General features: G+C 70.0%; 42 protein-coding genes and 1 tRNA gene. 18 read left to right on the top strand and 25 right to left on the bottom strand.

Going from position 1 to position 47,924, the window contains the following annotated elements; genetic code table 11:
* The 3 genes from AC1DXK_RS13935 to AC1DXK_RS13925 all read left to right on the top strand — a co-directional run.
* Positions 1–449: hypothetical protein (locus AC1DXK_RS13935; RefSeq protein ID WP_477298070.1), on the top strand; the 449-nt coding region annotated here is incomplete at its 5' end.
* A gap of 156 nt (positions 450–605) precedes the next feature.
* Positions 606–1,760, top strand: coding sequence for a hypothetical protein (locus tag AC1DXK_RS13930; RefSeq protein WP_457106122.1), 1,155 nt, complete (start codon positions 606–608; stop codon positions 1,758–1,760).
* 558 nt (positions 1,761–2,318) lie between these two features.
* On the top strand, positions 2,319–2,540 hold the full coding sequence (locus AC1DXK_RS13925; RefSeq protein WP_457106195.1) for a YgaP family membrane protein: 222 nt from the start codon (positions 2,319–2,321) through the stop codon (positions 2,538–2,540).
* Positions 2,541–2,619: 79 nt separating this feature from the next.
* Here AC1DXK_RS13925 and AC1DXK_RS13920 read toward each other — a convergent pair whose 3' ends face one another.
* Positions 2,620–2,883, bottom strand: coding sequence for a GlsB/YeaQ/YmgE family stress response membrane protein (locus tag AC1DXK_RS13920; RefSeq protein WP_457106123.1), 264 nt, complete (start codon positions 2,881–2,883; stop codon positions 2,620–2,622).
* A gap of 181 nt (positions 2,884–3,064) precedes the next feature.
* On the opposite strand from AC1DXK_RS13920, the gene AC1DXK_RS13915 reads away from it, so the two are divergent.
* On the top strand, positions 3,065–3,421 hold the full coding sequence (locus AC1DXK_RS13915) for a RidA family protein (protein ID WP_457106124.1): 357 nt from the start codon (positions 3,065–3,067) through the stop codon (positions 3,419–3,421).
* Positions 3,418–4,545 carry a polyamine ABC transporter substrate-binding protein gene (locus AC1DXK_RS13910; RefSeq protein WP_477298067.1) on the top strand — a complete coding sequence of 376 codons (1,128 nt, stop codon included), beginning with the start codon at positions 3,418–3,420 and terminating at the stop codon, positions 4,543–4,545. The genes AC1DXK_RS13915 and AC1DXK_RS13910 overlap by 4 nt, the downstream gene beginning before the upstream one ends.
* A gap of 105 nt (positions 4,546–4,650) precedes the next feature.
* Here AC1DXK_RS13910 and AC1DXK_RS13905 read toward each other — a convergent pair whose 3' ends face one another.
* The 3 genes from AC1DXK_RS13905 to AC1DXK_RS13895 form a co-directional block, all read right to left on the bottom strand.
* Positions 4,651–5,073 (bottom strand): DUF3597 domain-containing protein, encoded by a 423-nt coding sequence (locus tag AC1DXK_RS13905; RefSeq protein ID WP_457106126.1) that lies wholly within the window; start codon positions 5,071–5,073, stop codon positions 4,651–4,653.
* 97 nt (positions 5,074–5,170) lie between these two features.
* A complete protein-coding gene (locus AC1DXK_RS13900; protein ID WP_457106127.1) occupies positions 5,171–5,494 on the bottom strand; it encodes a hypothetical protein in 324 nt (107 codons plus the stop codon).
* Between the two features lie 21 nt (positions 5,495–5,515).
* Complete coding sequence (locus AC1DXK_RS13895) at positions 5,516–7,366, bottom strand: DEAD/DEAH box helicase (RefSeq protein WP_457106128.1); 1,851 nt, start codon at positions 7,364–7,366, stop codon at positions 5,516–5,518.
* A gap of 233 nt (positions 7,367–7,599) precedes the next feature.
* Here AC1DXK_RS13895 and AC1DXK_RS13890 point away from each other — a divergent pair.
* A tRNA-Tyr gene (locus AC1DXK_RS13890) sits at positions 7,600–7,683 on the top strand.
* A gap of 17 nt (positions 7,684–7,700) precedes the next feature.
* Here the strand turns inward: AC1DXK_RS13890 and ruvC are convergent.
* Positions 7,701–8,324, bottom strand: coding sequence for a crossover junction endodeoxyribonuclease RuvC (gene ruvC, locus AC1DXK_RS13885; RefSeq protein ID WP_457106129.1), 624 nt, complete (start codon positions 8,322–8,324; stop codon positions 7,701–7,703).
* A gap of 90 nt (positions 8,325–8,414) precedes the next feature.
* Between ruvC and AC1DXK_RS13880 the strand changes: the two genes are divergently transcribed.
* Positions 8,415–8,987, top strand: a complete 573-nt coding sequence (locus AC1DXK_RS13880; RefSeq protein ID WP_457106130.1) for a peroxidase-related enzyme — start codon at positions 8,415–8,417, stop codon at positions 8,985–8,987.
* 9 nt (positions 8,988–8,996) lie between these two features.
* Here AC1DXK_RS13880 and AC1DXK_RS13875 read toward each other — a convergent pair whose 3' ends face one another.
* Positions 8,997–9,317 carry a YnfA family protein gene (locus tag AC1DXK_RS13875; protein ID WP_457106131.1) on the bottom strand — a complete coding sequence of 107 codons (321 nt, stop codon included), beginning with the start codon at positions 9,315–9,317 and terminating at the stop codon, positions 8,997–8,999.
* Positions 9,318–9,402: 85 nt separating this feature from the next.
* Here AC1DXK_RS13875 and AC1DXK_RS13870 point away from each other — a divergent pair, with 85 nt between their 5' ends.
* Positions 9,403–10,371, top strand: a complete 969-nt coding sequence (locus AC1DXK_RS13870) for a tyrosine recombinase XerC (RefSeq protein ID WP_457106132.1) — start codon at positions 9,403–9,405, stop codon at positions 10,369–10,371.
* A 154-nt stretch (positions 10,372–10,525) separates the two neighbouring features.
* On the top strand, positions 10,526–11,383 hold the full coding sequence (locus AC1DXK_RS13865; protein ID WP_477298063.1) for a response regulator: 858 nt from the start codon (positions 10,526–10,528) through the stop codon (positions 11,381–11,383).
* A 158-nt stretch (positions 11,384–11,541) separates the two neighbouring features.
* On the opposite strand, the gene lpdA is transcribed toward AC1DXK_RS13865, so the two are convergent.
* The 9 genes from lpdA to gloB form a co-directional block, all read right to left on the bottom strand.
* Complete coding sequence (gene lpdA, locus AC1DXK_RS13860; protein ID WP_477298061.1) at positions 11,542–12,942, bottom strand: dihydrolipoyl dehydrogenase; 1,401 nt, start codon at positions 12,940–12,942, stop codon at positions 11,542–11,544.
* A gap of 66 nt (positions 12,943–13,008) precedes the next feature.
* Positions 13,009–13,764, bottom strand: coding sequence for an SDR family oxidoreductase (locus AC1DXK_RS13855; RefSeq protein ID WP_457106135.1), 756 nt, complete (start codon positions 13,762–13,764; stop codon positions 13,009–13,011).
* 7 nt (positions 13,765–13,771) lie between these two features.
* Entirely contained in the window at positions 13,772–15,085 is a 1,314-nt protein-coding gene (odhB, locus tag AC1DXK_RS13850; RefSeq protein ID WP_477298059.1) for a 2-oxoglutarate dehydrogenase complex dihydrolipoyllysine-residue succinyltransferase, read from the bottom strand.
* A 94-nt stretch (positions 15,086–15,179) separates the two neighbouring features.
* The gene (locus tag AC1DXK_RS13845; RefSeq protein ID WP_457106137.1) at positions 15,180–18,158 is read right to left on the bottom strand and encodes a 2-oxoglutarate dehydrogenase E1 component; all 2,979 of its coding nucleotides are present in this window, start codon (positions 18,156–18,158) and stop codon (positions 15,180–15,182) included.
* 174 nt (positions 18,159–18,332) lie between these two features.
* Positions 18,333–19,217 (bottom strand): succinate--CoA ligase subunit alpha, encoded by an 885-nt coding sequence (gene sucD / locus AC1DXK_RS13840; protein ID WP_457106138.1) that lies wholly within the window; start codon positions 19,215–19,217, stop codon positions 18,333–18,335.
* A 2-nt stretch (positions 19,218–19,219) separates the two neighbouring features.
* Positions 19,220–20,416 carry an ADP-forming succinate--CoA ligase subunit beta gene (sucC, locus tag AC1DXK_RS13835; protein WP_457106139.1) on the bottom strand — a complete coding sequence of 399 codons (1,197 nt, stop codon included), beginning with the start codon at positions 20,414–20,416 and terminating at the stop codon, positions 19,220–19,222.
* 112 nt (positions 20,417–20,528) lie between these two features.
* On the bottom strand, positions 20,529–21,491 hold the full coding sequence (gene mdh / locus AC1DXK_RS13830; protein WP_457106140.1) for a malate dehydrogenase: 963 nt from the start codon (positions 21,489–21,491) through the stop codon (positions 20,529–20,531).
* Positions 21,492–21,888: 397 nt separating this feature from the next.
* The gene (locus AC1DXK_RS13825) at positions 21,889–22,503 is read right to left on the bottom strand and encodes a TetR family transcriptional regulator (RefSeq protein ID WP_457106141.1); all 615 of its coding nucleotides are present in this window, start codon (positions 22,501–22,503) and stop codon (positions 21,889–21,891) included.
* Between the two features lie 309 nt (positions 22,504–22,812).
* The gene (gloB, locus tag AC1DXK_RS13820) at positions 22,813–23,589 is read right to left on the bottom strand and encodes a hydroxyacylglutathione hydrolase (RefSeq protein WP_477298056.1); all 777 of its coding nucleotides are present in this window, start codon (positions 23,587–23,589) and stop codon (positions 22,813–22,815) included.
* Positions 23,590–23,739: 150 nt separating this feature from the next.
* Between gloB and AC1DXK_RS13815 the strand changes: the two genes are divergently transcribed.
* The 4 genes from AC1DXK_RS13815 to AC1DXK_RS13800 all read left to right on the top strand — a co-directional run bounded on the left by AC1DXK_RS13815 (position 23,740) and on the right by AC1DXK_RS13800 (position 27,424).
* Positions 23,740–24,474: a methyltransferase domain-containing protein gene (locus tag AC1DXK_RS13815; protein WP_457106143.1), complete on the top strand. Its 735-nt coding sequence runs from the start codon at positions 23,740–23,742 to the stop codon at positions 24,472–24,474.
* A gap of 67 nt (positions 24,475–24,541) precedes the next feature.
* Positions 24,542–25,255: a MarC family protein gene (locus AC1DXK_RS13810; protein WP_457106144.1), complete on the top strand. Its 714-nt coding sequence runs from the start codon at positions 24,542–24,544 to the stop codon at positions 25,253–25,255.
* Between the two features lie 895 nt (positions 25,256–26,150).
* Positions 26,151–26,984 carry a nucleotide-binding protein gene (locus AC1DXK_RS13805; protein ID WP_457106145.1) on the top strand — a complete coding sequence of 278 codons (834 nt, stop codon included), beginning with the start codon at positions 26,151–26,153 and terminating at the stop codon, positions 26,982–26,984.
* Entirely contained in the window at positions 26,981–27,424 is a 444-nt protein-coding gene (locus AC1DXK_RS13800; protein ID WP_457106146.1) for a hypothetical protein, read from the top strand. Before AC1DXK_RS13805 ends, AC1DXK_RS13800 begins: the two co-directional genes overlap by 4 nt.
* Positions 27,425–27,505: 81 nt before the next feature.
* On the opposite strand, the gene pbpC is transcribed toward AC1DXK_RS13800, so the two are convergent.
* The 4 genes from pbpC to AC1DXK_RS13780 all read right to left on the bottom strand — a co-directional run bounded on the left by pbpC (position 27,506) and on the right by AC1DXK_RS13780 (position 33,943).
* Positions 27,506–29,638, bottom strand: coding sequence for a penicillin-binding protein 1C (gene pbpC / locus AC1DXK_RS13795; RefSeq protein ID WP_457106147.1), 2,133 nt, complete (start codon positions 29,636–29,638; stop codon positions 27,506–27,508).
* 115 nt (positions 29,639–29,753) lie between these two features.
* Positions 29,754–29,981, bottom strand: a complete 228-nt coding sequence (locus tag AC1DXK_RS13790; RefSeq protein WP_457106148.1) for a hypothetical protein — start codon at positions 29,979–29,981, stop codon at positions 29,754–29,756.
* A 155-nt stretch (positions 29,982–30,136) separates the two neighbouring features.
* Positions 30,137–33,550 carry an acyl-[ACP]--phospholipid O-acyltransferase gene (locus AC1DXK_RS13785; protein ID WP_457106149.1) on the bottom strand — a complete coding sequence of 1,138 codons (3,414 nt, stop codon included), beginning with the start codon at positions 33,548–33,550 and terminating at the stop codon, positions 30,137–30,139.
* Between the two features lie 132 nt (positions 33,551–33,682).
* Positions 33,683–33,943, bottom strand: a complete 261-nt coding sequence (locus tag AC1DXK_RS13780) for a hypothetical protein (RefSeq protein WP_457106150.1) — start codon at positions 33,941–33,943, stop codon at positions 33,683–33,685.
* A 181-nt stretch (positions 33,944–34,124) separates the two neighbouring features.
* On the opposite strand from AC1DXK_RS13780, the gene AC1DXK_RS13775 reads away from it, so the two are divergent.
* Both AC1DXK_RS13775 and AC1DXK_RS13770 read left to right on the top strand, forming a co-directional pair.
* Positions 34,125–35,135, top strand: coding sequence for an SDR family oxidoreductase (locus AC1DXK_RS13775; RefSeq protein WP_457106151.1), 1,011 nt, complete (start codon positions 34,125–34,127; stop codon positions 35,133–35,135).
* A 59-nt stretch (positions 35,136–35,194) separates the two neighbouring features.
* Positions 35,195–36,070 carry an MBL fold metallo-hydrolase gene (locus AC1DXK_RS13770; protein ID WP_457106152.1) on the top strand — a complete coding sequence of 292 codons (876 nt, stop codon included), beginning with the start codon at positions 35,195–35,197 and terminating at the stop codon, positions 36,068–36,070.
* Positions 36,071–36,085: 15 nt separating this feature from the next.
* On the opposite strand, the gene AC1DXK_RS13765 is transcribed toward AC1DXK_RS13770, so the two are convergent.
* The 4 genes from AC1DXK_RS13765 to nthA all read right to left on the bottom strand — a co-directional run bounded on the left by AC1DXK_RS13765 (position 36,086) and on the right by nthA (position 40,135).
* On the bottom strand, positions 36,086–38,155 hold the full coding sequence (locus AC1DXK_RS13765) for a methyl-accepting chemotaxis protein (protein ID WP_477298051.1): 2,070 nt from the start codon (positions 38,153–38,155) through the stop codon (positions 36,086–36,088).
* Positions 38,156–38,499: 344 nt separating this feature from the next.
* Entirely contained in the window at positions 38,500–38,823 is a 324-nt protein-coding gene (locus AC1DXK_RS13760) for a nitrile hydratase accessory protein (protein WP_457106154.1), read from the bottom strand.
* Complete coding sequence (gene nthB / locus AC1DXK_RS13755; protein ID WP_477298049.1) at positions 38,820–39,479, bottom strand: nitrile hydratase subunit beta; 660 nt, start codon at positions 39,477–39,479, stop codon at positions 38,820–38,822. Before nthB ends, AC1DXK_RS13760 begins: the two co-directional genes overlap by 4 nt.
* A complete protein-coding gene (nthA, locus tag AC1DXK_RS13750) occupies positions 39,476–40,135 on the bottom strand; it encodes a nitrile hydratase subunit alpha (RefSeq protein ID WP_457106156.1) in 660 nt (219 codons plus the stop codon). Before nthA ends, nthB begins: the two co-directional genes overlap by 4 nt.
* A 202-nt stretch (positions 40,136–40,337) precedes the next feature.
* Between nthA and AC1DXK_RS13745 the strand changes: the two genes are divergently transcribed.
* The gene (locus AC1DXK_RS13745) at positions 40,338–41,042 is read left to right on the top strand and encodes a sigma-70 family RNA polymerase sigma factor (protein WP_457106157.1); all 705 of its coding nucleotides are present in this window, start codon (positions 40,338–40,340) and stop codon (positions 41,040–41,042) included.
* Between the two features lie 243 nt (positions 41,043–41,285).
* Here the strand turns inward: AC1DXK_RS13745 and AC1DXK_RS13740 are convergent, their stop codons facing one another.
* Both AC1DXK_RS13740 and AC1DXK_RS13735 read right to left on the bottom strand, forming a co-directional pair.
* On the bottom strand, positions 41,286–42,677 hold the full coding sequence (locus AC1DXK_RS13740; protein ID WP_457106158.1) for an amidase: 1,392 nt from the start codon (positions 42,675–42,677) through the stop codon (positions 41,286–41,288).
* A gap of 4 nt (positions 42,678–42,681) precedes the next feature.
* Positions 42,682–44,283, bottom strand: a complete 1,602-nt coding sequence (locus AC1DXK_RS13735) for an ABC transporter substrate-binding protein (protein WP_477298046.1) — start codon at positions 44,281–44,283, stop codon at positions 42,682–42,684.
* 208 nt (positions 44,284–44,491) lie between these two features.
* On the opposite strand from AC1DXK_RS13735, the gene AC1DXK_RS13730 reads away from it, so the two are divergent.
* Entirely contained in the window at positions 44,492–46,036 is a 1,545-nt protein-coding gene (locus tag AC1DXK_RS13730; RefSeq protein ID WP_457106196.1) for an acetolactate synthase large subunit, read from the top strand.
* On the top strand, positions 46,033–47,924 hold a 1,892-nt coding region (locus tag AC1DXK_RS13725; protein WP_477298044.1), incomplete at its 3' end, for a penicillin acylase family protein. The genes AC1DXK_RS13730 and AC1DXK_RS13725, both read left to right, overlap by 4 nt.

Raw genomic sequence — 47,924 nt, 5'->3', positions numbered from 1 at the left:
CCGCGAGCCCCGCGAGGGTGGCCGCCACCGCGGCGAGCGCCGCCGCGAGGCCGGCGAGTAAGCACCGCCGCGAACCCGCGCGGGCCTCGGCCGGCGCGGGATGTATCAGATGGGCGCGGTCCTCCGGGGCCGCGCCCTTTTTTTATGGCGCAGCGCACCCCTTTCGCCAGGATCACCAGATCGACGTGACCCATCCCTCATCGGGGGGAGAACGACGCGCGCCGGGGGCGAGGCCGCCGGGTTCGATCCAGGGGCTGCAATGGGTGGACCTCTGCCCGTCTGCGTCCGAGCAGCGAAAGCACGGCAGTCACGAAACGGGGATTCGGATTGCCCTGTTTCGTGACCGGTTCGTGCAGCCGACGATCCGCTGGCTGAAAGCCCCGAGCACGACGGCGAAGGAGAGGAAGCCGGCGACGGTCGGCATCCAGCGATGCGATCACAATCCATAGCATATCGAATGACGAAATTTTTTCGATCCTCTCAATCATTTGCGAAATGTGAATAGAGATCTGAATTCAAATAAAATACGACACTGTGCTGCATATGCCATATTATCGCGGATAAAGGATCGACATATTGCATCCCCGATTTGGGATGACGAGACTATGCGAACGTCGAAGCGGTTGCCGGCCTGGGGCGCTTTGTCTCTCGCCGCATGTCTAGGAGCTGGTATCGCTCATGCCGCTACGGTCGATCGCCAAATCCTTCCTGCGACGGCGCACTATGCGCGCGATGTCGACTGCAGCGACGTTCAGGTCGTTAGACCGATCATCCGTCCGCACACCCATCCGCTGGACGGCAGGATCAGCCCGAACCCGGCCGAGTCGGCCATGAGTCAAGGCGACAGTGCGATCTGCTTCGCCTACGCCACTGCCGACATGATCTCACAGCGCGAGGGCATCATCGTCTCGGCCCTCGATGTCGCGACCCAGTACTACTACGCCGACGCAAGCCGGCTCATGACGCTGCACAATCCGCAGCTGCAACGCTATCTGCGCGAACATCCTCAAATGATGGCCGAGATCTTGGAGGACCGCAACGACACCGACGTGAGCCGCGACCACAACCCCAAGCAGCTGCCTTACTTCGACAAGTTGGAAGACGGGCAGGAGGACGCGGCCGCTCTCCTCTACAACACGACCGGCCTGTGCTCCGATCGAGACTTGCCGTCCTTTGATGGCTACGCCCAACATGTCCGCCTGTTCTCAACGCTGCGCTACCGGGCGGGCATCACGCTGCATGACCGGAGCTACCGCAGCCTCGCCGGCACGGTCGAGAAGCTGCGCAATCCACTGACGGATCCCTTCAACGCCAGCTGGCTCGCCTACGTCGGTCACGCTTGCAAGCGTATCCCGTTACCGGCCCCGCTGCTGCCGGTCTCATACCGGATCGCCGACAATCAGCTCGATTTCATGGACCGGCTCGAACACGGTCATCCGCCGACGCGGGCCGAGAGCGATCGCCTGCTGGGCATGATCGACTACGCCCTCGATCACCACCGCACCCCAACGATCGGCTACAGCTGGTACCTGCTGGAGGACCGAGATCCGAAGGATCCGGACATGGCGGCCGACCACTCGAGCACCCTGCTCGGCCGCCGCCGCGTCGGGAGCACGTGCCAGTACCATCTGCAGGACAATACAGGGGAGTACTGCGCGCGGATGCGCCCGGGTATTGCCGCACGCTGCCGGTTGGGGCGGATTTGGGTGACGGACGAGGAGCTGCGCCGGACTCTCTATAGCGTCATCTATCTGCGATAGGCTTTTGAACCGCGAGCCGAAGCGCCTCCAGACGTGGAGCACACATCGTGGACCAGCGTGGTGGGTGGAGGTCACACGGGACCTGGGCTGTTCGGTCTGGTTGAACGACCGCTTGGGCCAAGGGGCCGAATTCTGTGCATCGACCCGAGGCGAAGCCGTCTGCTCTGGGGGGCGACGGCGGTCTATCCGGCTGCTGTAAGTCGAGACCAGCCTCAGAGAGACGATCGAGTTGGCGAGGTCGGAGGCCGCACAGCGCGATATCGGGCTGCGCGGCCCGAATTGCCCGGCCTGTCAAAGACAGCGACGTCGGCGCCGCCTCATCCGCGAGTCCGTTGCCGCCGAGCATTTGCAGCATGACCTCGGTGAAGCCGCCTCCTCGCGATCCGCCTCCTCGGCGGCCCACGGTTCGGCGCCGCCGGTGCGGATCGCCGACAGGGCCGGCCTCACCCGGCAGCGGACGCGACGGCTTTCGCGGCCTCTCTGCCTCCGAGGCACGTGGCGGAGGGAACGCGGCCCGTGCGTCTGCGTTCGACCGGCGACTTCACACCGGAGACCTCCATGGCCAACGACATGATGCACGACATCTTCAGCGGGGAGCCGAACATATCCACCACCGAGCGCGCCGTCTCGGTGGCTCTCGGGTTGGGGATCGCGGCCGTCGCTGCGCAGCCGCGGCCCAACAAGCTCCTGAGCCTGCTGGCCCTCGTCGTCGGCGTCGGCCTCGCGGTGCGCGGCGCCACCGGACATTGCGCCGTGAAGGCCGCGTCCGAACACATCTGAGCGCGACGGTCGATCGCGGCCGCAAAAAAGGGGCGCCCTGCGGGGCGCCCCTCGTCGTTTCAGGCCGTCGCGGGACGGGTCAGTAGGTGGTGGTGCGGCGGCCGGCGACCATGCCGTAGATGAACAGAACGACCACGGCGCCGACGACGGCGCCGATCAAGCCCGCCCCCTGGTTCGGTCCGTACCAGCCGATGGCCTGGCCCAGGAAGGTCGCCACGAAGGCGCCGACGATGCCCAGGATCGTGGTCAGGATGAAGCCGGCCGGCTCGTTCGGTCCGGGCATGAGGAACTTGGCGATGACGCCGGCGACGAACCCGATGATGATGGTCCAGAGGATACCCATAACAAACCCCAAGGCATGACTGTCGATGGCGGCAAAACGCTTCACGGCCCGCGACGGTTGCCCGCACCCCGCAGTGCGATGACGATTTTCCTCGGGTTCCGGCCTCGCCTGCGCGTGCGGCCCTTTACGGGCGGGGTGGCGCGGCGGCAGATACGCCGGTTCTGAGGTTGTGGAGACGGGCATGGACATTCAGCGGATCGAGCCGGGCAAGCGCATGGCGCAGGCCGTCACCTTCGGCGACATGGTCTACCTTGCCGGTCAGGTCGCCTCCGATACGGTCGGCACCGGGGTGACGATCCAGACCCAGCAGATTCTGTCGGAGATCGACCGGCTGCTGGCCGCGTCGGGCAGCGACAAGGCGCGCATCCTCTCGGCCACGATCTACCTCGCCGACATCGCGACCTTCGCGGAGATGAACGCCGCCTGGGATGCCTGGGTCTCACCGGAGAACCCGCCGGCCCGCGCCACCGTCGAGGCCAAGCTCGCCGCGCCCGAATACCTCGTCGAGATCGTGATCGTGGCCGCGAGGAGCCGGTGAGCGGCCGGCGCCGCGTCGTCCTGGCGGCTGCCGCAGCCGCCCTCCTGGGCAGCGTCCTGGCGGCCCTCCCCCAGGCGCGGCCGGCCTCCGCCGCCGAGGAGCGGGTCGTCAACATCTACAACTGGTCGGACTATATCGACCCGAAGGTGCTCGACGCCTTCACCCGCGAGACCGGGATCAAGGTCGTCTACGACACCTACGACAACAACGAGATCCTTGAGACCAAGCTGCTGGCGGGCCGGTCCGGCTACGACATCGTCGTGCCGTCGGGTCCCTACCTGCAGCGGCTGATCCGGGCCGGCGCCTTCCTGCCGCTGGACAAGTCCAAGCTGAAGAACCTCGGCAATCTCTGGCCGGAGATCACGAGCCGGCTGGCGGCCTACGATCCCGGCAACACCTACGCCGTCGATTACATGTGGGGCACGACCGGTATCGGCTACAATATCGCCGCCGTGCGGGAGCGCCTGGGCGCCAACGCACCGGTGAACTCGTGGAGCCTCGTCCTCAATCCCGCCTCGGCGAACAAGCTGAAGGAGTGCGGGATCATGATGCTCGACAGCCCCGAGGATCTGATTCCCAGCATGCTCCCGGCCTTCGGCGCCAAGGCGGATTCCAAGCGCTGGGACGACCTGACCCTGGTGACCGACGCCCTCTACAAGGTGCGCGGCAGCGTGCGGAAATTCCACTCGTCGGAATATATCCAGGCGCTCGCCAACGGCGATATCTGCGTGGCGGTGGGCTATTCCGGCGACGTCATGCAGGCCAAGCGCCGCGCCGAGGAGGCCAAGAACGGGATCGACATCGCCTACGTCGTGCCGAAGGAGGGCGCGCTGATGTGGTTCGACACCTTCGCGATCCCGAAGGACGCCGCCCATCCCGCCGAGGCCCTCGCCTTCATCGACTACATGATGCGGCCCGAGGTGGCAGCGGCCAACACCAACTTCGTGACCTATGCCAGCGGCAACCTCGCGGCGAAGAAGTTCGTCAAGCCCGAGATCCTGAGCAACCCCGGCATCTATCCGGACGAGGCGACCATGCAGCGCCTGTCGATCAACACCGCCTGGGACGACCGCACCCAGCGCTTCGTGACGCGGCTCTGGACCCGGGTTCGGACCGGGCGCTGACGCCGACGCCTCGGCGTGAGGGCGATGCCTGTGACCCCCCGAACGCGGTGAAACCCCGGCGCCCTTGGGCGCCGGGGCTCCGCAGCCAATGACTGCGCCTGAAGCCTAGTGTTTGAGGTCGTCCGGAACCTTGCCGCCGTTCTCGGCAAGCTTCTGCATGACCTGCTTGTGCAGCCAGATGTTCATGCTGGCCGAGTCCTCCTTGTCGCCGGTGTAGTGCAGCTCGTCGGCGAGCTGCTTGCGCGCGGCGAGGCCCGAATCGAGGCCGAGGAGCTTCATCAGGTCGACGATCGAGTGGCGCCAGTCGAGGGTCTGCGGGTTCTTCTCGGCGAGGCCGTTGAGCACGGCCGCGACGTCCACGGGCTCGCCGCCGCCGGAGGAGCCCGGGGCCGAGGGGGCCGAGGGGGTCGAGGGGGCGCTCGTACCGGCTGTTCCGGCCGTGCCGCCGGACGGCGCGGGGGCGGCGTCCGCGGTACCTCCGCCGAAGGGATGGAGGATCTTGCTGACGATGCTGCCGAGGAGGCTCATGGGTCCGCTCCGATGATCGAGGCCCGATCTCCGCACCGGGCGGCCATTCAACTGGTTGTGAGGCCGGGCGTTCCGAGGCTGTGCGGGCGCCGGGCGATCAGGGGGCCTTCCAGAGGGCGGCCACCAGTGCGGCCCGCTCCTCCGCGAGCGTGCCGCGCGGCTCCGAGCGGCCGGCGCGACCGTACCAGTACCGTGCGTTGCCGTCGTCGCCCTCGATCCGGTGGAGATGGGCGTGGACCCAGGCAGCCTCGGGGCCGGCCGCATCCTGGACGAGGCCGTGCGCCTGCGCCCAGGCGGCCGAGGCCGGCCCCGACGGGTCCCGGGTGAGCCACCACAGCGCGGCGAGCGGGGCGGACCAGCCCGGCGGCGGCTCGCTCGCGGTCAGAGTTGCCGCGAAGGACGGGGGCAGGCATTCGGTCACGGCGATCCCCTCCGCGGCGGTTCACCGGCCGGCGGCGCGCTCCGGCGGCCAGCGGCCGCGGCGCTGGCGGGCGGACCAGGCGTAGCGGGCGTCGCCGTCCAGGCGGTCGAGATGATCCGAGAGCCGGTTGCGTTCAAGCCAAGACAAGGCGGCCTCCAGTTCGGGCAGGGTCATGGTGGTCCGACCCTTGCCGAGGACGCGCTTGAGCACGGCGTTGTAGCGATGGGCGAGGTTGCTGCCGCGGGGCACCCGCAGGGAGGTCTCGTCCTCCACCGCCTGGGCCGCCACCGTGGCGGCGAGCCGCTGGCGCAGGGTCCGCTCGGTGATCGAGGGTGGCTCGGGGGCCGGTGCCGCCGGGGCCGGGTCGGCGAGGCGCGGGCGCAGCAGGGCGTAGCGCAGCCCGATCGCGTTGCTCTCCAGGGGCGTGATGCCGGCGGGCTCGTCGTCGCGCCAGCGGGTCCGCTCCGGCACGACGGCGCTCGTCGGCCGCTCGCGGGGCGGGCGCACGCTGCTGCCTTGCTCGGTCTCGAGTTCCAGGCGGAACCTGGCGAAGAGCGGGTCGTCGGGATGGAAGATCAGCGCCTGCTGGGCGTCGTAGGACCCCGCATGCGGATCGACCCGGGTCGCCCGGGCGAGCATCTGCTCGAGCCAGGGTCGCGAGCGGATATGGGTCAGGGCCGCGACGACCGCGACCTCCGGGGCGTCGAGACCCTCGTAGGCCATGGCGACCGTCACCAGCACGGCCGGTTCCGGCATCAGGCGGAACGCGGCGAGCGCCGCGTGGGCATCGCCCTGGCCGGAGGTCGCGAGGCGGACGTCGCGCTCCCCCTGCCCCGCAGGCATCCACCCCCGCAGGGTCGTGAGGTAGGCCCGCGCGCTCGCCTGATCGGGGGCGACGACGAGGAGCTTGCCGAGCCCCCGCGCCGGCTCGCCTGGGCGAAGGTTCCGCTCGGAGCGGCGCCGGGCGCGAAGGCGTTTGGTGGCGAAGAACGCCTCGCTCAGGAGGTCGCGGGCGAAGCCCGTCCGCAGTGCGGTGAACAGGGCCGGCCGCGTGGTGATCCGCACCGAGCCCGCGCCCAGCCGGTGCGGACCGACCCGCGGGCTGTCGCCGGCGATCCGGCCGCCCTCCAGCCAGCTCGCCTCGCCGTCGATGGCGCCGAAGGTCACCGGCAGCACCGCCCGCTCGGCGAGGGCCTGCGCCCGGGAATAGCCGATCACCGCGAGGCCGGGGGCGTCGAGGTCGAGGTCCGGCCCCCGTCCGAGGGCAGCGGGCTTATAGGGCAGGCCGAGGATACGCCGCCCGTCGGCCCGCTCCAGCGTGCCGGACAGGTAGAGGCGGAACGCGGCCGCCTCCATGACGGGCAGCATCGCGCGGGACCACGCGCCCGCCTCCGCATCCTCGGCGGAGGCCTCGTCGGATCCCGGCCGTCCGGGCACCGGCAGGTGGTGGACCTCGTCGACCACCAGCAGGGTCCGGTGCGTCCGTGCCTCCGCGAGGTGGAGGGCGGGTGCGGCGGCGACCGCCTGATAGGTGGTGATGTAGCCGGCCAGGCCCCGGGCGGGGTCGCGCTCGTTGTCAGCGGCCCGCACGCTCAGCGCGTGCCCGAAGACCGCGCGCCACAGGGGATCCGCGAAGGCCTCCTCGGCCTGGAGGCGCAGGGAATCCCGCGGCACCACCCAGACCACGCGCTCGACGAGACCCGCGGCGATCAGCCGGTGCGCGGCGATCACCGGCAGCAGCGACTTGCCGCCGCCGGGCGTGACCGCCGCCAGGATCTTCCGGACAGGCCCCGCCTCCCCGCTCGCCATGGCCGCCACCAGGGCCATCAGCGTGCGCTGGTGCGAGCGCAGGGACGGGGGGGGACGGGTCAAGGACCGGCGAAGCAGGGCGACATCCGGCTACCGTGGCCGATCCGGATTCCTTTGTGAATCCCCGGAGTCGCGGAACGTTCGCGTTTTCGTCCCGGGCGCAGCCGCGCCGCACCCGGCGCGATCGGCCCGCGCAGTCCGCGGATGCGCGCATCGACACGGGATCGGGGCGCCATAAGCGTTGACACCCGGCCGCCCCCTCACCATAACGGCSCCGCGGGCGAACAACCCGCCTTGGGGGAATGTCCCGAGCGGCAAAGGGGGCGGACTGTAAATCCGCTGCGTAAGCTTCGTAGGTTCGAGTCCTACTTCCCCCACCAAGTCCTTCCCGAATTCGTCAGCCCTGTTTCGCCAGCGCAGCCTCGATGCGCGCGGCTGCAGCGGCCGAGAAGCCCTTGCCTTCGAGCCCCTGTCCTGCGGCCGCCTGGCCCGTGAGCGCGCGGCGCTTGCCCCCGGGCAGGTGCGCCTGCCGCAGGGCGTGGGCGTCCCGGTGGCTGGCATGGGTGATCGCGATGGCCAGGGCGTCGGCGGCGTCGGCCACGCGGAACTCGGCCTTCGGCAGCAGGAAGCGCACCATCGCCTGGATCTGGACCTTCTCGGCGTGGCCGGAGCCCGCCACGGTCTTCTTGATCAGGTTGGCGGCGTATTCGAAGACCGGCAGGCCGGCCAGCGCCGGAACCACCAGCGCCATCGCCCGGGCATGGCCGAGCTTGAGGGTCGCCTGCGCGTCCTTGTTGACGAAGGTCTCCTCCACGGCGACCTCGTCGGGCCGCACGCCCGAGACGATCCGGCCGATGCCCTCGAACAGCTCCCGCAGGCGCAGCGCCAGCGGCAGGTCGCCGTCGGAGGTCACGACGCCGCAATCGCCATAGGTGAGCTTGGTGCCCTGGGCGGTGATCAGGCCCCAGCCGGTGCGGCGGAGGCCGGGATCGATCCCGAGGATGCGGACGGGGCTGGACATGATGCTCCACGGCTCGACGAACGGCCCGAGGCTGCCGTACGTATCGTGAACGCTTGGTTTCACCAAGGCGCACGAATCCGGAGGACGATCATGAGCGCGGAAACCCCGATCAGCCGGTTCCCGGTGCCGCCCCTCTCCGAGATGCCGGAGGATCTCCGTGCGCGGATCGTCGAGGTGCAGGAGAAGGCGGGTTTCGTGCCCAACATCTTCCTGGCGCTGGCGCATCGTCCGGACGAGTTCCGCGCCTTCATGGCCTACCACGACGCGCTGATGGACCGGCCGGGCAACCTCTCCAAGGCCGAGCGCGAGATGATCGTGGTGGCCACCAGCGCTGCCAACGCGTGCCTCTACTGCGTCGTCGCCCATGGGGCGATCCTGCGGGTCCGGGCCAAGAACCCGCTCATCGCCGATCAGGTCGCGATCAACTATGCCAAGGCCGACATCACCCCGCGCCAGCGCGCCATGCTGGACTTCGCCGTGAAGGTGGCGACGGCCTCCCAGAGCGTCGGGGCGGCGGATCACGCGGTGCTCGCCGGACACGGCTTCGGCCCGGACGACGTCTGGGACATCGCGGCGATCACCGCGCTCTTCGCCCTGTCCAACCGGCTCGCCAGCGTGGCAGACCTGCGGCCGAACCGCGAGTTCTACGCGATGGGCCGCTGACTCCGCCGATCAGACGCGCCGGCCCAGTAGGATGAGGGCGGTTCCCGCGAGGCAGACCGCGCTGCCCGCGAGATCCCAGCGGTCGGGCCGCTGGCCCTCGGCGAGCCACAGCCACAGGACCGAGGCGGCGACGTAGACACCGCCATAGGCCGCGAAGGCACGCCCGGCTGCCGGGCTGTCCACCAGGGTCAGCAGGGCGGCGAACGCGGTCAGGGATGCGACTCCCGGGACCGCCCACCAAGCGGTGCGTCCGAGCCGGAGCCAGGCCCAGAACGCGAAGCAGCCGGCGATCTCGGCGAGGGCGGCGCCCGCATAGGCGAGGAGGGTCATCGCATCATCTTGGCACGACGCGCGCCGCGGGCCGAGCCAGAATGCCGTTAAGCGCCCGGCAAGGACGATGCGGTCGAGTGGCGCCATGACCGCGCACCCGACGAACGACGAGCAAATGCTGTTTCCAGGCGACGCGCGCCTGCGCGCGACCGTCCTGGCCTGGATCGAGGGGCTGGCACGCGAGCGGCGGATGTCGCCCAACACCGTCGAGGCCTACGGGCGCGACCTGCGCCAGTTTCTCGTCCACCTCGCGTCACGGCAGGGCACGCCGACGATTCCGATGCTGGTGGCGTTGAAGGTCCGGGACATCCGCACCTTCATGGCCGCGCGCCGGGCCGACGCGGTCTCCGGCCGCTCGCTGATGCGCATGCTCGCGGGGCTGCGCTCCTTCGCGCGCTTCCTGGAGCGCGAGGGCTTCGGCACCGTGTCGGCTTTGGGTGGCGTACGCTCGCCCAAGGTGCCGCGGCGGCTGCCGCGTCCCCTGCCCGTCGCCGCCGCGGTGGCGCTGACCGATACCGCGATCCGCGTCGGCGAGGAGCGGGAGCCCTGGGTTCTCGCACGGGATGCCGCGGTGCTGGCGCTGCTGTACGGTTCGGGCCTGCGCATCTCCGAGGCGCTCGGTCTGACCCGCCGCGACGCGCCCCTGCCTGGGGTCGATCAGGTCACCGTGCTCGGCAAGGGCGGCAAGCAGCGCATGGTGCCGATCCTGCCCGTTGTGGCGCGGGCCGTGGCCGACTACGTCGCCGCCTGCCCTCTGCCCCTGCCCCCGGACGGACCGCTCTTCGTCGGTGTCCGCGGGGGTCCGCTGTCCCCCCGGATCATCCAGTACACCGTCGCCCGCGCCCGCGGCGCCCTGGGCCTGCCCGAGAGCGCCACGCCGCACGCCCTGCGACACTCCTTCGCGACGCACCTGCTCGCCCGCCAGGGCGAACTGCGCGCGATCCAGGAACTCCTCGGCCACGCCTCCCTGTCGACCACCCAGCTCTACACGCAGGTCGATGCCGCCCGTCTCATGAGTGCCTATGCGGCGGCTCACCCACGGGCGGCCCGCTGATCAATAATTGATGGAGCGCTTGACTTCGTGGCGGATCTTCATCCGCTATAGACAGCTGATCCGGTCGACCCAGCACATTGGCGAGCCTTTAAGGTCTTCGTCACGATCTTCAGTGACAATGTGCATCGGGACCGGGTCGACTTGGGCGGGCGTCATGGAGCTTCAGGACGGGGGGACGCCAGCACGTGTCGTGATCGCGGATTGCGATTCCGGCCGCCGCGCCTCCCTGCGGGACATCGTCCGGCGCTTCAATCCTGATGCGGTGATCGACGAGGCGACCTCGGGCCAGGCGCTCTGCGACATCCTGCTCCGTCACCGACCGACCCTGGCCTTCGTCGGCCTTCAGCTCGATGATCTCAGCGGACCCGAGGCCGTCGCGGTCGCGCGCCGGGCCGGCGCCGAGCCCCCCTGCCTGGTCCTGGTCGCCACCCGCGTGCTGCCGCACTGGCAAGACATCGCGACGAGCCTCGGAGCCTACGAGGTCCTGAAGACGCCCCTCGATCCGAGCCATATCGAGCAGCTCCTCCACGCCGATGCCCGTCGGCGTGCGCCGACGCGGGCGTTGCTCGCCTGCTCGACGCCGGCGGGGCGCTCGGCCATCAGCCGCGTCGTGGCACGCAGCGGCTTCGCCATCGAGATGGACGAGACCGATGACGGCCGCCACGCCCTCAGGCTGCTGAAGCTCGCGGCCTACGACTTCGCCTTCATCGACGTGAAGCTCGTCGGCATCGACGGGCTCGAACTCGCCTGCCAGATCCAGCCCCTGGGGCTCGCCACCCGGATCACCCTGCTGACGACGGCCGAACTGGAGCCGGTCGCCCAGGCGGGCCGCTATTTCGGGGTCGATGCGGTGCTGCGGATGCCGTTCTACGCCCGCGACATCGACCTGGCCCTGCACAACGCCCTCGGGCTGCGCAGGCCATACCTGCTGAACGCCCTCACCGCCCCGCCAGCGCCGAGCGCGCTCCTGCGGATCGCCGACCTGCCGAATCCGCGGCGCAAGATCGCCTGATCGTCGGGGGATCGGGCCGCGTCACCCCCCGGCGCCCGATCCCGCACCGTCGACGGGAGGCCCCTGCGCCTTCCGCACCCAGCGCCGGCCAGGGTCGGGCAGGCCGGGGTCGGGGCAGGCCGAGATCGGGAATCGGGCCTCGACTTTGGCCAGCGCGCTCAGACGTGGATCGCGCGCTTGTTCACCGCCAGCGCGGCTTCCTTGACTGCCTCGGTGAGCGTCGGGTGCGCGTGGCAGGTGCGGGCGATGTCCTCCGACGAGGCGCCGAACTCCATCGCCACCGCCACCTCGGCGATCAGGTTGCCGGCATCCGCCCCGACGATGTGCACGCCGAGCACCCGGTCGGTCTGGGCGTCGGCCAGCACCTTCACGAACCCGTCCGTGGTGCCGTTGGCCTTGGCCCGGCCGTTGGCCGTGAATGGGAACTTGCCGGCATTGTAGGCGATGCCGTCCATCTTCAGCTCCTCCTCGGTCTTGCCCACCGAGGCAACCTCCGGGAACGTGTAGACGACGTTCGGGATCACACCGTAATTCACGTGGCCGGATTGGCCGGCCAGCATCTCGGCGATCGCCACCCCCTCGTCCTCGGCCTTGTGGGCGAGCATCGGGCCGGCGATCACGTCGCCGATCGCGTAGATGCCGGTGACATTGGTGGCGTAGTGCGAGTCCGTGAGGATCCGGCCCTTGTCGTCCCGCTGGACGCCCACCGTGTCGAGGCCCAGACCGTCCGTGTACGGCACGCGGCCGATCGCCACGAGGACCACGTCGGCCTGCAGCGTCTCCGCCGCGCCGCCCGCGGCCGGCTCGACGGTGACGCTAGCGCCCTTCTTGCCGACCTCGACGCCGGTCACCTTGGTCGACAGCTTGAACGCGATGCCCTGCTTGGTCAGGATCCGCTGGAACTGCTTGCCGACCTCGCCGTCCATGCCGGGCAGCACCCGGTCGAGGTACTCCACCACCGTGACCTCGGAGCCGAGCCGGCGCCAGACGGAGCCCAGCTCCAGGCCGATGACCCCGGCGCCGATCACGAGCAGCTTCTTCGGCACCCGGTCGAGTTCGAGGGCGCCGGTCGAAGAGACCACGACCTTCTCGTCGATGGTCACGCCGGGCAGGCGGGCCACGTCGGAGCCCGTGGCGATCACGATGCTCTTGGTCTCGAGCATCTGGTTGCCGCCGTCCTCCGCGATCACCTCGACGCGGCCCGCGCCGGCGATCCGGCCTGTGCCGTGGAAGGTTTCGACCTTGTTCTTCTTGAGCAGGAACTCGACGCCCTTGGTGTTGCCGGCGACGCCCTCGGCCTTGAAGGCCATCATCTTCTTCAGGTCGAGCTTCGGCGTGCCGACGTCGATGCCGAGATCGGCGAAGTGCGTGTTGGCCTCGTCGAAGGCCTCGGAAGCGTGGAGCAGCGCCTTCGACGGGATGCAGCCGACGTTGAGGCAGGTGCCGCCGTGGGTGGCGCGTTTCTCGACGACGGCGGTCCGCAGGCCGAGCTGCGCCGCGCGGATCGCGCAGACGTAGCCGCCGGGGCCGGTGCCGATGACGACGAGATCGTAGGACATGAAGGTTCGCTTCCGCTCGGTCGTGCCGCGTTGGGACGGGCAGGGAATGTCAGGTCGGGCCGGGGCTCAGCGGCCGCCGCCGATGTCGAGGATCGCCCCCGTGGTGTAGGCGGCCTCCTCCGAGAGGAGCCACACGATCGGCGCGGCGACCTCCTCGGCGGTGCCGGCCCGGCCCATCGGGACGCCGGGGCCGAGGCGCTCCACCCGGTCGGGCTCGCCGCCGCTGGCATGGATCTCGGTGGCGATGATGCCGGGGGCCACGGCGTTGACGCGGATCCCGTCCCCGGCCACCTCGCGGGCGAGCCCGATCGTCAGGGAATCGATGGCGCCCTTCGAGGCGGCGTAGTCCACGAACTGGCCCGGGCCGCCCAGCCGCGCCGCCACCGAGGACAGGTTCACGATCGCGCCCCCTGCCCCGCCGCGCTTGGTCGACATCCGGCGCACCGCCTCGCGGGCGCACAGGAAGCTGCCGACCACGTTGGTGGTCATCATCCGCTGGAGACGGGCGACGCTCATGTCGGCCACGTCGGACTTCACGTCGACGACGCCGGCATTGTTGACCAGCGCCGTGAGGCGCCCGAGCCCGTCGGCCGCCTTGAACAGGGCGATGACGTCGGCCTCGCTGCCGACATCGCCCTGCACGGCGAGCGCCGTCCCGCCCTTGGCGGTGATCGCGTCCACCACCGCCTGAGCCGCGGCGGCGTCCGACACGTAACTCAGGCAGACGGCGTAGCCGCGCTCCGCCAGGAGCAGCGACACCGCCCGGCCGATGCCGCGGCTGCCACCGGTGACGATCGCGACCCTGTTCTCAGCGCCCGACATGACAGCCTCAGAGATCCAGCACGAGCCGCGCCGGATCCTCCAGCGCCTCCTTGACCCGCACCAGGAAGGTCACGGCCTCCTTACCGTCGACGATGCGATGATCGTACGACAGCGCCAGATACATCATCGGCCGCGCCTCGATCTTGCCGGCGCGGACCACCGGGCGCTCCTCGATGCGGTGCATGCCCAGGATGCCCGATTGCGGCGCGTTGAGGATCGGCGTCGACATCAGCGAGCCGTAGATGCCGCCGTTGGTGATCGTGAAGGTGCCGCCCTGCATGTCCTCGATGGACAGCTTGCCGTCGCGGGCCTTCTTGCCGAATCCGGCGATCTTCTTCTCGATGCCGGCGATCGACAGGTCGTCGGCGTCGCGCACCACCGGCACGACGAGGCCCTTATCGGTGCCGACCGCGATGCCGATGTGGTAGTAGTTCTTGTAGACGAGGTCCTGCCCGTCGATCTCGGCGTTGACCGCCGGCACGTCCTTGAGGGCGCCGATCACCGCCTTGGTGAAGAAGCCCATGAAGCCGAGCTTCGTGCCGTGCTTCTTCTCGAAGATGTCCTTGTACTGGCTGCGCATCGCCATCACGGCCGACATGTCGACGTCGTTGAACGTCGTCAGCATCGCGGCCGTGTCCTGCGCATCCTTGAGGCGGCGCGCGATGGTCTGGCGCAGCTTCGTCATGCGCACGCGCTCCTCGCGCGCGGCGTCGTCCGGCGCCGAGGGCGCGCGCGGCAGGGTCGGGCGGGCCTCCTTGGCGGGCGCCGACGGGGCCGGACCCTTGGCGATGGCACCGAGCATGTCGCCCTTGGTGATGCGGCCGTCCTTGCCGGAGCCGTTGACACGCGACGGGTCCAAGCCGGACTCGCGGGCGAGCTTGGCCACCGCCGGACCGTTGTCGCCGACAGGGCGCTGCTGGGCTGCCGGAGCCGCCGCGTCGCCGTGGTTGCCGTAGCCGGCCGACGAATCCTGGGCCGGTGCCGCGGCCTTCGGGGCCTCGCTCCGGCTCTCGGCCTTGGTCTCGGCGACCTCCTTCGGTGCCTCCTTGGGCGCCGCCTTCTTGGCCGTGCCGCCGCCGGCGCCGGCCTCGACGATCGAGCCGAGCAGGGCGCCGGGCTCAACGGTTTCGCCGTCCTTGACCAGGATCTCGCCGAGTTCGCCGGCCGCCGGGGCGTTGACCTCCAGGGTCACCTTGTCGGTCTCGAGTTCGACGATCGGCTCGTCGGCCGCTACGGTGTCGCCGGGCTTCTTGAACCAGCGGCCGATGGTGGCCTCGCTCACGGATTCGCCGAGGGTCGGGACGAGGATGTCGGTAGCCATAGGTCTCGCACTTCCGGATCGGTTGGGCCGTGCCGGACGGCCTGGAAAGTGACGGCGGCGGCCCGAACGGGCCGCCGCCAAGTCCTGAAACGAATCAGACCGCCAGGGCCTCGTTGAGGAAGGCCTGGAGCTGGGCCTGGTGCTTCGACATCTGGCCCACGGCCGTCGAGGCGGAGGCGGGGCGGCCGACGTAGCGGGCGCGCTTCACCGCGGAGCCGGCCTGCCCGAGCACCCATTCGAGGTAGGGCTCGACGAAGGCCCAGGCGCCCATGTTCTTGGGCTCCTCCTGGCACCAGATCACGTCGGCGTTGCGGAAGCGCGCCATCTCGTTGGCGAGTGCCTTGAGGGGGAACGGGTAGAGCTGCTCGACGCGCATCAGGTAGATGTCGTTGAGGCCGCGCTTCTCCCGCTCCTCCAGCAGGTCGTAATAGACCTTGCCGGAGCACAGCACGACGCGGCGGATCTTGTCGTCGCGCACGAGCTTGTTCGGCGCGCCCTCCTCCTCGGCGTCGTCCCAGAGGACGCGGTGGAAGGTCGAGCCCTCCGCCAGGGCGTCGAGGCTCGAGACCGCCCGCTTGTGGCGCAGCAGCGACTTCGGCGTCATCAGCACCAGCGGCTTGCGGAAGTCGCGCTTCAGCTGCCGGCGCAGGATGTGGAAGTAGTTCGCCGGCGTCGTGACGTTGGCGACCTGCATGTTGTCCTCGGCGCAGGCCTGGAGGTATCGCTCCAGGCGGGCGGAGGAGTGCTCGGGCCCCTGCCCCTCGTAGCCGTGGGGCAGCAGCAGCACGAGGCCGGACATCCGCAGCCACTTGCGCTCACCGCTGGCGATGAACTGGTCGATCACCACCTGGGCGCCGTTCGCGAAGTCGCCGAACTGCGCCTCCCACAGGACCAGCGCGTTCGGCTCGGCCAGCGAATAGCCGTACTCGAAGCCGAGCACCGCCTCCTCGGAGAGCATCGAGTTGATGATCTCGATGGAGGCCTGGCCCTCGCGGATTGCGTTGAGTGGCGTGAAGCGCTGCTCGTTCTCCTGATCGATCACCACGGCATGGCGCTGCGAGAAGGTACCGCGTTCCACATCCTGCCCCGAGAGGCGGACGCGGTTGCCGTCCAGCAGCGTCGCGCCGAAAGCCAGAGCCTCGGCGGTCGCCCAGTCGATGCCGACCCCCGTCTCCACCGCCTTGGCGCGGTTGTCCATGAAGCGCTGGATGGTGCGGTGCAGGTGGAATCCGGGCGGCGCCTGGGTGATCCTGCGGCCGATCTCCTGCAGGGTCTCGGCCGGCACGGCGGTGCGGCCACGGCGCGGATCGTCCACGTCCTCGTGCACGGCCTTGAAGCCGGACCAGCGGCCGTCCAGCCAGTCGGCCTTGTTGGCCTTGTAGTTGGTGGCGACGTCGAGTTCGCTGTCGAGCATGCCGCGGAACTCGGCCTTGCGGGAGTCCAGCGCCTCCTGGGTGACGGAGCCGTTCTCGACGAGCTTGCGGCCGTAATTCTCCAGCACCGACGGATGCTTGCGGATCCGCTGATACATCTTCGGCTGGGTGAAGGCCGGCTCGTCGCCCTCGTTGTGACCGAAGCGGCGGTAGCAGAGCATGTCGATGACGACCGGCTTGCCGAACTTCTGGCGGTATTCCACCGCGACCTTGGCCGCGAAGGTGACGGCCTCGGGGTCGTCGCCGTTGCAGTGGAAGATCGGCGCCTCGACCATCTTGGCGACGTCGGACGGGTAAGGCGAGGAGCGCGAGAAGCGCGGATCGGTGGTAAAGCCGATCTGGTTGTTGATGATGAAGTGGATCGAGCCGCCGGTGCGGTGGCCCTTGAGGCCCGACAGGCCGAAGCACTCCGCGACCACACCCTGGCCCGCGAAGGCGGCGTCGCCGTGGATCAGCAGCGGCAGCACCGTCCGGCGCTCGATGTTGGGCTTGGCCCACTGGTCCTGCTTGGCGCGGACCTTCCCCAGCACCACCGGATCGACGATCTCGAGGTGCGAGGGGTTGGCGGTGAGCGACAGGTGGACATTGTTGCCGTCGAAGGCGCGGTCCGAAGATGCGCCCAGGTGGTACTTCACGTCACCCGAGCCCTCGACCTCCGCCGGGGAAGCCGAGCCGCCCTTGAACTCGTGGAAGACCGCCCGGAAGGGCTTGGCCATCACGTTGGTGAGCACGTTGAGCCGGCCGCGATGGGCCATGCCGAGCACGATCTCGCGCACGCCCAACGCGCCGCCTCGCTTGATGATCTGCTCCAGCGCCGGGATCATCGACTCGCCGCCGTCGAGGCCGAAGCGCTTGGTGCCGGTGTACTTGAGGTCCAGGAACTTCTCGAAACCCTCGCCTTCGATCAACTTGTTGAGGATGGCTCTCCGACCTTCCGGCGTGAAGGAGATCTCCTTGTCCTTGCCCTCGATCCGCTCCTGGATCCACGCCTTCTCGGCGGGGTCGGAGATGTGCATGAACTCGACGCCGAGCGTCTGGCAGTAGGTCCGCTCCAGGATGTCGACGATCTCGCGGATCGTGCCGAACTGGAGGCCGAGCACGTTGTCGAGGAAGATCGGCCGGTCCCAGTCGCTCTCCTGGAAACCGTAATGCTGCGGATGCAGCTCCTCGTGGTCGCCCCGGGGAGCGAGGCCCAGCGGGTCGAGCTTGGCGTGCAGGTGGCCGCGCATGCGGTAGGAGCGGATCAGCATGATCGCCCGCACCGAATCCTTCGTCGCCTGCTCCACCGACACGCCGGTGGTGGCGGAGACGCTGTCCTGCGGCTTGCCGGGCTTGGCCTCGCGGGCGACGATCTTGTCGCCGATGGCCTTTTCGAGGGCACCCCAATTGCCGTCGAGCGCCGAGACCAGCTCACCGTTGAGGGGCACCGGCCAGTTCGGCTTCTCCCAGGAGGCGCCCGCGGCGTTCTTCTCGACCAGGGTCTCGTCCTCGCCGAGCCCCTTGAAGAAGGTCTGCCATTCCGGATCCACCGAGGCCGGGTTGCGGGCGTAGGCCGCCTGCAATTCCTCGATGTAGGCGGCGTTGGCGCCGTAGAGGAACGAGGTTTCGAGGAGCGCTTCGTTCACGTCCTGGCGTGCCATGGTGCGTCCATCCTGTCGCGCGGGCAGGATCCCCTGCCCTTCGGGCTCCCCGTCAGCGCGGCGGATCGCCCTCAAACCAAAACGGGGCGGGTGACCGCCCCGCTGAAATCATCTCTGCCCACCCGATATGGGCGTTGCGGCCCTGCGATGGCCGCAACGCAGGCGCGCGGGCGCTCAGCCCTTCAGGACCTCGACCAGGGTCGAGCCGAGGCGGGCCGGCGACGGCGACACGCGGATGCCCGCGGCCTCCATGGCGGCGATCTTGTCCTCGGCGCCGCCCTTGCCGCCCGAGATGATCGCGCCGGCATGGCCCATGCGGCGGCCCGGAGGCGCCGTGCGGCCGGCGATGAAGCCGACCATCGGCTTCCTGCGCCCGCGCTTCGCCTCGTCCTTCAGGAACTGGGCGGCCTCCTCCTCGGCCGAGCCGCCGATCTCGCCGATCATCACGATCGACTCGGTCTTCGGGTCGGCGAGGAACAGCTCCAGCACGTCGATGAACTCGGTGCCCTTGACCGGGTCGCCGCCGATGCCGACCGCAGTGGTCTGGCCGAGGCCGGCATTGGAGGTCTGGAACACCGCCTCGTAGGTCAGCGTGCCCGAGCGGGAGACGATGCCGACGGAGCCCGGCCGGAAGATGTTGGCCGGCATGATGCCGATCTTCGACTCGCCGGCCGTGACGATGCCGGGGCAGTTCGGCCCGACGAGCCGCGACTTCGACCCCGTGAGCGCCCGCTTCACCCGCACCATGTCGAGCACCGGGATGCCCTCCGTGATGCAGACGATCAGCGGCACCTCGGCGGCGATCGCCTCGCAAATGGCGTCGGCGGCGCCCGGCGGCGGCACGTAGACCACCGAGGCCTCGGCGCCCGTGGCCTCGCGGGCCTCCGCAACGGTGTCGAACACCGGCAGGCCGAGGTGGGACGAGCCGCCCTTACCGGGGCTCGTGCCGCCGACCATCTTGGTGCCGTAGGCGATGGCCTGCTCGGAGTGGAAGGTCCCGTTCTTGCCGGTAAAGCCCTGGCAGATGACCTTAGTGTTGGCGTCGATCATCACCGACATGATCAGGCTCCCTTCACGGCGGCGACGATCTTCTGGGCGGCGTCGTCGAGGTCGTCCGCCGGGATGACGTTGAGGCCGGAATTGCGGATGATGGCCTTGCCCTGCTCGACGTTGGTGCCTTCCAGGCGCACCACCAGCGGCACCTGCAGGCCCACCGCCTTCACGGCCGCGATCACGCCGTTGGCGATCACGTCGCACTTCATGATCCCGCCGAAGATGTTGACGAGGATCCCCTTCACGTTGGGGTCGGCGGTGATGATCTTGAACGCCGCCGTGACCTTTTCCTCGGACGCGCCACCGCCGACATCGAGGAAGTTCGCCGGCTCCTCGCCGTAGAGCTTGATGATGTCGAGCGTCGCCATGGCGAGGCCGGCGCCGTTGACCATGCAGCCGATCGTGCCGTCGAGCGCGATGTAGGCGAGGTCGTACTTGGAGGCCTCGATCTCCTTGGCGTCCTCCTCGGTCTCGTCGCGGAGCGCCATGATGTCCGCGTGCCGGTAGAGGGCGTTCGAATCGAAGGCCATCTTGGCGTCGAGGCACTTGAGGTGCCCGTCGGCGGTCAGCACCAGCGGGTTGATCTCGAGGAGGCTCATGTCCTTGGCCACGAAGGCCGCGTAGAGCTTCTCCGTCAGCGCGGCGGCTTCCTTGGCCTGGGCGCCGGTAAGGCCCAGCGCCTTGGCGACGGCGCGGCCGTGATGGGGCATCACGCCCGTGGCCGGATCGACCGCGATCGTGTGGATCTTCTCGGGCGTGTCGTGGGCGACCGCCTCGATGTCCATGCCGCCCTCGGTGGAGACCACGAAGGCGACGCCGCCGGTGGTGCGGTCGACCAGCATCGAGAGGTAAAATTCCTCGGCGATCTGGGCGCCTTCCTCGATGTAGAGGCGGTTGACCTGCTTGCCGGCCGGTCCGGTCTGGATGGTCACCAGCGTCTGGCCGAGCATCTCGCCGGCGAACTGCTTGACCTCGTCGATCGACTTGGTGACGCGCACGCCGCCCTTGGCGCCTGCGGGAGCGCCCTTGAAGGTGCCCTTGCCGCGGCCGCCCGCGTGGATCTGGCTCTTCACGACCCAGACGGGGCCGCCGAGTTCCTTGGCGGCGGCCTCGGCCTCCGACGGGTTGAAGATGGCCACGCCGCGGGAGACGGGCAGGCCGAACTCCTTCAGCACGGCCTTGGCCTGATATTCGTGGATATTCATCGGAGCCTCGTAAGGAGGGGCGAATAGGTGGCAGCGAGCGGCGCGTAGAGAAATCGAGCGATTGGGATTCGAATCTCCGAACGCTACGCGCTGCCCGGTCCCCGCTTACCGGTCAGGCGAGGTTGCTGTCGACGGCCTTGCAGGCCTCGATGAGGCCCGTCACCGAGGCGACCGACTTCTCGAACATCGCCTTCTCGGCGGCGTCGAAGGTCACCTCCAGGACGCGCTCCACGCCGTTGGCGCCGATCACGATCGGCACGCCGATGAACATGCCCTTCACGCCGTACTGGCCGTCGAGGTAGGCGGCGCAGGGCAGGACCCGCTTCTTGTCGCGCAGGTAGCTCTCGGCCATGGCGATGGCGGAGGCGGCGGGCGCGTAGAAGGCCGAGCCGGTCTTGAGCAGGTTGACGATCTCGCCGCCGCCCTTGCGGGTCCGGTCGACCATGGCGTCGAGCTTCTCCTGGGTGGTCCAGCCGAGCTTGACCAGGTCGGTCAGCGGCACGCCCGCGACCGTGGAGTAGCGGGTCAGCGGGACCATGTCGTCGCCGTGGCCGCCGAGCACGAAGGCGGTGACATCCTCCACCGAGACCTTGAACTCCTCCGCCAGGAAGTGGCGGAAGCGGGCCGAGTCGAGCACGCCGGCCATGCCGACGATCTTGTTGGTGGGCAGGCCCGAGAATTTCTGCAGCGCCCAGACCATGGCGTCGAGCGGGTTGGTGATGCAGATCACGAAGGCGTCCGGCGCGTAGGTCTTGATGCCCTCGCCCACCGCCTGCATGACCTTCAGGTTGATCCCGATCAGGTCGTCGCGGCTCATGCCSGGCTTGCGCGGCACGCCGGCGGTGACGATCACCACGTCGGCGCCCTTGATGGCAGCGTAGTCGCTGGCCCCCGCGTAGGTCGCGTCGAAGCCCTCGACCGGGGCGGCCTCGGCGATGTCGAGGGCCTTGCCCTGCGGCACGCCGTCCACGATGTCGAACAGCACCACGTCGCCGAGGTCCTTGAGGCCGGCCAGGAGGGCCAGGGTGCCGCCGATCTGGCCGGCGCCGATGAGCGCGATCTTGTTGCGAGCCATGTCGGATGTGTCTCCGCTGCGTTCGACTTCGGTGATGCGTTGCGCGAGGCCGGGACTGCTCGGCCGCAAGGGGCCGAGACCGGATTCGCCACTCTGAAATCTGCGCGGCTGTGTGGCCGAAAAGCACCGTGGCTTCAACCCGATGCAGCGCGGGGAGGCTACCCGCCGGACGGCCGCCAGGCGCTGCCGGGGCGCCGGAGGCTGCAAGGAAACGTCAACGTCGCGAAGGTTTTAGGTGCAGTGCACCCTTGGCCGAACGGGCCGGGAGGCCCGGATGACAGATCTGAAAAGCTGTCATTTTGCGCTGTGGGGGGCGGCCCGGCACAGCGAATTCGAAAAGCGAAAGGCCCGGACGGGCGGTCCGGGCCTTCGTTGCGGTCGCTCTGTCAGACGGACGTCAGAGGATGCCGGAGCGCAGGACCCGCTGGATCGCGTGGATGACGGCCCCGAACCGGGCCTCGATCAGGTCGCGCGGAACCTCGGCGTCGTGCTGGATCGCCAGCGGATGCGTGAAGCGGTAGCTCGCGTCGAAGATGTAGGCGATCGCGCGCTCCCGATCGCGGGCCGAGAAGATCCCGGAGGTGATCCCCTCCTCGACCACCCGCTCCACGAGACTGCGAAGGCGGACACGGTGCCGCCGGGCGATCGGTCGGGCCGACACGGTGGCGTCGAGATGGACCGCGAACAGGTTCGGCTCGTCGAACAGGGCGTCCCGCTGGACCGTCGCGAGGGCGGTCAGCAGACGCTCGATCTTGTCGTCGGCGGGATCGGGCGCATCGGCGATGCCGGCGAGCCGGGCCTCGACCTCGCGCAGCCAGCGTCCCGCCACCGCGTCGAGGAGCGCATCCTTCGACGGGAAGTAGCGATATACGTTGGCGTGCGTCATGCCGGCTTCCGCGGCGACGGCTACGACCGTCACGCGCTTGGGTCCGAGCCGCGACAGGTGCTCGGTGGCGATGCCGAGGAGCCGCACGTCGGCCGCGACCGGAGCCCGCGGACGCGCCGGATTCACCCCGTCACCGCTTTCGCGGAGCGCGCCGGTCTCGGCGTCGGCGACGGTGAGCTTGGCCTTGGCGCTGAGCGCTTCTTCCTTGGACCCGTCAGACTCTGGTTTGAGGAAGGGAAGTGGAAGGCGGGAAGTGGACAGGTGGTAGGGCGAGACGGACCCCCATCATACCGGCTGAAGCGTCCCGGCGCTTCGCGTTGACGTTGCGGCTTCCCCCCGGGAGCCCAGTTACCTGAGCGGATTAGGACCGCTTAAAAACTCCTATGTGTCAGTTTGCCTTGAGAAGGCAACAAATTTTTCTCGTTATCACCTACGTCAGAAGCGGTTCTTCCACGCCCTTAAGGCGACGAACACCGCTTCGGGATCGCTTTCCCGCGGCATATCGACGGATCGGGCCAGGGCCGGCCGCGCGCTTCGCAGGAAGGGATTGGTCGCCCGCTCGGCACCCATGGTCGACGGGATCAGGAAACGGCCCTCCGCCTTGGCCTGCTCGGCCTCGGCGAAACGCGCTTTGAGGTCCGGGTTGTCCGGGTCCGCCGCCAGGGCGAAGCGGGCGTTGGAGAGTACGTAGTCGTGGCCGCTGAAGACCTGCGTCGCGTCGGGCAGGTCGTCGAAGCGTCGCAGCGACCGGTAGAGAGTCTCGGGCGGGCTCTCCATCACCCGGCCGCAACCCAGGGTAAACAGCGTGTCCCCGGCGCAGACGAGGCCGGCCGCTGCGAACCAGTAGGTGACGTGGTCGGCGCAGTGTCCCGGCGTCTCCCAGACCTTGGCCTCGAGTCGGCCGACCCTCACGATGTCGCCCTCGCGCACCGTGACGTCCACCTGCGGGACCGCATCGCCGGCCTTGGCGGGCGCGACGACCCGGGCACCGGTGGCCTGTTTCACTGCGGGGATGCCCTCGACGTGGTCGCCGTGCCGGTGCGTGACCAGGATGTCGGTCAGCCGCCAGCCGGTCTCCTCCAGGGCCTTCAGGACCGGTTCGGCCTCCGGCACGTCGATCGCCGCGCAGGCCCCGGTCTCCGGATCCCGGATCAGTACGCCGATATTGTCGCTGCGGCAGAGGAAGGTGCGAATCTCGGTCTCGGCGGCCATCGGACGGGATCTCCCAGGGGCGCGAAAGGGCGCGAAATCTGTTGCCGTGAACAGGCGATGGTCCGGGCGGGTTCCTCAGGCGCTTGCCGCGCGCCCCGCGGCTCACCATTGAGTACGAAGACCGTTCCGTCCGCGAACTCCTGTTCCTCCATGCGTCTCGACGTCAACGGCTTGCGGGCCTTCTACGCCAGTCCCCTGGGCCGCACGACGCACCGGGTGGTCGGCCGCGCGCTACACGGGTTCCTCGGCTCCGTCTCGGGGCTGCGCGTCCTCGGGATCGGCTACGCGACACCGTATCTCGGGCCGATCCACTGCATCGCCGAGCGCACGCTCGCGTTCATGCCGGCCAGCCAGGGCGTCGTGAACTGGCCGGGCACCGGCCGCTCCTGCGCGGCCCTCGCCGATCCCACCATGATGCCCCTGCCGGAGGCGGCCATCGACCGGGTGATCCTGGTCCACGCCCTCGAATCGGTGGAGAGTCCGACGGAGCTGCTGCAGGAGGTCTGGCGGACCCTCACGCCGGGCGGCCGGATGATCCTCGTGGTGCCGAATCGCCGGGGGGTCTGGGCGCGCCGGGAGGCGACGCCGTTCGGTCACGGGCAGCCCTACAGCCGCTCGCAACTCGGCCGGCTGATGCGGGACACGCTGTTCTCGCCGGTGAGCTGGTCCGAGACCCTGTACATGCCGCCGGTGCGCTCGCGCCTGATGCTGCGCACCGGCCCGGCCTGGGAGCGGCTCGGCACCAGCCTGTCCCTGCCCTTCGCCGGCCTGCACGTGGTCGACGCCACGAAGCAGCTCTACCGGCCGGTCGCCGTGCAGCAGGTGCGGCGCGCCCGTCGCCTCGCTCCGGCCCGGGTCCTGGTGCCGGCCCCCTCTCCAGGCTGACCCGGATGCGCGACACAGGCGTCCGGTGGACGATGATCCAGGACAGCGCGCGACACGGCCGGCCCCGATGAGCATCGACTTCACCGTCCAGCAATTCCTGCTCGCCCTCTCGGCGCTGTTCTCGATCGTGAATCCGATCGGGGGGGCCTTCATCTTCGCGCAGGTCACGGGCGCTTTCAGCCACGCCGAGCGCGTGCTGCTGTCGCGCCGGATCGGCGTCTACGCCGCCCTGGTGATGCTCGGAGCCCTGTGGGCGGGCACGCCGATCCTCAACTTCTTCGGCGTCACCCTGGGCGCGTTGCGGATCGCCGGCGGCCTCGTGGTCATGTCGTCGGCCTGGACGCAGCTGAACCGGCCGGAGGCGCGGGAGGCGCGCAAGCAGGCGGAAGCCTCGGGGTCGGCGGATCGCCCTGCGGTTCCGGCGGAACCGCAGGGCGATCCGGCGCCCGGGCCGCTCGCCGATATCGCCTTCTTCCCGCTGACGCTGCCCTTCACCACGGGGCCCGGCACGATCGCGGTGGCCATCACCCTGGGCGCCAACCGGCCCGCGGCTTACGCGGAGCGGTTGAGCTTCTACGGCGGCGTGACGCTGGCGGCGCTGGTGGTCGCCGCCACGGTGGCGGTGCTCTACGCCTCGGCGGACCGGGTCGTCGCGCTCATCGGCCCGGCCCGCGCTCGGGTGACCGGGCGCCTGTTCGCCTTCCTGCTGCTCTGCGTCGGAACGCAGATCCTGATCAACGGCCTCATGGACGTGTTCGCCCCCCTGGCGGCGTCACGCTGACGGCCGGGCKGCGTGCGGAGTCGGACCGGCTGGCGGCACCGCACCTGAGCCGCCGAACGCCGCGACGTGCCTAGGAGGCTGCGTGCCGGCGGCCGGTCGGCATCTCCAAAAAGCCGCCGACGATCCTGAATGCGCGAGCGACTGCGATTCGCGAAAGGCTGGCATTGGCTCGGCTTGGATCCAGCTGGAAGGCAGATCGTCGCGTTGGATCGAACCGCGTTCCATCCCAATGAAGGGCCGTATTCATTCGAATTTTTACATCGAATGGCAGCTTTTATTTCTATAGATCTGCGTATAATATGTATTGAATAGATATATATAGATATTGTCTGGTAAACTTTCGAGCGTGATTGTTTGTTAATGTTCGCGATATAGAGCCAGATTGGCGAGGACAACTGATCAGGTAAGGCTTGCATCCCGTGGTATCCCGCGCAAGATCTTTCTGGAACTCGGCCGCTGCAGAACCGAGCGTCGCGGGTCAATCCGCTGGCGACATGGAACCATCAACGGAGTGCAGTGCGTGGCGAGGGACGCCATTCCGAAGCCCCACCGGCGGCGCAACGGGCCTGGACGACGCGTGGCTCGGAATCACCGCGTCCGGTCTTTCCCCTGTCCGGGGCACGGCCGCGCGCCGCGCCGGGCGGAGCGAGGCCGGAACCGCCGGGACCCGAGCGCTGCCCGGCTCCGGTGCTCTCCGGTCCGATGCCGGCGCGGGCATGACCGAATTTTCCGACCGAGAGGGACCGAAAATTCCGGATCCGGCCGCGCCATCGAGGCCCGTGTGCCGCCCGCTCGACGCCCCCTGACCCCGTGAACCCCAACCCCGCCCGGAACCTGTGCCGGGCGTCCCGCGCGTCCGGAAGCCGATCCGCGCGCATCAGCAAGGAGACATCGCATGACCGACGGTACGCAGATCAAGGTCCCGGCTTGGTACAGCCCGGATGAGATCCAGGACATCCAGCGCGACCTTCTGGGCGCCGCCGCAAAGATCCTCGTGCTCTGCCTGGGCGGCAAGGGCGGCGTCGGCAAGACCACCATCGCTCTTCAGGTCGCCGACCTCTGCGCGGAGGTCGGTCCTGTGCTGGCGATCGACACCGATCCGGCCAACCGGCACTTCCACACGGCGCTGATGCAGGAAACCAGTCCCGGCAGCGACGCTTTCGTTCCCCGTCGCCCGGGCGTCGCCGGCTTCCGGCAGCGCCTGCGCGCCGAGGACAGCACGGGCCGCGTCGATCCGACCCTGTGTCAGGACCTGATCGAGCGGGTGATCGAGACGGCCGAGCGCTTCATCGTGGTCGACTTCCCGGCCGGCGATACCGAGACCACCCGCCGCTGCACCGAGATCATCGTGGAGAGCTGCCGGGAGGCGAATGTCCGCCTCGCCGTGGTGGTCGCGGCCGGTGCGGTCGATCCCACCGCCCTGGAGGTGCTCAGGGAACTTCGGCCGATGCTGATCGAGTGCGATCGGGCGATCCTGGCCAAGAACACGGCCCAGGCGACCAATTTCGACTATCTCGAAACGTCCGATCTCGTGCGCGCGCTGCGCAAGCAGTCGAATTTCCGCGTCATCGAGATCGAACGGATCGGCGAGCGGCTGATCGAGGCCCTGCGCGTGCAGCACATGACCTGGCAGGACCTGGCGAACGGCGCGCCGATGCGCCTGCGGGTCGAAGGCCGCCGCCTGCGGCGCAACTTCCACACGGCGTGGCGGGATGCGCTCCGGCCGTGACCAACCTCGAGCGGTTCTACCGGTCGGTCCACGGCCGCGATCTCCAGCCCTGGGAGCGCCAGCTCGCCGTGCGGATCGCGGCCGCCCTGAACACCACGACGGACGACGACTTCGTCGTCCACCTGCTCCTCGTGTACATGTCCACCAACGCCATCACCAACATGTACAACGAGCTGGTCGCGGCCCGGAACAGCATCGCCGAAGACAGCAGAGCCCTGACCCAGACGTTCACGGGCGATCTGCGCCGCAACAGGGTGATGACCTATGGGCTGATCGGGATCGCAGCCTTCGGCCTCCTCACCAGCGCCGGGCTCCTCGGCATCGTCCTCAATCTGTCACACGGCTCCGCGGCCAACGAGACGCGCCTCGCCGCCGCGCTGGAGGCCTGTGAGCGGCGCGCCCCGGCCGGCGGCCCGCCGGGTTTCGGGGTCGGTCGCTGACCGGGGCGGGGCTGCGCCGTCACGGCCCGGCCCCCGCAACGGTCCTGCCTTGGCCGCGTCGGTGATCCACGCGGTGCACGGCTATTCGAGACGGACGGACACGCTGTCGCTGGCGCCGGTCGCATCAAGCACCGAGATCCGGGCGAAGCCCGCACCGCCCGGGACCCACTCGGCCCGGCGCCGCGGCGTCTGCACCACCGGCTGGCCATCGACCAGCCAAGTGAGCGGCGGGACGCCGCCCAGCGCCTTGAGGGCGAGGCCCGGATTGCCGTCCGCCGCGCCATGGCCGTCCGTCGCGAGGCCGAGATCGATCCAGGCGCCGTCCGGCGGATAGGCGATCCGCAGGACCGGTCCCTGCGTGTCGGGCGTCTCGCGTCCGAAGTGCCGCAGCGGCGGCGGCAGGCCCCCCGTCCCGGCGACGAGCGCATCCCGCGGCTGCAAGACCGCCTCGGGCTCGATCCCGAGGCGCGCGAAGGCGTCGAACAGGATCGGCGCCGCGACCGTGCGGCCCACGAGCCCCGGCACGGCGGCGCCGTCCGGCCTCCCAGCCCAGACGACGATCGTCGCGTGCCGGTCGAACCCGGCCGCCCAGGCGTCGCGGTACCCGTAGGAAGTGCCGGTCTTGTAGGCGATGCGGTTCGGGAGGGCGTTCTCCGGCGGCGGCGTCCCGCGCAGGATGTCGGCGACGTACCAGGCGGCCACGGGCTCCGCGACCCTGCGAGTGGATTCGGTCGCGGCCCCATCGGCGCGGCGGATGAGGTCCGGCACCGCACCGCCGCGGGCGAGTCCGGCATAGAGGCGCGCGAGGTCGGTGAGCGTGATGCCGAGGCCGCCGAGGGCCACCGGAAGACCCGGGGCCGCCTCGCGCGGGAGCTGGATCGCCGCCCCGGCGGCGCGCAGCCGCGCGATGAAGCGGGCGGGACCGACGGCATCCATCAACGCGACCGCGGGCACGTTGAGCGAGAGCTGCAGGGCACGCCGGGCCGTGACCGTGCCCTGGAAGGTCAGGTCGAAATTCTCCGGGGCGTAGCTCGCCGAGAAGCGGGCCGGCCGGTCCTCCAGCAGCGTCTCGGGATGGGCGAGTCCGTCCGCGAAGGCCATGGCGTAGACGAACGGCTTCAGCGCCGAGCCGGGGGAGCGCACCGCCAGCGTCATGTCGATGGCGCCGCGCCGGTTTTGATCGAGGTAGCCGGCGCTGCCCACCTGGGCCAGCACCCGCCCGTCACGGTTGTCGATAACGAGGATCGCCACCGAGAGGTCCGGGCCGGCGGCGGCCGCGCGCTCGGTGGCGAGCGCTTCCAGCCGCTCCTGCAGGCGCCCGTCGATGGCGAGGCGGATCATCGAGGCCCCGGAATCTGCCGCGACGGCCTCCTCGGCGGCGTGCGCCGCGAGCATCGGGAAGGGCTTGCGCGCCGCCGGGACCGGCTCGGCGCGGGCGGCATCGGCCTCCGCCGGGGTCAGGACGCCCTGGGCGGTGGCGACCGCGAGAACGCGGTCCCGGGCGGCGCGGGCGCGTTCCGGAAACCGGTCCGGACGGCGGGTCTCGGGCGATTGCGGCAGGGCGACGAGCAGCGCCGCCTGTGCCGCGGTCAGCCGGACCGGCTCCCGCCCGAAATACGCCACGCTCGCCGCCCGCACGCCCTCCAGCGGCCCGCCGTAGGGCGCGAGCGCGAGGTAGAGATCGAGGAGGCCGGATTTGCCGAGACGCCGTTCCAGCATGACCGCCCGCACCATCTGGCGGAGCTTGGCCGCGAGCGAGCGCTCGCCCCGCGGCTCGACCAGGCGGGCCACCTGCATCGACAGGGTCGAGGCGCCCGAGACGATGCGGCCTCGGGTCAGCCACTGGAACGCGGCGCGCAGCACCGCGGCCGGGTCGATCCCGGGGTGGCGCGCGAACCGGCGATCCTCGTAGGCGAGCAGCATCGCCCGGTAGCGCGGATCGACGGCCTCCGCGGTGACCGGCAGGCGCCAGCGCCCGTCCGCCGTCGCGAAGGGCCGCAGGAGGGTGCCGGACCGGTCCAGCACCACGGTCGAGCGCGCTGCGGCGGCGGCGAGGTCGAGGGGCGGCAGCGCCCGGGCATAGGCCCAGAGGCCGCCGGCTCCGGCCGCCAGCATCCCGAGCCCGAGCGCCGCAGCTCCGAGGGCCGAGCGTAGGCCCAGCCGTCGTCCCCGCGATGCCGCCCTCTGCCTCGGATCGAACCCGTCGTGCGGCACGCAATCTCCCGGTTCCGGCTCCGCTGGCGGAGGATCCCCGGTTCCCGCGCAGCCGACAAGTCCCCGGGAAGCCCGACAGGTTGAGAGCGGGCGTCCGTGCCTGCTCGGTCCGCGCCTACGCCAGACCGATCCCGCGCAGTCCCGCGAGGGACGGTCGATCCGGGCGCTGCACCCGAATCGGGAAGGGCACGACGTTGGAGGGGGTCCCGGCGAACCCGGTCTCGGGTGGGGGGGCCGTGTCGCGCGCCGTGTCGCGCACCTTGCCGTGCTTCCCCCAGCGCTCGATCCGCTTGAAATACGTCCGCCTCGCCAGCCAAGCCGGAATGCGCCTGCCCTTTTGCATGATCTGCCCCTCGCCGATGCGACCCGCGACGCGCCATACAGTCCGCCGATCCGAGCACGCCAAGCGTTTCGAATCAGGGCTGTATTCGTGATACGAGCGAATCCCGTGCAGCACCGCATCCCCCGTTTGGGTGACGCAGGGCACGGGCGCGCGGGTCAGGCCGCCGCGATTTCCTTCGCCCGCTCCAGCGCGAGCTTGGTGACGCTCACTTGGTCGATCTTGCCTGTGCCGAGCATCGGGATCGTCTCAAGCACCACCACCTCGGCGGGAATCGCCACGTCCGAGGCGCCGCGGCTCTTCGCGAAGCTCTGGTAGGCCGCCCGGGTCGCGTCCTTCTCCTGCGTGAACAGGATCAGCCGCTCGCCCTTGCGGGCGTCCGGCACCGCCGCCACCGCGCTCAGGCGATCCGGCCAGAGTTCCGCGGCGAGCGCCTCGACGCCGGCAAGGGAAATCATCTCCCCGGCGACCTTGGCGAAGCGCTTCGCCCGGCCCTTGATGGTCACGAAGCCCATCGGGTCGATCGCCACGATGTCGCCGGTGTCGTGCCAGCCCCCCGGCGGCGGCTCGAGGACGCCCGGCTTCTCGGCGCGCAGGTAACCCAGCATGATGTTGGGTCCGCGCAGGGACAGGCGTCCCCCCTCCTCGATCCCCGGCACCGGCTCCAGGCGGGTCTCGATCCCGGGCAGGATCCGGCCGACCGTGCCGAAGCGGTTGAACATCGGCGTGTTGAGCGCCACCACCGGTCCGCACTCGGTGACGCCGTAGCCTTCCAGGATGCGCAGGCCGAATTTTTCAGCCCAGGTCCTCCGGGTGGTCTCCTTCACGGCCTCCGCGCCGGCCACGACGTAGCGGAGGGAGCGCAGGTCGTAGGAATGGGCCGCCCGGGCGTAGCCCGTCAGGAAAGTGTCGGTCCCGAACAACACGGTGCTGTTCGAGCCGTAGATCAGCTCCGGCACGATCCGGTAGTGCAGCGGCGACGGGTAGAGATAGACCGGCACCCCCGAGACCAGGGGCAGGACCAGCCCGGCCGTGAGGCCGAAGGCATGGAAGACCGGCAGCACGTTGAACACCTTGTCGGTGGGGCCGAAATCGATCCGGGCCGCCACCTGCGCCACGTTGGCCAGCATGCAGCGGTTGGCGAGCACCACGCCCTTCGGCGTGCCCTCGCTGCCCGAGGTGAACAGGACCGCCGCCGGATCCTCGCCCGAGCGCGTCACCAGGGGGCGCCGGGGGCTCAGCAGCCCGCGGAACTTGTCGGCCTTGGTGATGGTCGCCCGCACGTCCTCCAGATAGACGAGGTCGATGGAGCCGCGGATCGCCTCCACCAGCGCGCCGAGGCGCCCCTTCTCGATGAAGGCGCGCGAGGTCAGGATCCTGTCCACCTGCGCGGCTCGGCAGGCCGAGAGGACGTTGGCGGGACCGGCCGAGAAGTTGATCATCGCCGGCACCCGGCCCGCGGAGGCCAGGGCGAACAACGTCACCGCGGCACCGTTGGCGTTCGGCAGCATCACGCCGATCCGGCCGCCCTCGGGGGCCAGCGGCATCAGCTTGCGGCCGAGCACGTTCGCGCCCATCACCAGGCGGCTGTAGGTCAGGCGGCCGCCGACCGGGTCCTCCAGGGCGTTGCGGCCCCAGCCGTGACGCTCCCCCGCCGCGATCAGCGCCGCCATCAGGCCGCGGTCGATGTCGGTCGTGCGGAACAGGAGGTCCGACATGATCCCGTAGAGGGCGGCTCCCGCCGCCTGCCGGCGCGCCTTGCCCTTGAGCGCGGGGTCCACCGTCAGGCGCACCGGCGGCATGACCGTCACGGTTACCTTCGGCCACCAGCGGCGGCGGACCTGCCCGCGCGACAGACGCGAGAACGCGGTGCGCTCCAGCCCGTCGATCTTCACGGGCACCACCATGGCCCCCGCCTTGTCGGCGATCAGTCCGGCGCCGTCGTACACCTTCATTAGGCTGCCGGTGACCGTGAGCCGGCCCTCGGGAAAGATGATCAGCGTCTCGCCGCTCTTGACCGCGTTGATCAGCGTCCGCGTGGCCAGGGGACGGGTCGGGTCGAGCGGCATCGCCTTGGTGACGCGCAGGAACGGGCGCACCCACCAGCGCTGCGCGATCCCGCTGTCGATCGCGAAGACCGGCTCCTGATCGAGGAGGGACAGGGCGAGCGGCGCATCGAGGAACGACACGTGGTTGAGGGCGACGATACAGTTCGGCCCGGCCGCCGCGATGTTGTCGAAGCCGCGGACCTCCAGGCGGTAGAAGGCCCGGAACAGGATCGACAGGGCATCCCGGAACGGGCTCGTCTGGAGGGTCGCAAACACGACCGCACCGACGACGAGGTTCAGAACCGCCACCACGGCGAGCAGGTGCGCGATCGAGAGTCCGGCGCCTTGAAGGGCCGCCAGCGCCAGGGTGCCGGCCACCATGAAGGCCGCCGTCATGACGTTGACCGCGCCGATGATGCGCGCCCGCATCGCCTTCTCGGCCCAAGCCTGCACGGCCGCGAAGGACGGCACGATGTAGAGGCCGCCGGAGATCGCCAGCCCCAGGAAGTCGATGCCGGTGCGCAGGCCGTGGCCGGTCCGCAGGAAGTCGAAGGGGCCGATGGCGTCCGCGGGCGGCGCCGGCAGATGTCCGACTGTCCAGGCGAGGTCGAGGCCGAACAGGCCCATCAGCACTGCACCCACCGGCGTCGGGAGCAGCACGATCCGGCCGCTGGCGAGCCACGAGGCGAGGCCCGACCCGAGCGCGATGCCGATGGAGAACAGCGCCAGCAGCAGCGTGATCACCGTCTCGGTGCCGTTGAAGGCGCCGCGCACCAGCACCGGCAGCAGCGACAGGATCACAACGCCGACCAGCCAGAACCAGCTCACGATCAGCGAACCGCGCCACAGCCGCGTATCGGCCCAGAGGTCGCGCAGCAGCGCGTAGGTCGAGCGGGCGATGTTCGGATCGATGCGCAGGTCCGGCGCCCCCTCCCCGGTCGCCGGGATCATCCGGGCCGAGAGCCAGCACAGGACGGCAAAGCCCATCACCAGGGCGCCGAACACGACGCCGGATCCGCCCATCGCCGAAGCCGCGCCGGCCGCGATCGTGCCGAGCAGGATCGCCAGGAAGGTCGCGGCCTCCACGAGGGCGTTGCCGGCGGGCAGTTCCTCGCGGCGGAGGTGGTCGGGCAGGATCCCGTATTTGATCGGGCCGAACAGGGCCGCGATCGTCCCGAACAGGCCCAGCGCCACGAACAGCACCGGTACGGAATGGAGCAGGAAGCCGATCACAGCGGTGCCGGCCGCGAAGATCTCGGCGAATTTCAGCCGCCGCGCCATCAGCGCCTTGTCGTACCGGTCTGCCCACTGGCCACCGAGACCCGACAGGATGAAGAACGGCCCGATGAACACGGCGCTCGCGAGCGTCACCAGCACGCCCGCATGGGCATCCGCCTGGCCGCCGATCCCGAACAGGATCAGGAAGGCGAGCGCGTTCTTCAGGAAATTGTCGTTGAATGCCGAGAAGAACTGGCACCAGAACAGCGGCGCGAAGCGCCGCGCAGTCATCAGGCTACGGAACATGGCGGTCTCTCGGTTCCGAACCTGACTGGCCCACGAGAGACGGTCAGGTCAAATCGGACCGATGCGAACGCACAGGAGTCATGGTCGCGGCGTTGCCGGACCGTGCGAACCGGCACCGCGCCGCGGCTGACCTCAGGGTCTGCGCACGAGACGGGCTTTGGCCGGGCTGGCGGCCCCGGTGCGCCGGGCGATGAAGGCGTGCAGGGAAGCGCCGAGGTCGTAGGACCAGGTGACGTGGGCCACGAGCGTCGAGATCATGAAGAGCGCGGCCCCGGCCGCGCAGGCCGGCACGATCAGCAGAAAGGTCAGGACCATTCCGACCGCGGTCCGCTCACCCAGGGAGGCTTGCGGCCAGGGATCGATCGGCAGGGAGACGCGTCGTCCATAGCGCATGGCCTCGACCCTCGATGGTTCGGCACGTCGCGGTACAGACTCAACAGCGGCCAACGCCGGACGTTGCGTCGCCGGTTCCGATAATCGCCGACCCCCGTGACGTTGCGGCTCGCGGCGGCGGCGCAACCGAGTGGATCGCACCGGGTTGCCGCTTCGATCCTTTGACGGTTTTGAGGTGGGCATGGCACGGGTTGCGGTCGTTACCGGGGGCACGGCCGGGATCGGGCTGGCCACGGCGCATGCTCTCGCCGCCCACGGCTGGTCGGTGGCAGTGATCGCGCGTGATGCGGGTCGTCTCGCGGCGGCGGAGCGGGCGCTCGCCGCTTACGGTCAGCCGGTGCTGGCAATCGGCGCCGACGTTGCGGATGCGCAGGCCGTGGATGCGGCTGCAAGCCGGGTGGAGCGCGAACTCGGCCCGATCCGTGCCTGGGTGAACAACGCCATGTCGACGGTGGTCAGCCCGGCCGACCAGATCTCCCCCGACGAGTACCGGCGTGTCACGGAGACCACCTATCTCAGCCAGGTCTACGGGACTCTCGCCGCCCTGCGCTTCATGAAGCGGCGCAACCGCGGTGCGATCATCCAGGTTTCGTCCGGCCTCGCGATCCGGGCCGCGCCCTTGCAGGCGCCCTACTGCGCGGCGAAATTCGCGGTCTCGGGCTTCACCGACGCCCTGCGCTGCGAGCTGCTCCACGACGCGGTCGATGTCAGCCTCAGCGTCGTCTATCTGCCGGCGGTGAACACGCCCCAGTTCAACTGGGCGCGCAACCGGACCGGCCACCGGCAATACGCCCCGGACCCAGTCTTCGACCCGCGGCTCTGTGCCGAGGCGATCCTGTACGCCGTCGAGCACCCGCGCCGGGAGGTCTGGGTCGGGCGCTCGTCGATGATGATGGCCGCCGCCCAGGCGCTGGCGCCGAGCCTCGCCGACCGCAAGGCCGCCTCCATGTGGTCGGCGCAGCTCTCCGACGAGACCATTTCCGCGATGGACGGCAACCTCTATGACCCCGTGCCCGGCCCGGTCGGGATCGACGGGCGGTTCTCGGGTCGGACCAAGGCGAGCCGGACCGAATTCGTCACGAGCCGCACCCGCGACCTCGTGGTCGGCGGCCTCGCCGGGCTGGCGCTGATCGGGCTCGCCGGCACCGTCCACGCCGCCCGCTCGGCCCGCCGCCTGCCCGGGCGGACGTGACGGCTGCGTCCGGTCGCGCCGCCTGTTACACGAGCCGCCTCCGAGGAAGGTCCGAGACGATGCCCGGCTATCTGCCCTTCGCGGGCGCCCTGAAGCTGCCCGCCTTCACCTGCGACAATTGCGGGTTCTGGCAGCGCCACTTCGAGACGCCGGCCGCCTGCCCGATGTGCCTCGATGCCCGCCATGTCGTGCCCCAGGACGGCTGGCGTTTCCGCACCACCCGGGAGGCGCAGGACGCCTTCCCGTGTCACTGGCAGGAGCTGGAGCCGGGGGTGTGGCGCTTCTGGAACGAGCCGGTCTCCGGCATCGGGCCTTCCGCGTACCTGATCCAGACCGAGCACGGGAACATGGGCTTCGAGGGCTGCCCGGTCTTCAGCGAGGCCGCCCTCGACCAGATCGAACGGCTCGGCGGCATGGCGGTGCTCTCGGCCTCGCATCCGCATGCCTACGGGGCGCTGCCGCAGCTCCAGGACCGGTTCGACCCGGAATTGTGCCTGCCGGCGGCCGACTTCACCTGGAGCGCGGCCCTGCAGGTGAGCTGGCCCTACGACGACTTCCTCGAGCCCCTGCCGGGCCTGGAGCTGCACCGCACCGCGGGCCATTTCGACGGCCACGCCATCCTGTACGACCGGTCGCGGAAGATCTGCTTCTGCGGCGACGCCCTGAAGTTCGAACTCGACCCCGCGGATTTCCGCCGGGCCACGACGGTCTCGGCCCATAAGGCCTTCGTGCGCGGGGTACCGCTCACCCCCGGGGAGCTGCGCCGCTACCGCGACGTGTTCGAGCGCCTCGACTTCGTCCAGACTTGGACGCCGTTCGAGCCCGCGCGCAATTGCGGGCGGGCGGAGGTGCTGGCGCTCCTCGACCAGTTGTTGGGCGGTCGGTCCCATGCCGCCCCGGTGCCGCTCGAGGGCCTGCGGGTTCAGGGGCGATAGGGCGGCCTGCGTAGCTCAGACCGCCCGCACGCCGTCGAGGAACCGGTGGACTTCGGCGGCGAGGTGCCCAGCCTGGCGGGACATGTCGGCGGTGGCTCCCAACATCGTGTCGGCAGCCGTCCCGGTCGCCGTCGCCGATTCGGCGACGCCCACGATGCTGCCTGTGACTTCGGCCGTCCCCTGTGCCGCCTGACCGACGTTGCGCACGATCTCCTGCGTGGCCGCGCCCTGCTCCTCCACCGCGGCGGCGATCGAGGCCGCGACGCCGTCGATCTCCCGGATCCGCGCCGTGATCGCCCCGATCGCCGACACCGCTTCGCCCGTGGAGGCCTGAACCCGGGCGATCTGCCCGGAGATCTCCTCGGTCGCCCGCGCGGTCTGCTCGGCGAGCGCCTTCACCTCGGAGGCGACCACCGCGAAGCCGCGGCCCGCCGCGCCTGCCCGGGCCGCCTCGATGGTGGCGTTCAAGGCCAGCAGGTTGGTCTGCCCGGCGATCGAGGCAATCAGCCCGGCGACGTCACCGATGCGCGATACGGCCGCGCTCAGCTCATGAACCAGCGCGCCGGTCTGGTCCGCCTCCTCGACCGCCGCCCGCGCCAGCTTGGCCGAGCCATCGACCCGCCGGCCGATCTCCTGCACGGACGAGCCGAGTTCCTCGGCCGCCGCCGCGACCGTATTGACCCGGGAGGCGACATCCTCCGCGGCCACCGCGACCGTCCCGGACTGGCCCGAGGTCCGGCCGGCCAGGGTCGACATGGAGCCGGCGATGGTCTGCAGCTCGGCGGCGGAGGCCGAGACCTGCTCGACAATGCCGCCGACAGCAGTTTCGAAGCCGTCGGCCATCTGCCGTATGCCGAGCCGCCGCTGCTCCTCGGCCGCCAGCCGCGCCCCTTCCGCTTCTGCCTCCAGCGCCCGCGTGCGGATCAGGTTGTCCCTGAACACCTGCACGGCCTTGGCCATCGCGCCGACCTCGTCGCTGCGTCCGATCCCGGGCACGGCCGTTTCGGCCGCCCCGCCCGAGATCGCCCGCATCGCGGCCGACAGGCGGTCGATGCCGCGCACGACGCGGAAATGGATGACCCAGGCCGCCGAAACCGAGAGCGCGACGGCGAGGATCGCGATGGACAGGAAGATCTGGAAGGCGCCTGCCGCCTCCCCGACGCGCAGCTCCGCCCGCGCCTCGACGGCCTTCATCAGGGCGATGGCCGTGTCGTCGATCAGCAGCAGTCCTTTAAATTGCCCCTGCTGCCAGGTCTTGATCTCGTCGTCGGACGGCAACCGGCCGGCCTCGACGATCGGGGCAACCAACCGCGTGCGCAGGCGGTCGAACGCGCCGGTGAAGTACTGGTCGTCCGCAGCGCGGTAGGCGGCCATCACGGCGTCGGGCGTGCGCGTCGAAGACAGGATCTGGCCCGTCATCGACCAGGCCATGGCGGCGCGTGTCCGGACCGCGCGGAGTTCATTGCGCTCGTCTGCGGTCAGGGTCCGGTTGTTGAAAACGACGCCGTAGACCGTGGCGCCCTCTGTGCCGCTGTTGGTGCGCGCCAGCCAAACCGTCGCGTTGGCGTCGAGCATCCAGCCCGCGCCGGGGTCGAGGGTCCGGATCTGCTTCTCGAGTCTGGAGGCCAGGGCTTCCAGGCACCGCGTGGTCTCCAGGCCCAGCTCGGTGACCCGCTTCCGCAGGGCCTTGTCCCGCGCCTCCAGGGGCTGGTCCATGGCGGCATCGATGTCCCGACGCAGCTGGGTCCAAGCCCCGATCGAGGCGCTGAGCGCGCCGGCCGCCTGACTGACCGCCGGTTCCGGATCCTCCGAAAGCCCCTGCAGGGTGACGGCGACGTTCTCGTCGAGTTGCTGGCGGCGGTCGAAGATCAGGTCCTTCCGGTATTCGCGGTTCACTTCGGGCGCGTCGGCGAGCGCCAGCCCGCTGTAGCCCGACTCGAACCGGAAATGCGTCCGGCTCAGGAACAGGCTGCGATCGAGCGCCGCGTACGTGGCCACGGATCGTGATGCCGCTCTCTGTCGAACGCTCAGGGTCAGCTCGTAGATCGGCACCCCGATGGCTGGCAGGCTCAAGAGAATTGTCATCAAGATCAGCACGTTGCGAATCGATATGCGCAGCATGTGTTCGGTCTCTGGCGCAGCGGGCGCGGCGGCGTGATCCAAGTACCGGACCGCAATGTCAAGCAGACAGGCCGAGATCAGGATCCATCTTGACTTCAGATTTTGAAGCAGAAAGCTTTCAAAATTGGCGCCAGTGAGTGTCCAGATATCAAACTTTGCGAAGTGAAGATCGTTTTTGATGGGATTGTATTGAGGGCGTCGGGTGATGAATCGTACGCGGCGCGGACTTGCCGCGCGCGGAAAGAGCGGGTGACAAGGGCGCGTGGCGTCCGGACTTCCCCGTCGCATCGGCTGTGCCAGCCTCGGCCTCAGGGCTGGTGGAGCGGGTCGTTCTCCAGGCGGATCGGCTGGCCGTGGGGCGTCGCGTCGGCGGCCCGGAGGAACGCCGCGGTGCGTGCCGCGACGCTCTCGGGTCCGGCCACGCCACGCTCGGCCAGGAGCGCTTCCAGCGTGGCGAGCCACGCGCCGTAATCGGCCGCCCTCTCGGGGGCGTCTGCGGGGCGAATCTGCCGGCCGAGGCGGTCCGCCCATTCCGACCACGTGAACAGCCCGGCCTCCCGCAGGGAGACAACCATGGCGAAGACCTGCGCCTCCCAGGGGGCCGCGAAGGTGCTCGGCGCGGGATCGGTCACGCGGGATCCAGGTAGGGTTCGAAGGCCGCGACGGTGACGTGGCCGCCCGGATCGCCGTGCTCGCCCCACAGGTCCTGCGCGGTGAATGCGACGGTGTAGAGCCAGCTCGGGTGCTCGCCCGCGCGATAGGCGTTGGTGTCGGGGAAGACGAAAGCCCCGTCGACGCGCACGATCCGGCCGGGCTTGCCGCGTACGTAGCGCGGCAGCCGCGTATGGCCGGTGGGGTGGATGTTGCGGGCGCGGACGGCATCGCCGACCGCGAATCGGGCCGGGGCATCGGGGGTACGGCTGCTCGGGAATCCGGCCCGGAACCGCGCCTCCAGATCCCCGCTGGCCAGGATCCGGGCGACGGGTTTGGCCGGCTCCGCAGACGCTCCGTCCTCGATCTCGGCCTGCGTCGCCAGCCCTGTCGCGACGACCTGCTTCTCCAGCGCCTTCAGCCAGATCTCGTAGTAGCTCGACGACAAGTACTCGGCGGGTGGCAGCGATTCGCGGGTGGCGCGGCTGCCGTCGAGATTCCAGGCGCCGGTGTAGCCCATGGCCATCGCCATCGCGAAGACCCGGCGTTCCCACGCGGCGTGGAACACCGGCTCGCCCGGCTCCGGCACGACCGGCCCGAAGCCGTGACTACCGCCGAGATCCTGGGCGCCGTTCATACCGGCCTCTCCACGGGTGCGGCCGGAATGCCCCTGGGCAGACCTGTGCCGATCATCGAATCGCGGGTGACGAGGGCGGCGAGCGCTTCCTCGGACAAGCCCTCGGTCTGCGCGGGCCGCATTGGCAGGACCATGTAGCGGGTCTCGGCGGTCGAATCCCAGACGGTGATGCGGGTGGTCTCCGGAAGCGTCACCCCGAATTCGGCGAGGACCCCGCGGGGATCGATCACCGCCCGGGCGCGGTAGGGGGGTGCCTTGTACCAGACCGGCGGCAAGCCGAGCACCGGCCAGGGGTAGCAGGAGCAGAGGGTGCAGACGACGAGGTTGTGGGTCTCGGGGGTGTTCTCGACCACCACCATGTGTTCGCCGCCGCGGCCGCCGATGTCGAGTTCGGCGATCGCCGACGTGGCGTCGGCCAGGAGCCGTGCCCGATACGCGGGATCGGTCCAGGCCCGCGCCACGACGCGCGCGCCCGCATGCGGGCCGACCTTGGTCTCGTAGAGTTCGACCAGGGCGTCGAGGGCCGCCGGATCGACGTAGCCCTTCTCGGTGAGCAGGGATTCCAGGGCGCGCACCCTGGCCTCCACGGGCGACAGTTCGCTGCCGTGGTGGTGATCGTCGTGATCATGCCCCGGATGCGCGTGAACGTGGCTCATCCCGTTCTCCTCAAGACGCGTAGTCTGCATCCACTCGCAGCCAGCCGCCACTCCCTGGGCGCCGGCACAGGTCGGCTACGCGCCCGCCGCGCGATGCTTAAATTCCCTGACACATTCGGGAGCGTTTGGCATCGGTTCAGGATTATGCAGATACGGACGTTAGAGGGATTCCAGTATACTGACGTTGGAGGCGAAAACGTTCATGACCGATGACGCTGCCGAGCTGTCAGAAGCCGTCGCGGGCGACCGGGACGCGCCCGCCTACGCCGCAGCGATCGGACAGCATCTCGCCCTGCCGATCCGGGATTACTTCAAGGTCGTCGAGCAGGAGCCGCTGCCCTCGCAGCTCGCGACTCTGGTGGCCCGCTTCGAGGCGGCGGTCACGGCGCAGGGCGCGACGATCCCCTTCGACTTCCGCGGGGATATCATCAGGGCGCTTCCGGCCCTGCGCACCTTCGCGCTGTCGCTGGTCGGGGACGTGAGCCGCGCCGATGACCTGGTCCAGGAGACGTTCGTGAAGGCCTGGGCCAATCAGGGGCGTTTCCGGCCCGGCACGAACTTCACCGCGTGGCTGTTCACGATCCTGCGCAACCAGTTCTACACCGACCTGCGCAAGACGCGCCGGGAGGTCGAGGACGTGGACGGGACGCATGCCGGCCAGATGACCAGTCCGTCCGACCAGGAGGACGCCACCACCCTCAAGGTCGTCTGGGAGCGCCTCGGCGACCTGCCTTCGGCGCAGCGACAGGCGCTGCTGCTGGTGGGTGCCGAAGGCCATACCTACGAGGAGGCCGCGACGAAGCTCGGCTGCCAAGTGGGGACCGTGAAGAGCCGGGTGAGCCGGGCGCGGTCGTCGCTCCTGGACACCCTCGGCGTCGTGGTGTCGGGCCAGGCGCCGGCTGGCTGAGGAAGCGGCGGCGCGCCTGACTCCGCGGAGGCGATCCGGGTCCCGCTCCCTTCGTCAGGACAGATCCCGAACGGTCCACGCTGGCGGCGCCCGCCAAGCCGGGCGGGCGCCGCAGTGGTGGCTCGGGGATCCCCWGCCGAGAGCCCGGACACGCAGGCCGCATCCTCCTGCATCGTTCCGCCGCTCTGCCGTGTGCTCAGCCGACGCGCGATGCGCAGGGTGGAGAATCCGAACATCCCACCTTCACACGGGCGGCCGGCGCAGGTGCCAGTCGCTCGCCCGCTGGTAGGCCTGCCCGATCCGCAGCGCCGTCGCCTCGTCGTAGCCCCGGCAGACGATCTGGAGCGACAGCGGCAGTCCGGCGGCGGTGAAACCGTTCGGCAGCGCCAGGGCGCAGAGATCGAGCAGGTTGCCGAACCGCGTGAAGCGAGACGGCAGGTGCGCCTCCTCGACCTCCGCGAGCGCGACGGCCGCGCACTCCGTGGTCGGTGTCAGCAGGGCATCGATCCCCTCCAGGGCGGCGGCGTAGTCCCGCTTCATCGCGGCGCGGCGGTGGAGCGTGCCGAGATAATCCTGCGCCGAAACCTGCGCACCGGCCAGGATCCGCGCCCGCACGGCGTCGCCGAGCTGCGCGGACGGATCCTCCGCGAGGGTGCCGTTGACGAAATAGGCTTCCGCATTGGTGATCTGGTTCATGGCCACGCACTCGCTGAACCGGAACGGCAGCGTCACGTCCACGATCTCGGCCCCGAGCCCGGCGAGGAGGTCGAGGGCCGCGTCGTAGGCGGCCAGCATGTCGGCGGCGACGCCCTCCCGCTCGGCACCCGGCATGCGGCCGAGGCGCAGGCCGCGCACGCCACGGTTCAGGCCGGGCCAGGGCGAGTCCGGCTGGATGCCCCGGGTCGTCGCATCGCTCGGATCGGGACCCGAGATCGCCTCGTAGAGGAGCGCGACGTCCTCCACCGTGCGGGCGAGCGGGCCGGGGGTATCCAGCGTCATCGAGAGCGGGACGATCCCCCACGTCGAGACGCGCCCGACCGTGACCTTGAGCCCCGTCAGCCCGCAGAAGGCGGCGGGCAGGCGGACCGATCCGCCGGTATCGGTCCCGATGCCCCAGGGCGCCATCCGCGCCGCCACCGCGACGCCGGTGCCGCTGCTCGACCCGCCGGGGGTGCGCGGCGTCTCGGGATCCCAGGGGTTCCAGGGTGTGCCGAGATGCTGGTTGGTGCCCCAGCCGCCATAGGCGAACTCGACGGTGTGGGTCTTGCCGAGCACGATCATGCCCTGCGCGATCAGGCGCCGGGCGATGGTCGCCGTGCGCTCGGCCCGCCGCGCCCGGTGGGCGGCCGAACCGCCCATGGTGATCCGACCCTCCAGGTCGATGAGATCCTTGAGCACCACCGGAACACCATGGAGCGGACCCACCGCGTGGCCCGACCGGATCGCCCGGTCGGCGCCCTCGGCGGCGAGGCGGGCATCGGCCGCGAAGACCTCCGTGAAGGCCTGGAGCTTCGGCTCCAGCGCCGCGACGCGGTCGAGCAGCGAGTCGACCGCGTCGACCGGCGAGAGGCTGCGCGACCGGAAGGCGCGGCCCAGTTCGGCCGCGGCGGCGTGGGCGGGATCGAGATCGGGCATCGGCTTACTGCACGCTGACGAGGGTGAGGTCGACGAACCAGGATTGCGGAGAGACGAAGCCGTGGATCTTCTTCGACATCCCGCGGGGATTGAGGTCATGCACGACGAACAGCCAGGGTGGGTTATCTACGAGGCGCTCGTTCGCGATCTTGGTCTGCGCGTCGATCACCTTGGCGTCGGTGGTCTCGGCCAGCGCCTTCAGGGCGGCGTCAAATGCCTCGTCCTTCCAGTTGGGGAAGTTGAAGCCGGCCGGCGGGAACCGGTCGCCCGCGAAGTAGCGGGCCATGACGGCGGCGTCCGACGAGGGCGAGGAGACGTTCAGCGCCATCGATCCCTGGAGGCTCGGCGTGTCCGGCTGCAGGCGGCTCGCGTTCAGGAGCACCTGCCACTCGACCACGTTGAAGCTGAGATCGACGTTGCAGGCCTGCTTCAGGTTCTCCTGCAGATACTCGTTCATCGGCATGGGCAGCATCTGGCCCGAGCCGGAGGACGAGATCATCACCTTGAGGCTGAGCGGCTTCTTGTCGGTATAGCCGGCCTCGGCCAGCAGCGCCTTCCCCTTGGCGGCATCGTACGAGTAGCGGTTCTTCGGCGACCCGAAATTCGGATCCTTGTCGTTCAGCCAGCCCGAGGCCGGCTCCGCCGTGCCGTTGAGAAGCTCGACGATGCCGGCGCGATCGATGCAGTAGTTGAGCGCCTGCCGGACGCGCACGTCCTTCAGCGGGCTGTCCTTGGCGCCGATGTTGTAGATGTAGGGCCAGACATGCGGGTAGGAGCCCGTGGTGATGGTGAAGCCCGCCTGCTTCAGCGACGGGATCGCGTCCGGGGCCGGCACCTCGATCCAGTCGACCTGCCCGGCCCGCAGGGCTGCGACCCGCGCGTTCGCCTCCGGGATCGGCAGCAGCCGGACCTTGTCGACCTTGGCCATCCGGTTCGGATCCCAGTAGCCGTCGTACCGGGCGAGATCGACCGCCTCCCGCGGGGCGACCCGGGTGATCTTGAACGGACCCGTGCCGGCCGCCGGCAGCGCCGCGACCTTGCTCCACTCGCGTCCCGCCTTCTCGAAGGAGGTCGGTGAGGTGAACAGCAGGTAGACCACCATGTAGGGAAAGTACGAGGCGACCTGGGTGGTGGTGATCTGAACGGTCGCGTCGTCGATCTTCTTGTAGCTGCCGACCAGCGGCGCCCGGGCGCGGGAGATGCCGGCCCCCTGGGGCTCGAATTGCGGGCTGTCGTTCTTGAAGTAGCGGTCGAGGTTCCAGATCACCGCGTCGGCGTTGAACGGTGTCCCGTCATGGAACTTCACCCCCTGGCGCAGGTGGAAGGTCCAGATCGTCTTGTCGGTCGGGTCCTGCTCCCAGCGCTYGGCCAGCGCCGGGACGATCCCGGCGAGCTTGGTCGTGCTCGTCAGGTCCCACTGCACCAGCCCCTCGAAGATCGGATAGCCGAGGAAGCGCATGCCCTCGAACCCGTTGTTGGGCATCCCCGTCGTCGTCGGGATGTCCGTGGCGGTCATCGCGATGCGCAGCACGCTCTCGGCGCTGGCCTGCCCCGTGAGAGCCACGGAACCGGCCAGGGCGGTAGCAATCAGGCGGCGAAGTGTCATGGGAGCCCGTTCGTCGAAGTTGCGGTGCGCGAACCGCAAATCCCGCGCCATCCCCGGTGATAGCCTCCGCGTCGGGGGAAGTGGAGGTGTCAGGCTTCGCCCCTTGCGCACCGCGCCCGCTGCGCCACGATAATAAAAAATGCGAGTCGCCGGCCGATGCCGCCGGACCGTGAGGGAGTCGCCCGTGAGTGATGGAAACCCGAGCACCATGAACGGGGCCGAGAGCCTGGTCCGAACCCTCGTGGACGGCGGGGTCGAGGTCTGCTTCACCAACCCCGGGACCTCCGAGATGCACTTCGTGGCCGCCCTCGACCGGGTCGAGGGGATGCGCTGCCTCCTGTTCCTGTTCGAGGGCGGGGCGACCGGCGCCGCCGACGGCTATGCCCGCATGGCCGACAAGCCGGCCTCGACCCTACTCCATCTCGGGCCGGGATTGGCGAACGGGCTCGCCAACCTCCACAACGCCAAGAAGGCGCGCACCCCCGTCGTCAACATCGTCGGCGAGCACGCGACCTACCACCGGGAGTACAACGCGCCGCTGACCTCGGACATCGAGGGGCTGGCCCATCCGATGTCGTCCTGGGTGCGGACGGGGATGAGCGCTGCCGAGATCGGCACCGACGGCGCCGCGGCCATCGCGGCGGCCCGGACCGCGCCCGGTCAGGTCGCGACCCTGATCCTGCCGGCCAACACCGCCTGGGATCCCGGCACCGGGCCGGCCACCGTGCCTCCGATCCCCGAGCGGGCGAAGGTCGGCGACGACGCCATCGCGGCGGCCGTGCGGGCACTCCGGAGTGGCGAGCCGGTGCTCCTGCATCTCGGCGATCGGGCGGTGCGGAACGAGGGCCGGGTCATCGCCGACCGGATCGCCCGCAAGACCGGCGCGCAGCTGATGGCGATGACCTCGAATTCCCGGATCGACCGCGGTGCCGGCACCGTGCCGATCGAGCGCCTGCCCTACCCGATCGATCAGGGCATCGCGGCGCTGAAGGACTTCCGCCACGTCATCCTGATCGGCGCGACCCCGCCGGTGGGATTCTTCGCCTATCCCGGCAAGCCGAGCCTGCTGGCGCCGGAGGGCAGCACGACGATCACGCTGGCCACCCCCGAGGAGGACCAGATCGACGCCCTCGAGCGGCTTGCCGAGGCAGTCGCGGCCCCGCCCGCCCAGCCGATCGCCGCCGCGCCGCGCCCGAAGCTCCCGACCGGCGGCCCCCTCGACCAGGACACGATCGGGCAGGTGCTCGGCGCGCTGATCCCGGAGGGCGCGGTGATCTGCGACGAGTCGATCACCACGGGGCGCAACTTCTTCGCCCTGACCCGGGATGCGGCCCCCCACACGTGGCTCCAGCTCAGCGGCGGCTCGATCGGGCTCGGCATCCCGATGGCGACCGGCGCCGCCGTGGCCTGCCCCGACTGCAAGGTCATCAATCTCCAGGCGGACGGCAGCGGGCTCTACACCGTCCAGGCGCTCTGGACCCAGGCGCGGGAGCGGCTCGACGTGGTCACGCTCGTCTGGTCGAACCGCTCCTACGCGATCCTGCGGGCGGAACTCGCCAATGTCGGCGCCCTCAATCCCGGCCCGAAGGCGCTGGGCATGCTGAGCCTCGACGAGCCGGCGGTGGATTGGGTGAGCCTCGCCAAGGGCTTCGGGGTCGCGGGGCGGCGGGTCGAGACGCTTCCCGACTTCATCGAGGCGTTCCAGCACGCCCTCGCCAACCCGGGTCCGCACCTCATCGAAGTGGCCCTGTGAGCGGGACGACCTACCCGGTTCCCGGCCTCGACGGCCCGGCGGAGATCCGGATCGACCGGTGGGGGCTGGCGCATATCCGGGCCGGCACTGCGCTCGACGCGTTCCGTGCGCAGGGGTTCAACGCGGCCCGGGACCGGCTCTGGCAGCTCGACCTCTGGCGCAAGCGCGGCCTCGGTCTGCTAGCGGCGGATTTCGGGCCTGGCTACCTCGCCCAGGACCGCGCCGCCCGGCTGTTCCTCTATCGGGACGACATGGCGGCCGAATGGGCCGCCTACGGACCGCAGGACACGAAGGGCATCGTCACGGCTTTCGTGGACGGGCTCAACGCCTTCGTGGCGCTCACCGAGGCGCGCCCCGCGCTGCGCCCGCCGGAATTCGCCGTGACGGACACGCGCCCGTCCCGCTGGCGGCCGGAGGACGTTGTGCGCATCCGCAGCCACGCGCTGATTCGCAACGTACTCTCCGAGGTTGCCCGCGCCAGGGTCCTCGCCCGCGCCGGGCGCCGGGCTGACGGTCTCGCCGCGGACGATCTGCGCAAGCGCATCAGCCCGCCGCATGACCCGGTGACCCCCGACGGGCTCGACGCCGCCGACTGGCCGGACGATCTGCTGGACGGGTTTCGTCTGGCCACCGCCGCGGTCGGCTTCACGCCCGAACGGATGGCCGCCGCCCGCGACGAAGCCTGGGCCTGGAGCAAGGTCGACGCGCACGGAACCGTCACCCGCGGGCCGCGGGGCGCGCCGAAGGAGCCGGCCGAGGGCTCCAACAACTGGGTGGTCGGGCCGACCCGCACCGCCACCGGCCGACCGATCCTGGCGAGCGACCCGCACCGGGTCTACCTGCAGCCGTCGCTGCGCTACGCCGTCCACCTCACCGCGCCGGGCTTCGACGTGATCGGGGCCGGCGAGCCGGCTCTGCCCGGCATCTCCATCGGCCATAACGGGCACGCCGCCTTCAGCCTGACCATCGCGCCGATGGACCAGGAGGATCTGTTCGTCTGCGAGGCCGATCCCGCCGACCCGGACCGCTACCGCTCGGGTGACGGCTGGGCGCGGATCGCGCGGATCACGGAGAGAATCCCTGTGCGCGGCGGCCCGGACGAGACCGTGGTGCTGGGCTTCACCCGGCACGGGCCGGTGATCCGCGAGGTCGCGGGCCGCGCCTTCGCCCTGCGCACCGTCTGGTCCGAGCCGGGGAGTGCCGCCTATCTCGGCAGCCTCGCCTATCTCGGCGCCAGGAGTCCCGAGGCGTTCGGCGAGGCTCTGCGCCACTGGTCGGCGCCCTCGGTCAACCAGCTCTACGCCGATGTCACGGGCCGGATCGCGTGGTTCATGGCCGGCAAGGCGCCCTTGCGCCCGGCCCATGACGGGCTTCTGCCGGTCCCGGGCGACGGCCGCTACGATTGGACCGGCTTTCACGATCCGGGTGCGCTGCCCCGGAGCGTCGACCCGGAACCGGGCTGGCTCGCCACCGCCAACGAGATGAACCTGCCGCCGCATTTCCCCGCTGAGGATCGGAAGCTCGGGTTCGAGTGGGCCGAGCCCTGGCGCGCCCGCCGCATCCGCGCGGTGCTGGGCGGGCAAACCCGGCACAGCCTCGCCGACTCGCAGGCGCTCCAGGGCGACGTCTTCTCCGAGCCGRCTCTCCGGTTGGCCGATCTGGTGCGGGCGTTGCCGGCGGCGGCCGATCCCGACATCGCCTCGGCCCAGGCCCTGCTGGCGTCGTTCGAGGGCGCGCTGCATCACGCTTCCGCCGCCGCTGCCCTCCTTGAGATGTTCTGGGTCCGCCACCTGCGCCCGGCGCTGCTTGAGGCGCTGGTCCCCGATTTCGGCACCCGTCGCCTGCTGCCGCCCGGCGACACCCAGAGCCTGATCGAGCGGCTCGAGAC

The sequence above is a fragment of the Methylobacterium sp. P3_A11 genome, assembly GCF_056403155.1.
The sequence above is the reverse complement of the archived record's forward strand: the minus strand, read 5'-3'. Positions and strand labels throughout refer to the sequence as shown.

Excerpts from the sequence above, each read along its gene's own strand:
- AC1DXK_RS13930 (WP_457106122.1), top strand. The coding sequence starts at position 606 with ATGCGAACGTCGAAGCGGTTGCCGGCCTGGGGCGCTTTGTCTCTCGCC.
- AC1DXK_RS13770 (WP_457106152.1), top strand. The coding sequence starts at position 35,195 with ATGCCCGGCTATCTGCCCTTCGCGGGCGCCCTGAAGCTGCCCGCCTTC.
- AC1DXK_RS13740 (WP_457106158.1), bottom strand. The coding sequence starts at position 42,677 with ATGCCCGATCTCGATCCCGCCCACGCCGCCGCGGCCGAACTGGGCCGC.
- nthB (WP_477298049.1), bottom strand. The coding sequence starts at position 39,479 with ATGAACGGCGCCCAGGATCTCGGCGGTAGTCACGGCTTCGGGCCGGTC.
- AC1DXK_RS13780 (WP_457106150.1), bottom strand. The coding sequence starts at position 33,943 with ATGCGCTATGGACGACGCGTCTCCCTGCCGATCGATCCCTGGCCGCAA.
- ruvC (WP_457106129.1), bottom strand. The coding sequence starts at position 8,324 with ATGTCCAGCCCCGTCCGCATCCTCGGGATCGATCCCGGCCTCCGCCGC.
- AC1DXK_RS13870 (WP_457106132.1), top strand. The coding sequence starts at position 9,403 with ATGACCGCGCACCCGACGAACGACGAGCAAATGCTGTTTCCAGGCGAC.
- sucD (WP_457106138.1), bottom strand. The coding sequence starts at position 19,217 with ATGTCGGTGATGATCGACGCCAACACTAAGGTCATCTGCCAGGGCTTT.
- AC1DXK_RS13880 (WP_457106130.1), top strand. The coding sequence starts at position 8,415 with ATGAGCGCGGAAACCCCGATCAGCCGGTTCCCGGTGCCGCCCCTCTCC.
- lpdA (WP_477298061.1), bottom strand. The coding sequence starts at position 12,942 with ATGTCCTACGATCTCGTCGTCATCGGCACCGGCCCCGGCGGCTACGTC.
- AC1DXK_RS13925 (WP_457106195.1), top strand. The coding sequence starts at position 2,319 with ATGGCCAACGACATGATGCACGACATCTTCAGCGGGGAGCCGAACATA.
- AC1DXK_RS13915 (WP_457106124.1), top strand. The coding sequence starts at position 3,065 with ATGGACATTCAGCGGATCGAGCCGGGCAAGCGCATGGCGCAGGCCGTC.
- AC1DXK_RS13765 (WP_477298051.1), bottom strand. The coding sequence starts at position 38,155 with ATGACAATTCTCTTGAGCCTGCCAGCCATCGGGGTGCCGATCTACGAG.
- sucC (WP_457106139.1), bottom strand. The coding sequence starts at position 20,416 with ATGAATATCCACGAATATCAGGCCAAGGCCGTGCTGAAGGAGTTCGGC.
- AC1DXK_RS13855 (WP_457106135.1), bottom strand. The coding sequence starts at position 13,764 with ATGTCGGGCGCTGAGAACAGGGTCGCGATCGTCACCGGTGGCAGCCGC.
- AC1DXK_RS13745 (WP_457106157.1), top strand. The coding sequence starts at position 40,338 with ATGACCGATGACGCTGCCGAGCTGTCAGAAGCCGTCGCGGGCGACCGG.
- AC1DXK_RS13790 (WP_457106148.1), bottom strand. The coding sequence starts at position 29,981 with ATGCAAAAGGGCAGGCGCATTCCGGCTTGGCTGGCGAGGCGGACGTAT.
- AC1DXK_RS13810 (WP_457106144.1), top strand. The coding sequence starts at position 24,542 with ATGAGCATCGACTTCACCGTCCAGCAATTCCTGCTCGCCCTCTCGGCG.
- odhB (WP_477298059.1), bottom strand. The coding sequence starts at position 15,085 with ATGGCTACCGACATCCTCGTCCCGACCCTCGGCGAATCCGTGAGCGAG.
- AC1DXK_RS13845 (WP_457106137.1), bottom strand. The coding sequence starts at position 18,158 with ATGGCACGCCAGGACGTGAACGAAGCGCTCCTCGAAACCTCGTTCCTC.
- AC1DXK_RS13920 (WP_457106123.1), bottom strand. The coding sequence starts at position 2,883 with ATGGGTATCCTCTGGACCATCATCATCGGGTTCGTCGCCGGCGTCATC.
- gloB (WP_477298056.1), bottom strand. The coding sequence starts at position 23,589 with ATGGCCGCCGAGACCGAGATTCGCACCTTCCTCTGCCGCAGCGACAAT.
- AC1DXK_RS13805 (WP_457106145.1), top strand. The coding sequence starts at position 26,151 with ATGACCGACGGTACGCAGATCAAGGTCCCGGCTTGGTACAGCCCGGAT.
- AC1DXK_RS13905 (WP_457106126.1), bottom strand. The coding sequence starts at position 5,073 with ATGAGCCTCCTCGGCAGCATCGTCAGCAAGATCCTCCATCCCTTCGGC.
- AC1DXK_RS13865 (WP_477298063.1), top strand. The coding sequence starts at position 10,526 with ATGGAGCTTCAGGACGGGGGGACGCCAGCACGTGTCGTGATCGCGGAT.
- AC1DXK_RS13875 (WP_457106131.1), bottom strand. The coding sequence starts at position 9,317 with ATGACCCTCCTCGCCTATGCGGGCGCCGCCCTCGCCGAGATCGCCGGC.
- AC1DXK_RS13775 (WP_457106151.1), top strand. The coding sequence starts at position 34,125 with ATGGCACGGGTTGCGGTCGTTACCGGGGGCACGGCCGGGATCGGGCTG.
- AC1DXK_RS13785 (WP_457106149.1), bottom strand. The coding sequence starts at position 33,550 with ATGTTCCGTAGCCTGATGACTGCGCGGCGCTTCGCGCCGCTGTTCTGG.
- AC1DXK_RS13815 (WP_457106143.1), top strand. The coding sequence starts at position 23,740 with ATGCGTCTCGACGTCAACGGCTTGCGGGCCTTCTACGCCAGTCCCCTG.
- AC1DXK_RS13730 (WP_457106196.1), top strand. The coding sequence starts at position 44,492 with ATGAACGGGGCCGAGAGCCTGGTCCGAACCCTCGTGGACGGCGGGGTC.
- nthA (WP_457106156.1), bottom strand. The coding sequence starts at position 40,135 with ATGAGCCACGTTCACGCGCATCCGGGGCATGATCACGACGATCACCAC.